Genomic DNA, 57671 nt, shown 5'->3' on the forward strand with positions numbered 1-57671 from the left:
CCCGCTCCTACAGTGGGCTGTGTCCAACCACCGATGTGTGTCCACCACCAATCTGTGTAGGAGCGGGTTTACCCGCGAATACGGTGGCGGCGGCAACGGTGAACGGCGGGTGGAAATTGGCCAGCAGGGCCGGCCTCCTCGCGGGTAAACCCGCTCCTACAGGCGGCTGCGCAGGTCTTTCAAATGTTGAGCAAGACAGTTGACCCAGGGGCCATTAGCTCAGCCGCGGCGATCCGCCACCACGCCAATCAACACCAGCACCACCAGCAACACAGGTGCCAGCGCATAGTTGTTGAACTGGCTCAGGCCTTTCACCACCCATGGCGTGGCATAGATCAGCGCAGCACCGCTGCCGATCATCACCATCAGCGCCATGAACGGCACGCGCAGGGCGCCGGCGAGGCCGCCCAGGCGTTGCTCGGCCCAGGCTTTGACATCGGTGCCGAACAGCACCAGCAGGCAGCCTACCAAGGCCAGTGAAATCTCCGACAGGTTGCTGCGGCTCCAGCGGGAAACCGTCGCGAGCAGATCAAGTACCAGATCCATGGGTCATCCTTAGGTCAAGAAATACTGCAGCAGGTCATTGAGGAACAACTGGCCCCTTGGGGTGGCCACCAGTCGATCCGGTTCGACCTGCAAAAGGCCTTTTTGTTCGGCGGCACGGCGTGCTTCCTGCAGCTGTGACAGTGGTAAGCCGGTGCGCTGGGTGAACAGTTCGGCTTCCACGCCATCGGTCAGGCGCAGGGCGTTCATCAGGAACTCGAACGGCAGTTCATCGACTGGCAGCAGCTTCTCGCCGGCCCTGAACGGCTTGGCCAGGTTCAGGTAGTCCTTGGGCAGGCGGGTCTTCCAGGTACGCAGAATGCGCCCGTCGGCGAAGGTGAGCTTGCCGTGGGCGCCGGCACCAATGCCGATGAAGTCGCCGAAGCGCCAGTAGTTGAGGTTGTGCTGGGCGGCGCGGCCTGCCTGGGCGTAGGCCGATACCTCGTACTGGCGGTAGCCGTGCTCGGCCATCAGCGCTTGGCCGGCTTCCTGAATATCCCAGAGGATGTCGTCTTCGGGCAGCTCTGGCGGCTGGTTCCAGAACACCGTGTTCGGTTCCACGGTCAGCTGATACCACGACAGGTGGGTCGGCCCCAGATCGATGGCCTGGCGCAGGTCACCCAGCGCGTCGTCCAGCGACTGGTCGGGCAGACCGTGCATCAGGTCCATGTTGAAATTGTCGAAACCGGCCGCGCGCGCCATGCCGGCGGCTCGAACCGCTTCGTCGCCATTGTGGATGCGCCCCAGAGCTTCCAGCTTGGCTGGCTGGAAGCTCTGCACACCGATAGAAAGACGATTGATGCCGGTCTGCCGGTAGGCCTTGAACTTGTCCTGCTCGAAGGTGCCCGGGTTGGCTTCCAGGGTAATTTCGATGTCTGGCGCAAACGGAATACGTTGCTCTACGCCACGCAGTAGCCGGCCAAGGGCGCTGGCACTGAACAGGCTTGGCGTACCGCCACCGAAGAAGATCGAGCTGATCGGGCGGCCTTGTACGGCAGCCAGTTCCTGGTCGAGGTCGTCGAGCAGGGCTGTGACGTAGGCATCTTCCGGTAGCTCAGGCCCGGCAGCGTGGGAGTTGAAGTCGCAATAAGGGCATTTGCGTACGCACCACGGAATGTGGATGTACAGCGCCAGCGGCGGCAGGCTGCTAAAGCCTGCCGCGCCGGGGGGCGACAGCATTTCGATCATGCCAGGCCCAGACGTTTGCGCAGCAGGGCCATGGCACGGGCGCGGTGGCTGAGCTGGTTCTTGTCTGCTGGGGCTAGATCGGCGCTGGAGCAGTTGCGCTCCGGTACCCAGAACAGCGGGTCGTAGCCAAAGCCCTGGTCGCCGCTGGCCTCGAACAGGATGCGCCCGTGCCACAGGCCTTCGCACAGGATCGGCAACGGGTCGTCGGCGTGGCGCACCAGCGCCAGAACGCAGACGAACTGTGCACTGCGCTCAGCTTCAGGCACGTCTTTCAAGGCCTCGAGCAGCTTGGCGTTGTTTGCCGCGTCACCTTTGCCATCGGCATAGCGCGCCGAGTAGATGCCCGGCGCGCCGCCGAGGAAGTCCACCGCCAGGCCAGAGTCATCGGCCAAGGCCGGCAGGCCGGAAATGCGGGCGGCATTGCGCGCCTTGAGGATGGCGTTCTCGACGAACGACAGGCCGGTTTCTTCCGGCTCCACCTGGCTGAACTCACCAATCGAGTGCAGCTGCACGGAATGGCCGAGCATGGCCTGGAGTTCCTTGAGTTTGCCGGCGTTGTGGCTGGCCAATACGAGTTGCTGGAAATTCATCATTCGCCTGGGAACACTTCCTGGTTGAAGCGGAGAGAGTTGCTGATGCCGCCGGTTTCGATGTTGAGGTCGAAGGTGACGGTTTCTGGCTGGTCGATCTTGAACTGGGCGATGTAGTACACCGCGCCCTGTTCGGTAATCTGCTTGAACGACAGCGGGCTGCTGCGCCCGGTCAGGTCCTTGATCGTGCCGCTGATCACCGCCGTGGCAGGTTTGCTGGCCTTGAGGACGGTAATGTTGAGCACGCCCTGGTTCTTGCTGCGAACCAGGCCGGTGGCCGCGGCCACCTCGGGTGTGAGCATGCTCGAGGTGAATGCGCTGTAGTGCACCGTCACGTCGCCAAATACCTCCTTGCGCTCGGGGCGTGCGGCATCGGCAGCCAGTACTGGCAGGGCCAGGCACAGGCTGATCAGGAACAGGGCTAGGCGACGCATGGGGCGATTCCTCCGGTGGGCGTCAGACCGCGAGCTGGTGCTCTTGCAGGCCCGGACTGCTGACGCGGTAGATGCCGATCTCACCTAGAAGATTAGGCCATAGCCGGCCACCCCACCCGTTGCGGTGCAAGTGGTCGACCGCCAGGCGGTCGAGTACCTTGGCTCGGCGTTCATGCACAAGTTCTTCGAAGTCGGCGAAGGTGCAGAAGTGGATGTTCGGCGTGTTGTACCAGGTATACGGCATGAAGTCCGATACCGGCATGCGGCCTTTGGTCGCCAGGTACCAGCGGCAGCGCCAGTGGCCGAAGTTGGGGAAGGTGATGATGCACTGACGGCCCACTCGCAGCATTTCGTCGAGGATGCGGTCGGGGTATTCCACGGCCTGCAGGGCTTGGGTCATGATCACCACGTCGAAGCTGTTGCTGGCGAAGTTGCCCAGGCCTTTGTCCAGGTCTTGTTCGATGACGTTGACGCCCTTGGCCACGCAGGCGGCGATATTGTCGGCGTCGATTTCCAGGCCATAGCCGGTGACCTGTTTGCGGTCACGCAGCGAGGCCAGCAGTTCGCCGCTACCGCAGCCCAGGTCGAGTACCCGGCTGCCGGCGGGGATCCAGTCGTGGATGATTTCCAGATCGGCTCTCATGCTGTCCTCAGATGGCAATGCGGTTCATGTAGTTCGAGAAACCCTGCATGTAGCGAGGTGTGGGGATCAGGAAGGCATCGTGCCCGTAGGGCGAATCGATCTCCAGGTAGCAGACGTTCTTGCGCGCGGCCATCAGCGCATCGACGATCTCGCGCGAACGGGCCGGAGAGAAGCGCCAGTCGGTGGTGAACGACATGATGCAGTAGTCTGCCTTGACGTGGGCCAGGGTGGCGGCCAGATCACCACCGTGCGTGGCGGCCGGGTCGAAATAGTCCAGTGCCTTGGTCATCAGCAGGTAGGTGTTGGCGTCGAAACGGCCGGAAAACTCCTCGCCCTGATAGCGCAGGTAGCTTTCGACCTGGAACTCGACGCTGTGGAAGTCGTAGTTGAGCTTGTCGCTTTTCAGCTCTCGGCCGAATTTTTCACCCATCGAATCATCGGACAGATAGGTAATGTGGCCGACCATGCGTGCCAGCATCAGGCCGCGCTTGGGGATCACGCCCTGGTCCTGGAACGAGCCGCCATGGAACTCAGGGTCGGTGAGAATGGCCTGGCGCGCCACCTCGTTGAAGGCGATGTTCTGCGCCGACAGCTTGGGCGCCGAGGCAATGTCGACGCAATGACGCACACGCTCGGGGTAGCTGATGGTCCATTGCAGTGCCTGCATGCCGCCAAGGCTGCCGCCGACGACAGCGGCCCATTGCTGGATGCCCAGGCGCTCGCCCAGGCGCACCTGGCTGTGTACCCAGTCCTCTACGGTCAGTACAGGGAAGTCGGCGCCATACGGTTTGCCGGTGGCCGGGTTGACGCTGCTGGGGCCGGTGCTGCCGTTGCAGCCGCCGAGGTTGTTCAGGCTGACCACGAAGAAGCGGTTGGTATCGATCGGTTTTCCGGGGCCGATGCAACTGTCCCACCAGCCCGGTTTGCGGTCGGTGGCGGCATGGTAGCCAGCGGCATGGTGGTGGCCGGACAGGGCATGGCAGATCAGCACGGCGTTGCTCGCGCTGGCGTTCAGGGTGCCATAGGTCTCGTAGACCAGTTCGTAACTGGCCAGTGAACGGCCACAGGCCAGTGCCAGCGGTTCATCGAACCGGGCGGTTTGCGGTACTACCAGACCGACGGAATCTTCGGGAAAGACAGTTGACATCGACCCTGCTCACGCTTGACGGAGGCGTAAGTCTAAAGAGCGCTACCCCCAGCGGCAAGCAAAGGCTTGCGACTGGGGGTACGCTGGCTCTGGCGAGCCTCAGATCATTCGCCACAGCTCTTGAGGCATGCCAGCGTAGGCGGCCAGCGGGGGCATGACAAACGACTGGACCACCTGGATCGCCAGGAAGGCGAAGATCGGCGAGATGTCCATGCCACCCAGATTTGGCACCAGGCGGCGGAACGGCGCCAGCACTGGCTCGCTGATCTGGTAGGCCAGTTCGGCCGCCGGGTTGTGGCTGTTGGGTGCAACCCAGGAAACGATCACCATGACGATCATCGCCACCCAGAAAATCTTCAGGAACAGCGAGGTGATGCCGATGATCGCCCACATCAGCAGGTGCAGGACGTCGCCGAAGGTACCGTAGGTGACCATCAGCACGAAGCCCATCAGCAAGGCCTGGATGACCACCGCCAGCAGTAGCGACGAGGTATCCAGCCCGCCAACGCTAGGGATGATCCGGCGGATCGGCTTGAGCAGCGGTTGGGTGGCACGAACGGCGAACTGGCACAGCGGGTTGTAGAAGTTGGCCTTGACCAGTTGCAGCACGAAGCGCAGCAGGACGATTACCAGGTAAAGGCTGACCAGGGTTTGCACCACGAAAATCGCGGCGCCTGACAGTGCATTCATCTAAGGCTCCTTATTTGCCCAGTTGTTCGGCCAGCTCGGCAGAGCGCGTGGCTGCAGCCTGCAGCGCCTGCTCGACGATGGCTTCGAAGCCGCTGGCCTGGAACGACTTGATCGCCGCTTCCGTGGTGCCGGCGGGCGAAGTGACGCGGCGGCGCAGTTCGGCGGCATCGACATCGCTTGCAACTGCCATGTGTGCGGCGCCCAGGGCCGTCTGCAAGGTCAGTTGGGAGGCCGTTTCACGTGGCAGGCCGAGTTTTTCGCCTGCTGCGGTCATGGCCTCGATCAGCAGGAAGAAGTACGCCGGGCCACTGCCGGACACAGCTGTCACGGCGTCCAATTGCGGTTCCTGCTCCAGCCACAGGGCGGTGCCCACGGCCGACAGCAGTTGTTCGGCCTGCTGACGCTGTTCGCCGGACACTTCAGCGGTGGCGTACAGGCCGCTTACGCCTTGGCGCAGCAATGCCGGGGTGTTGGGCATGCAGCGCACCACCGGGCGAGCGCCCACCCAGCTTTGCAGGCTGGCGCACGTGATGCCGGCGGCGATTGAAACGATCAGTTGGCCATCCTGCAGGTTGGGTTGCAGTGCCTGACATACGGTTTTCATGACTTGTGGCTTGACCGCCAGCACGATGACGTCAGCGCCATCGATGGCCTGGGCGTTGTCCTCGAAGGCTTCAATGCCGTGCTCGGCCTGGATGCGACTGCGGGTCTCGGCGCCCGGGTCGCTGGCGCGGATCTGCGAGGCGTCCAGGCCCTGGGCACGCAGACCACCGATCAGGCTGGCGGCCATGTTGCCGGCGCCGATAAAGGCAATACGTGTCTTGCTCATGTCAGGTCCTTGTGGAAAAGAGTGAGTGAAGCATGGAATCAGGTGTTGCCGTAGTCGCGGGCTCCGAACAGGGCCGTGCCAATTCGTACCCACGTCGCGCCCTGGGCGATGGCCGCTTCCAGGTCGTGGCTCATGCCCATGGACAGGGTGTCCAGGCCAAACCCCAGGCCTTCCTGCAACTTGCGCAGGCTGGCGAAGGCGGCCTCCTGGGTGGCGCGGTCTTCGGTGGGTTCCGGGATTGCCATCAGCCCGCGCAGGCGCAGGTTGGGCAGTGCGGCTACGGCTTTGGCCAACGCGGGTAGGTCGGCCGGGGTGCAGCCGGATTTACTGTCTTCGCCGCTGACGTTCACCTGCAGGCAGATGTTCAGCGGCGCCAGCCCGGCAGGGCGTTGTTCCGACAGACGTTGGGCAATTTTCAGGCGGTCCACGGAATGCACCCAGTCGAAATGCTCGGCGATGGCTTTGGTCTTGTTCGACTGAATGGGGCCGATGAAGTGCCAGATCAAGGGCAAGTCGCTGAGGGCCTGCTGCTTTGTCAGTGCTTCCTGTAGGTAATTCTCCCCGAAGTCGTGCACACCGGCGGCATGGATCTCGCGGATAGCGCTGGCGGGCTTGGTCTTGCTCACGGCCAGCAACTGGACGCTGGCCGGATCACGCCCGACTGCCTGGGCAGCACTGGCGATACGGGCGGAAATCGCGGAAAGGTTGTCTGCTAGGGTGGACATGGATCGATGCCGGCAGCTGTAGGGTCTGCGGCATTCTACCTGCTTGAAGGCCTTTGGGGAGTCTCATGGATGTGACCGACCTGTTGGCCCGAGCTGTGGATGCGGGGGCTTCAGACCTGCACCTGGCGACGGGCCAGATTCCGATGCTGCGCCTGGATGGCGAGTTGCAGCGTATGGGCTTGCCGCCCTTGAGCCAGGGGGCCTTGATCGAGGGCATGGCGAGCGTGCTGGATGACGACCAGCGCCGGCAGTGGGCCCAAGACGATGAAATGGACCTTGCGCTGGAATTGCCGGCGCTTGGGCGCTTTCGGCTGAACCTGTTTCGCCAGTTGAATGGCCCGTCGGTTACCTTTCGGTTGATTCCGGGGCGCATTGCGACGGTGAGTGAGCTGGACCTTGTGGATGTGTTTCAATCTGTTGCGCAATGCCGAGATGGTTTGATCCTCGTGGGCGGGCCGACCGGCAGTGGCAAGTCCAGTACCCTGGCAACGCTGCTCGACCAGCTGAACCGCGAGCGGGCACTGCACATCATTACCCTGGAGGACCCTGTCGAAGTCATCCATGCCAGCCAGCGCAGCCTGGTCAACCAGCGTGAGATGGGGCGCCATAGTCGCGGCTTTGCTCAGGGGCTGCGCAGTGCGCTGCGCCAGGACCCGGACGTGATCATGATCGGCGAGTTGCGCGACCTGGAAACCATTCGCCTGGCCCTGCGCGCGGCCGAAACCGGGCACCTGGTGCTGGCAACCGTGCACGCGCGTTCGGCGACCAGCTGCATCGACAGGTTGGTGGAGGTTTTTGCTGCCGAGGAAAAGCCGTTGGTGCGGGCGATGCTGGCCGAGTCGCTGCGCCTGGTGGTCACGCAGGTGCTGGTCAGGCGCGTGGGGGGTGGGCGGGTGGCTGCGCGGGAAGTGCTGGTGGCGACGCCGGCGGTGCGTAACCTGGTTCGGGAGGGGCGGTTGGCGCAGTTGTCTTCGGTGATGCAGGGCGGGGCAGCGGAGGGGATGCGGACGATGGAGGGGGCGTTGCGGAGGCTGAGGGAGCGAGGGCTGATCAAAGGCTTGTAGTACCTGCAAAGGCCCTTTCGCGGGCGCGCCCGCTGCCACGCTGCCCGCGAGAGCGACGCGGTACCTGTGGGAGCGGGCGTGCGCGAAGGGGCCGGTACCGGATAGCGCCGATCAGATTAACGCTTGGCCAGACTCAGCTGCTGCTCTTTCGGCAGCACCCGCTTGGCCACCACGTAGTGCTTCTGCCAGTAAGGCTTGCTCAAGGTGTCGATACTCACCCGCTTGCCACGGCGTGGAGCGTGGATGAAGCGGTCGTTACCCAGGTAGATGGCTACGTGATTGACCCGACGGCTCTTGATGTTGAAGAAGATCAGGTCGCCAGGCTTCAGGTCACCCTTGGCCACCTTCACTCCGTGGCCCTGGGCCATGGCATTGGAGGTGCGCGGCAGGTCGACGTCGGCGACGTCGTTGAAGGCGTATTTGACCAGCCCGCTGCAGTCAAAGCCTTTTTTCGGGCTGCTGCCGCCCCAAACATAAGGAGTACCGAGCACATTTACCGCACGGCTGAGCACATCGCTGCTTTGCTTTGGCGACATGGCGGCGACATTCGCACCGCGGCTGATGGCGGTATTGCTTGGGCGGGCGCGTAGCGCAGTCTGTTTGACTGGTGCGCGTTTCACCGAGGCGTTGGTCGTGTAGCCGGTGAAACCATTGGGAAGACGTTGCTCACGATTGGTGGCGTGGGCGGCCAGGGGCAATAATAGGCAGAGGGTCAGCCATGTCTTGATCAAAGGCGGCATAGATGAAGCTCTTATGAATAGTTATGTGTTGGGCGCGCAACTTTATAACAGCTTTTTGATCAGTTATTGATCCGTTGGTCGATTGCCCAGGTGCCGTATGTCGGCTTGCGACGAGAAAGTCACATTTTTTCTTAGAAAATTTTCGGATAACCCACAGGGGCTATGAATGAACAGTTATCAACAGGGGGCGCCCTTTCACGACACCCACAGCAAAACCATTGGCTACCTGCTGTGGATTTTCGGCTTCACCGGTTCCCATCGTTTCTATTACGGCAGGCCGATTACCGGGACCATCTGGTTCTTCACCTTGGGCTTGCTGGGCATTGGTTGGTTGATCGACCTGTTCCTGATCCCGTCCATGGACCGTGAAGCCGACCTGAGGTTTCAATCGGGGCGTATCGACTACAACATCGCCTGGATTCTGCTGACCTTCCTGGGGGTGTTTGGCCTGCACCGGCTGTATCAGGGCAAGTGGATCACCGCGATCATCTACTTCTTTACCGGCGGATTGTTCCTGGTGGGGGTGCTGTATGACTTCTGGACGCTGAACAGCCAGGTGTCCGAAAGGAATGCGGGGCGGGGTTGACGGTAGTGGGGCTGCTTTGCAGCCCCTTAACGGGTAATGCTGTCCATGTAAAGAAGGCCTTGTCGCACCGCTGCGGCAAGGCCTTCTTCGTTACTGACGGGTCTGCCGCTGTTGCAGCAACAGGTTGCTGAACCCGGCCCCAGCCAGCTGCTTCTGTGCCCCGGTCAACTGCTCGCGGTTGCTGAACGGCCCGACCAGCACGCGGTACCAGGTTTCTTCCTTGACCGTGCCTGACTCCACTTTCACAGACTGACCCAGCAGGATGATCTGTGCCCGTACCTTGTCGGCATCGGCCTGCTTGCGGAACGAGCCGGCCTGAAGGAAGTACTGCGTGGTCGCCGCCGGCTTGATCACGGGTGGTGGCGGTGGCGGGGTCTGGCCGAGCAACGCTGCCTGGGCCCTTGCCGTGTCGATTTTCGCCGCTTCTGCTGGTGTCACCGGGGTTACCGGCTGGGCCGGCACCGGTGGGGTTTTCTCCGGTACGGCTTCCGGCGGCACGATCACCTCAGACTCCGGCAGCAGGGTGTAGAAGTCATACTTCGGCTTCACCGGCTGTTGCGCAGTAGCTTGCGCGGGCTTGCCGGCTTCGGCCGCTTTCGCCGGCTTCTCCTGCTCGGGCTTGGTGCGCTTGATGTCATCGCCACCGGGTTCGAGCTTCATCAGGAACACGATGAACGCGCCTACGGTCAGGCCGACCGCCAGCCATACCCAGCCGGGGATCGGCTGTTTGGCCGGTGCCGTCTGGCGGCTGGCGCCGCGTTTCGGGGCAGGTTTTTTCTTGGCAGCCAACTTACATGCGCTCCAGGGTTTCCAGGCCGAGCAGTTCCAGACCTTGTTTGAGGGTGCGGCCAGTCAGGGCGGCCAGGCGCAGCCGGCTCTGCTGCTGCGAAGGGGTTTCGGCGGCGAGGATCGGGCAGTTCTCGTAGAAGCTGGAGAACAGGCCGGCCAAGTCGTACAGGTAGCTGCACAGCACGTGCGGCGTGCCTTTTTCGGCGACGTTGTTGAGGATTTCGCCAAACTGCGCCAGGCGCGCGGCCAAGTCCTGCTCGTGGGCAGCTTGCAGCACGATTTTGCCGTCGACTTCGTCAAAGCCTTTGCCCAGCTTGCGGAACACGCCGGCTACGCGGGTGTAAGCGTACAGCAGGTAAGGCGCGGTGTTGCCTTCGAAGTTGAGCATCAGCTCGAAGTTGAAGCTGTAGTCGCTGGTGCGGTGCTTGGACAGGTCGGCGTATTTCACCGCGCCAATGCCCACCACCTCGCCGATGTGGCGCAGTTCGTCGTCTGCCAGGCTCGGGTTCTTTTCCTTGACCAGCGCGTAGGCGCGCTCCTTGGCCTCGGTGAGCAGGTCGATCAGCTTCACGGTGCCGCCGTCACGGGTCTTGAACGGGCGGCCGTCGGCGCCGTTCATGGTGCCGAAGCCCATGTGCTCCATTTGCATCGGGTGGCCGACGAAGCCAGCGCGGCGGGCCACTTCGAACACCTGATTGAAGTGCAGGGCCTGGCGCTGGTCGACAAAGTAAAGAGCGCGGTCAGCCTTCAACACGTTGCTGCGGTAACGCACGGCAGCCAGGTCGGTGGTGGCGTACAGATAGCCGCCGTCAGCCTTCTGCACGATTACCGGCAGGGGGTCGCCTTCGCTGTTCTTGAACTCGTCGAGGAACACGCATTGGGCGCCCTGGTCTTCGACCAGCAGGCCCTTGGCCTTGAGGTCGGCCACCACGTTGGCCAAGTCGTCGTTGTAGGCACTTTCGCCCATCACGTCGGCCATGGTCAGCTTGACGTTGAGCAGCTCGTAGGTCTTCTGGCAGTGTGACAGCGAGATGTCCTTGAAGCGTGTCCAAAGGGCCAGGCACTCGGGGTCACCGGCTTGCAGCTTGACCACCAGGCCGCGGGCGCGAGTGGCGAACTCCTCCGATTCATCGAAGCGTTTCTTCGCCGCGCGGTAGAAGTTTTCCAGGTCCGACAGCTCGTCGCTGGTGATCGGGTTTTCCTGCAGGTAGGCCATCAGCATGCCGAACTGGGTACCCCAGTCGCCGACGTGGTTCTGGCGGATGACGTTGTCGCCCAGGAACTCCAGCACGCGCGCAACGCTGTCGCCGATGATGGTCGAGCGCAGGTGGCCGACGTGCATTTCCTTGGCCAGGTTGGGTGCCGACATGTCGATCACCACCTTTTGCGCCGGGCCGGCTTTGCGTGCACCCAGGTGGGCGTCGGCCAGGGCGGCATCCAGGCGGTTGGCCAGGGCGTCGGTGTTCTGGAAGAAGTTAAGGAAGCCGGGGCCTGCAATCTCCACCTTGCTGATGTCGGCGCTGGCCGGCAGGGCGTTGATCAGTTTTTCGGCGAGGTCGCGCGGCTTCATGCCGGCCGGCTTGGCCAGCATCATGGCGATGTTGCTGGCGAAGTCGCCGTGGGTCTTGTCCCGGGCGTTTTCCACCTGGATCGCCGGCGACAGCCCTTCAGGCAGCACACCGTCGGTGACGAGTTGGGTGAGGGCTTGCTGGATCAGCTGGCGAATGGTGTCTTTCATGGGGATCTCTTTTCGACCGCAAGCGCGGTGAGCGCCTGGATGCGCAGGTGGAAAAACTGGGCATTATCCGTTGCCGGGAGCAGGTTGCCAACCTTTGGGCGGCAAGCTGGGGGCCACAAGCGGCAAGAAAAAGCGGCATCGCACCCGCCCGGCGCTTGCTTACGGCTGGTCACTCGCAGCTTGTAGATCAATACAGGTCTACCGGGTCGACATCCAGCGACCAGCGCACCTGGCGCCCGCTCGGCAACTGTTCCAACACTAGCAACCAGGCGCTGATCAGTCGATGCAACGGCGCCCGGGTATTGGCCTGTATCAACAATTGTGCGCGGAATCGTCCGGCGCGGCGCTCCATGGGCGCCGGTACCGGGCCCAGCAGTTCGATGCCCGGCAGGTGCTGTTCGGCCACCAGGCGCTCGGCGGCGGCACAGGCTTCGTCGAGGAAACCTTCGGCCTGCCCCGGCTTGTGTGCTTCGGCACGCAGCAAGGCCAGATGCGAGTAGGGCGGCAGCCCGGCGGCTCGGCGTTCGTCCAGGGCCTGTTCGGCGAAGGCGAAGTAGCCTTGCTCGGTTAGCTGGACCAGCAGTGGGTGGTCGGCCAGATGGGTCTGAATGATGACCTTGCCGGGCTCTTCGGCCCGCCCGGCCCGCCCGGCCACCTGTACGATAAGTTGTGCCATGCGTTCGCTGGCGCGGAAGTCGCCGGAAAACAGCCCGCCATCGGCATCAAGGATGGCCACCAGGGTCACCCGCGGGAAGTGGTGGCCCTTGGCGAGCATCTGGGTGCCGACGAGGATGCTCGGCTGGCCGCGCTGGATAGTGCTGAACAGGTTGTGCATGGCGTCCTTGCGCGCCGTGCTGTCGCGGTCCACGCGCAGGATCGGGTAATCCGGGAACAGCAGATTCAGGCGCTCTTCGGCGCGCTCGGTACCGGCACCGACCGGGCGCAGGTCGACGTGGTTGCATTGCGGGCACTGGTGCGGCAGGCGTTCGTCATAGCCACAGTGGTGGCAGCGCAGCACGCCGGAGCGCTGGTGCACGGTCATGCGTGCATCGCAGCGTGGGCATTCGGACAGCCAGCCGCAATCGTGGCACAGCAAGGTTGGGGCAAAGCCGCGGCGGTTGAGGAACACCAGCACTTGTTGGCCAGCCTCCAGGGTCTGTCGGATAGCCTGCTGCAGCGGGCCGCTGATGCCGCTGTCCAGTGGCAGGCTCTTCACATCAAGGCGCAGCATGCGCGGCGGGCGTGCCCCTCCGGCGCGTTGGTTCATACGCAGCAGGCGGTAGCGGCCGGTCAGGGCGTTATGCAGGGTTTCCAGCGACGGTGTGGCGGAGCCGAGCAGGATCGGGATGTTCTCCTGGTGAGCGCGGACCAGCGCCAGGTCGCGGGCGTGGTACCGCAGGCCTTCCTGCTGTTTATAGGAGCCGTCGTGCTCTTCGTCGATGATGATCAGGCCGGGGTTTTTCATCGGCGTGAACAATGCCGAGCGGGTGCCGATGATGATATCGGCCTCGCCGTCCCGTGCCGCCAGCCAGGCATCCAGGCGTTCGCGGTCGTTCACCGCAGAGTGCAGCAGGGCAATGCGCGCGTTGAAGCGTTGCTCGAAGCGGGCCAGGGTTTGCGGGCCGAGGTTGATCTCCGGGATCAGCACCAGCGCCTGCTTGCCGGCTTCCAGGGTTTCGCGGATCAGTTGCAGGTAGACCTCGGTCTTGCCACTGCCGGTGACGCCGGCCAGCAAGAACGCGCCGAAACCGCCAAAACCCTCGCACACGGCGTCGAAGGCTTCGCGTTGCTCTTCGTTGAGCGGCAGTTCCGGCTGTGCCAGCCAGTGCTCATGACGTAGTGCCGGCAAGTGGCGGCGCGTCTCGATCTGTACCAGGTCCTTGGCCAGCAGCAGGTCGAGGCTGTCCTTGTTCAGGTTGAGTTTGGCCAGCAGGCTGTGGGCCACGCCGTGCGGGTGCTGAGCCAGGGTCTTGAGTGCGTCGCGCTGGCGCGGCGCGCGGGCGATGCGCGGGTCTTCCAGGCGGGCGCCAGGGGCTATGTGCCAGAAGCGTTCCTGGCGCATTTCGGCGGCTTCGCCCTGGCGCAGTAGCGTGGGCAGCGCCCAGCTCAGGGTATCGCCCAGGCTGTGCTGGTAGTACTGGGCGGTCCACAGGCACAGCTTGAACAGCGACGCGGGGATGGGGGACACCGGGTCGAGCAGGGCGCTGGCAGGCTTCAGTTTGTCGGCGGGCACTTCGCTCTGCGTGCACACCTCTATCAGCACGCCGATCATTTCGCGGCGGCCAAAGGGCACGCGAATGCGCATGCCAGGGGTCAAGGTCAGGCGCGCCATGCTCGCCGGCGCCTTGTAGTCGAACAGGCGCCGCAGCGGAGAGGGCAGGGCAAGGCGCAGGATGACGTCGGACACGCGGAAAGTCTCGGAGGGCGTTACAAGGACTGGCGAGCCTAGCAGACGACGGTCGGTGCAAGCGACATCTTGCGCTGACGGTGTGCTCTGGTATTATTCGCCGCCTAATTACGTGCGGTATTCAACAATTGGTGTTGGGTGGCGGCACGCAGCTCGAGGAAGTGACCATGAAAGAAGGTATCCACCCGAACTACGAAGTAGTTGCAGTCACCTGCAGCTGCGGTAACAAGTTCGAAACTCGTTCGACCCTGGGCAACGTCCTGTCGATCGACGTTTGCAACCTGTGCCACCCGTTCTACACCGGTAAGCAGAAAGTTCTGGACACCGGTGGTCGCGTACAGAAGTTCGCCGATCGCTTCGGCATGTTCGGTGCCAAGAAGTAATCATGCGCATGGCGAATCCTTCGGGTTTCGCATTGTTGCTGAAGAAGGCGTCCCTTGTGGGCGCCTTTTTTGTGGGCGCAATCTGGCATTTCCCGGTCCTGGCGTTCTGCCCACTGCCGGATAAGCCCCAATGGGTAGCGGTACGACAGGTGGTTGATGGCGACACCTTGCGTCTGGTCGATGGCCGCAGTGTGCGGCTGATCGGTATCAATGCCCCGGAAATGGGTCGCAAGGGACGTACCAGTGAGCCCTATGCCGAAGCTGCCAGGCGGCGATTGCAGGCCTTGGTCAAGGCCAATGATGATCGCGTCGGGCTGGTGCCTGGTATTGAAGGTAAAGACAAGTACGGTCGCACACTGGCGCACATCTACAGCCGCAATGGCGACAATCTGGAAGCGCAATTGCTTAGCGAGGGCTTGGGCTACCGCGTGGCTATTGCCCCTAATGTACGTCTCAGCGGTTGCCAGCAGCGTGCCGAACAAGCTGCGCGCCAGGCTGGCGTTGGCCTGTGGCGGCATTCGCCCGTAGTGGCTGCAGGCAATGTCAGGCAGTCAGGTTTCGCTGTTGTGCGTGGTCGTATCGAAGGTATCGAGCGAAATCGTGGTGGGGTCTGGCTGCCACTGGGCAGTACCCTGGTGCTGCAGGTTCCCGCTCGTCTGCAGCGCAACTTCCCCGCCAGCTTCTTCGATAACCTCAAGGGACGCCAGGTCGAAGCGCGCGGCTGGGTGCTGGATCGTTCCCGCAGGGGTGGCCTCAAGCCCGGGCAGCGACGCTGGGTGTTGCCATTGACCGACCCGAGCATGTTGGAGCGCATTTCAGGCTAAAATATGTAGACATTTCGCTACTAGATTGTACACACTGTTGGTCGTATGCCCCGTGGGTTGTAGCGTAAAGTCGTAGGCTAAAGGCCTTGACACAAGTGACCGGCCAGTCTTGTGGCTCCCCGGCTCTTTGCGTATCCTCGGCGGTCCGTCAGAACAGTAAATAGCGGAATGCCCACCATGTCAGACCTGAAAACCGCCGCTCTCGAATATCACGCTCAACCTCGTCCGGGGAAACTGAGCGTTGAACTCTCCAAGCCCACTGCCACCGCCCGTGACCTCGCCCTGGCCTACAGCCCAGGTGTTGCAGAGCCGGTGCGCGAAATTGGCCGTGATCCAGAGCTGGCTTACAAATACACCGGCAAAGGCAACCTGGTTGCGGTGATTTCCGATGGCACTGCCATCCTCGGTCTGGGTGACCTCGGCCCACTGGCTTCCAAGCCGGTCATGGAAGGCAAGGGTGTTCTGTTCAAGCGTTTCGCCGGTATCGATGTGTTCGACATCGAAGTCGAATCGGAAAGCCCGCAAGCGTTCATCGACACCGTTCGCCGCATTTCGATCACCTTCGGTGGCATCAACCTTGAAGACATCAAGGCTCCTGAGTGCTTTGAGATCGAACGTACCCTGATCGAACAGTGCGACATCCCGGTGTTCCACGATGACCAGCACGGTACTGCCATCGTGACTGCCGCCGGCATGATCAACGCCCTGGAAATCGCTGGCAAGAAACTGGAAGACGCCAAGATCGTCTGCCTGGGCGCCGGCGCTGCTGCCATTTCCTGCATGAAGCTGCTGGTAAGCATGGGTGCGAAGGTCGAGAACATCTTCATGATCGACCGTAGTGGCGTGATCCACGCTGGCCGTGACGACCTGAACCAGTACAAGGCGCAGTTCGCCCACGCGACCGACAAGCGCACCCTGGCCGACGCCCTTGACGGTGCCGACGTATTCGTAGGTCTGTCTGGCCCGAACCTGCTGAGCCCGGAAGGCCTGAAGTCGATGGCTGCCAACCCGATCGTGTTCGCTTGCTCGAACCCGGACCCGGAAATCTCGCCAGAGCTGGCGCATGCCACTCGCAACGACGTGATCATGGCTACTGGTCGTTCCGACTACCCGAACCAGGTCAACAACGTACTGGGCTTCCCGTTCATCTTCCGTGGTGCTCTGGACGTTCGCGCCAAGCGTATCAACGAAGAAATGAAGATCGCTGCCGCTATCGCCCTGAAAGACCTGGCCAAGCTGCCAGTGCCTAAGGAAGTTTGCGAAGCCTATGGTGTTGAAGGCCTGGAGTTCGGCCGTGAGTACATCATTCCGAAGCCGCTGGATGCACGCTTGATCACCGTCGTTTCCGATGCTGTGGCCAAGGCTGCCATCGAATCCGGCGTGGCTACCCTGCCTTATCCGAAGCACTACCCGCTGACCAGCGTGGATGAAGTGTTCAACGGCTGATTGCCACAAGCGACATAAAAAGCCCCGGCTCGCATGAGCCGGGGCTTTTTGTTGGGGCTTGGGAATGTGTCAGGGCTGCAAGGTGTTCGTCAGGGCGCTTGTGGCGCCTATCAGATCGAGCGCCGCCCGCGCGGCGCTCGATTCACGCGTCCACGCAAAACCTGAGTCAGGCGCCCTGCCTTAAAACAGGTCCATCGGTGTCGCTTCATCGGCTGGCAGCGGGCTGCCCGGTACCGCGCCATTGCCCAGTTCGTTCACCGACGGCGGCGAGTCTTCGGCTTTGAACAGCTCGAAGTAGGCATTTGGTGTGCTCGGCGATGCTGCGCGCCCACTGACCGGGTCGACGCGCAAGCTGAGAATGCCTTCCGGCTCTGCCGGGGCATGCGCAGGCTTGTCCTTGAGCGCTGCGCCCATGAAACTTATCCAGATCGGCAGTGCCGCGGTCCCACCATATTCGCGGCGGCCGAGGGTTTCCGGCTGATCGAAGCCGACCCAAACGGTCGTTACGTAATCGGCGTTGTAACCGGAGAACCAGGCGTCCTTGGATTCGTTGGTCGTACCCGTCTTGCCCGCCAGGTCGGTGCGGCCCAAGGCCAGCGCCCGGCGGCCGGTGCCGCGCTTGATCACGTCCTGCAGCATGCTGGTGAGAATGTAGGTGGTACGCCCGTCGATGATTTGTTCAGCCACTGCCGGCGCTTGCGATGCCGCGGCCACCTGGCTGAAGGCAGAAGGTGCCTCGCCTGGCATGGCCGCAGTGCTGATTGGCTGCTCGGGTGCGGCCAGGCCCGCCTGGTCTTCGGCACCTTGCGGTACGCGGGCCGGGTTGGCGGTGAACAGTGTCTCGCCGCTGCGGCTCTCGATGCGCTCGATCAGGTACGGGGTGATCTTGTACCCACCGTTGGCAAAGGTGCTCCAGCCGGTGGCGATTTCCATCGGGGTCAGGGTGGCGGTGCCCAGGGCCAGCGACAGGTTGCGCGGCAGGTCCTGTTTGTTGAAGCCGAACTTGGCGATGTAGTCGATGGTGCGGTCCACGCCCATGGCTTGCAGCAGGCGGATCGACACCAGGTTACGTGACTTGTACAGCGCCTCACGCATGCGGATAGGGCCGAGGAAGGTGTTGGTATCGTTCTTCGGTCGCCACACTTTATCCACTGACTCGTCAACGAACACGATCGGCGCATCGTTGACCAGGCTGGAAGCGGTGTAGCCGCTGTCCAGCGCGGCGCTGTAGATGAATGGTTTGAAACTTGAGCCCGGTTGGCGCTTGGCCTGCACGGCGCGGTTGTAGTTGCTCTGCTCGAACGAGAAACCGCCGACCAGGGCGCGGATGGCGCCGCTGTTCGGGTCGAGGGTGACCAGGGCGCTCTGCGCAACGGGCACCTGGCTGAACTTCAATGTGCCATCGTCAAGGCGTTGCAGGCGCACCAGGTCACCGACCTGGGCCACGTCGGCCGGCGACTGCGGCGAACGGCCCTGGGCGTTGTTGTTGATGAACGGGCGCGCCCATTTCATGGTGTCCCAGGCAACCTGCGCCTCTTGGCCGTCACGGGTCAGCACCTTGAGGCCGGTGTGTTCCACCTGGGTGACAATGGCTGGCTCCAGGCCGCCAAGGGTGCGTTGCTTGCCCAGCTCCTGCAGCCACGCTGCCTGGGTGCGGCCCGGGAAGCGTGCTTCAGGGCCACGGTAGCCGTGGCGCTCATCGTAATCGGAGAGGCCCTTGAGGACGGCCTTGTTGGCCATTTCCTGCATGTCGCTAGGCACGGTGGTCGTGACGCGGAAGCCTTCGGTGTAGGCGTCGCTGCCGTAGCGGCCGACCATTTCCGCGCGGGCCATTTCGGCAATGTACGGGGCATTCACCTCAGGCGTCGGCACGTGATAGCTGGCGTTGAGCGGCTCGGCCAGAGCGGCCTCGTAGCTGGCCTGGTCGATCTTGCCCAGCTTGTACATGCGTCCGAGGATCCAGTCGCGGCGCTCTTTGGCGCGCACCGGGTTGGCCAGCGGGTTGAAGCGCGACGGTGCCTTGGGCAGGCCGGCGATCATCGCCATCTGCGCCAGGCTCACGTCACGGATGGACTTGCCGTAGTACACCTGCGCAGCTGCATCGATACCGTAGGCCCGGTTGCCCAGGTAGATCTTGTTCACGTACAGCTCGAGGATTTCGTCCTTGGTCAGCTCACGCTCGATCTGCAGGGCCAGCAGGATCTCGTTGGTCTTGCGTGAGAAGCTGCGCTCGCTGGTGAGAAAGAAGTTCTTCGCCACCTGCATGGTGATGGTGCTGCCGCCGGTCTGGATATGACCGGTTTTCACCAGCTGGGTTGCTGCGCGCATCAGGCTGCTGGGGTCGACACCGTAGTGGTTGAGGAAATTGTCGTCCTCTGCTGACAGCAGCGCCTGAATGAATTGTGGGGGAATTTCCGCGAAGCGGATCGGCGAGCGGCGCATTTCGCCGAATTCGGCAATCAGCTTGCCATCGCTGCTGTACACCCTGAGGGGGATCTGCAACTGGATGCTTCTGAGGGACTCGACCGAGGGCAGGCTGGGACTAAGATACAGAAACGCACCGCTCACACCGAGTACGAGCGCGCAGATGACTGCGACGGAAGACCACCAGAAGAACTTCAGCAGACGTATCAAGGCTTTTCGGTGTCCAGGTTGGGAGTGGATTGCACGCAGGTCCGGTGGACCAAAAAACGCTGGGCATTATAAGCATTTTTCGCCTTTCCGGGTGACCGGCCAGGCTACTCGTCGACTCGATGGGTAGCCCTGGCCCAGTGTTGCCGCGGGGTTGCGACAGGTGGCTGCGCTTGGCAGCTGCAACAGACAGCAAAGGAGTCGCGATGTTTGGACGCTTCGGCAAGGATGCCGGTTCACTCGTGGGGGTGGAAATTACGCCCGACGCCGTTCGGATAATGCAACTGCAGCAGCGCAATCGACGCTGCCGTGTGATGGGGTCGGCACAAGAGCTGTTTCAGGCGCCGCTGGCCGATGACTGGGCTGAGGCGCCTGGGGTGGTGGTGGCTGCGCTGCAGCGGGCTTACCGGCGCAGCGGCCTCAGGCAACGCCGGGTAGCGCTGGCACTGCCGGCCAGTCAGGTTATCTGCAAGTTGTGCCATATGCCGGTGGAGCAGGGCGGGGCGCAGTTGGAGGCACAGCTGCTTGCCGATGCAGAGCGGCTGTTTCCGTTTCCGCTGGAAGACCTGGCCTTGGATTTTCAGGTCATGGGGGCTTCCCATGACCAGCCGGGTTGCTCCGAGGTAATGGTTGCTGCCTGTCGGCAGAGTGCGCTGGCGTCACTCGAAGCCGTCGTCGAGGAGGCAGGCTTGCAGTTGGAAGCCGTCGAGGTCGACAACATTGCCTTGCGCCGCATGTTGCCACAGGGTGGCCTTGAGGGAGCAGCACTGCTGCGTGTCGAAACCCGCAGCGTAACCCTTCATGACTGGCAGCCGGGCAGGGCGTACCAGCGCTGTGAGCTGCAGTCGACTGGCCCGGACATGAACGGACAATGGCCAGAGCGTCTCCAGGCTCTACTGGTCGGGCAGAGCCTGCCTGCGGGGTTGTGGGTTGCCAGCAGCTTATCGATCAATTCGGGCTGGCTACAAGCCCTTGGCAGCCGGCTGAATGTGCCGTGTACCTACCTGCCTGGGCTGGCAGGGCTGGAAAATGTTGATGGGGCGATGCTCCTGGCCTGCGCCTTGGCCTTGGGAGGGCTGCGCCCATGATGCGGCTGAACCTTCTGCCCTGGCGCGAACGGCAGCGTCAGGCGGCGCTGCGGCGTTTTCGAGGCCAGTTGATTGCTGGCGCACTATTGGCTTTGTGCGCCGTGATGCTGGTCGATCAGCTGGCCCGCCAACGCGGGCAGCAGCAGGTGCTGGCCAATACCCAGCGCCAAGCGACCCTTGATATACAGGATGAGCAGTTGCAGCCACTGGCCGAAGTGCGTGCACAGCATGAAGCCCTACTTGCCCGTGCGGTGGCCCTGGAGGGCCTGCGCGCCCATCAGGGTGTATTGGCCGGTGTCTTCGCCGACCTTGAAGGAGCGCTGCCTGAAGGTGTGCAGCTAATCGGCCTGAGCCTTGATAGTGGCCGCTTGCAGGTGACAGGGTTGGCTGCCTCCGGTGCTGTGGTGGCGCAGTTCATGCGCGACTTGAACCGCTCGAACGTTTTGCTCGATCTGGAGCTCAAGCGCATCAAGAGCCTGCCGGACGGCGATGAGTTTCTGCTCACCGCTCGCGTTGCGGCGTTCTGGTCGTGAGTACAGCGCAGATGCTCGCTTGGCTGGCGGTGGTCGAGGGCTCAGGCCGCTTCCGACGGTTGGCGCCAGCGCTGGTAGCTGTGGTGCTGTTTAGCCTGGGCTGCGCGATGCGCCTGCCTGCCCTGTTACAACAGCAGGCGCGGGAGGATGCCAGGCATGTCGAGTTGAACCAGCTGCAGGCAGCCAATGCAGTGCAGTTGGCCGAACTGGAGCGGCTGAAGGCTTTAGTGTTGATTGCCGAGCAGCGGTTGCAAGAGGCGCACTGGTATCTGGCCGCCGGGGAGAGCATGAGCGACCTGCTTGAACGGCTGGCAGTGTCGGGGCATGCACATGGCTTGCTTGTCGAACGCCTCGATGTAGAGGAGGGTGAGCAACAGGCCGGATTCAGCAAGGTACCGCTGGTGGTGCAAGTGGTGGGGCGTTATCCGGCCTTGCGGCTGTGGCTGGACGACTGGTTAGGGCAGGCGCGGATTCTGCGCAGCGGTGACATGAGCCTGGCAAACGTTGATCGCCAGCCTGGACTGTTGCGCCTGCAGTTGCGGGTTGATGCCTATCACGCGGCTACGCCCATGAAGGCACCTGCAATACTGGCGCACCTGCCGGCAAGGGCCGCAATGGCTGCGCCTGAAGTGGACCCGTTTGCGCCCGCTGCGGCGCGAGCAGCCAGCGCCGGGCTGGTCGGCGTGCCGTTGGCGCAGCTGGAAATGGTCGGCAGCCTGGCGCGCGGGGCGGCACACGAGGCACTGCTGATGGCGGCTGGCAAGCTCTATCGCGTACGCCCGGGCGACCGGGTAGGGCGTGATCAGGGGGTAGTGATGCATGTAGACCAACGTCAGGTCGAAGTGCGTGAACGGCTGTTCATGGCGGGGGTATGGCACGAGCGCACGGCGTTCATCACCCTCACCAAGCGCCTGGGCAAGGAGGCCTCGGACCCGAATGAAAACGTGGATGAACTACCTGTTGGCAACCCTGCTGTCGATACCGCTGGCTTCGGCGACGCCTTACCAGGGTGAACCCCTGTCGCTGAACTTCCAGGATGTTGAGGTGCGTGCGGTGCTGCAGGTGCTGGCTGACTACGCTGGCGTCAACCTGGTCGCCAGTGATGCAGTAAAAGGCAGTGTCACTTTGCGTTTGCAGGACGTGCCGTGGGATCAGGCGCTTGACCTGGTGCTGCGCAGCAAGGGCCTGTCCCGGCGCCAGGAGGGCAATGTGCTGTTGGTGGCACCTGCAGCCGAGTTTGCCGCGCAATCGGCAGACGCCCGGGTGAGTCAGGCGCTGGATGCGCACCTGCAGCCATTGCGTCGAGAGCTGCTGCCCATTCACCACGCCAAGGCCGCCGATCTTGCGCAGTTGCTGCTGGCGGGCCTGGAGGGTGACGGCATCCCTCCGGCTAGCTTGAGTGTCGATGAGCGCACCAATACGTTGGTTGTGTACCTGCCCGCTGACCGCCTGGCCGAGATGCGCCAGCTGGTGGCGCAGTTGGATGTGCCGGTGCGTCAGGTAGCGATCGAGGCGCGTATCGTCGAAGCCAACGTCGATTATGAGAAAAGCCTGGGGGTACGCTGGGGTGGGCCGCTGTACGGCGAGAAACTGCGGCCCGGCAAGGAGCTGTTCGTCGACCTCGGTCTGGAGCGTGCCGGCAGCAGTATCGGCCTGGGTTTGTTGCGCGGTGACGTGTTGCTGGACCTGGAGCTCAGTGCCATGGAAAAAAGCGGCAACGGCGAGATCATTTCGCAGCCCAAGGTGGTCACGGCCGACAAGGAAACGGCGAGGATCCTCAAGGGTACCGAGGTGCCTTACCAGGAAACGAGCCAAAGCGGCGCTACCTCGGTATCGTTTCGCGAAGCCTCGCTGTCGCTGGAAGTAACGCCACAGATCACCCCGGACAACAAGGTGATCATGACTGTCAGGGTGACCAAGGACGAGCCGGATTACGTCAATGCCTTGAACAACGTACCGCCGATCCGCAAGAACGAGGTCAATGCCAAGGTTCGTGTGGCTGACGGCGAAACGATCGTGATCGGTGGCGTCTACTCGACTTCGCAAAACAATGTGGTCGACAAGGTGCCATTTTTCGGCGATCTGCCGTATGTTGGGCGGCTGTTTCGACGCGATGCATTACAAGAGAAAAAATCCGAGCTGCTGGTCTTCCTGACTCCGCGTATCATGAGTGACCAGGCGATTGCTGTGAGTCGTTGATTCTGTGCGAAATTTGATACTTGTGGGGCCCATGGGCGCTGGTAAAAGCACCATCGGACGCCTGTTGGCCAAAGAGCTGCGCCTGCTGTTCAAGGATTCCGACAAGGAAATCGAACTGCGATGCGGCGCAAACATCCCGTGGATTTTCGACAAGGAAGGCGAGCCGGGTTTCCGTGATCGCGAGCAAGCGATGATCGCCGAGCTGTGCGCGCTTGACGGTGTGGTTCTGGCCACCGGCGGTGGCGCTGTGATGCGCGAAGCCAACCGGCAGGCGCTGCATCAGGGTGGCCGGGTGATCTACCTGCATGCTTCGGTCGAGCAGCAAGTCGGTCGCACCGCGCGCGACCGCAATCGCCCGCTGCTGCGCACGGCCAATCCCGAGGCGACCTTGCGCACCTTGCTGGAAACCCGCGACCCGCTCTACCGCGAGATCGCCGACCTGGTTGTTGAAACCGACGAGCGGCCACCACGCATGGTGGTGATCGATATTCTCGAGCGCTTGCAGCAGTTGCCGCCCCGTTAACCCGGGACTATTCTCGGCCTCCAGCGCCGAGGCGAGGCTCAACGTTACCGCGCAGGTCGCCGGATGGCGCCGCGCCCAAGTACATTGTGGGGATACATGCAGACACTAAAGGTCGACCTGGGCGAGCGTAGCTACCCGATCTACATTGGCGAAGGCCTGCTGGACCAGCCTGAGCTGCTGGCGCCGCACATTGCGGGTCGGCAGGTTGCCATCGTTTCCAACGAGACCGTAGCGCCGCTGTATCTCGAACGCCTGAGCAAGACCCTCGGTGCCTACTCGGTACTGCCAGTGGTGTTGCCCGATGGTGAAGCCCACAAGAACTGGGAAACATTGCAGCTGATCTTCGATGGCCTGCTGACAGCCCGCCATGATCGTCGTACTACTGTGGTCGCTCTGGGTGGTGGCGTGATTGGTGACATGGCTGGTTTCGCAGCTGCCTGCTACCAGCGCGGCGTCGACTTCATCCAGGTGCCGACTACCCTGTTGTCCCAGGTCGACTCTTCCGTGGGGGGCAAGACCGGCATCAATCATCCGCTGGGCAAGAACATGGTCGGTGCGTTCTATCAGCCCAATGCGGTGCTGATCGATACCACCAGCCTCAAGACCCTGCCAGCGCGAGAGCTGTCTGCAGGCCTGGCCGAAGTGATCAAGTACGGCCTGATTTGCGACAAGCCGTTCCTCGCCTGGCTCGAAGACAATATGCAGGCACTGCGTGCCCTCGATTCGGCAGCACTGACCGAGGCCATCCGCCGCTCTTGCGCGGCCAAGGCCGCAGTGGTGGGTGCTGACGAGCGCGAGTCGGGCGTACGGGCCACGCTGAACCTGGGGCATACCTTCGGGCATGCTATCGAAACCCATATGGGCTATGGCGTGTGGCTGCACGGCGAGGCTGTCGCGGCGGGCACAGTGATGGCCCTGGAAATGTCCATGCGCCTTGGCTGGATCGACCAGGCTGAGCGTGATCGTGGAATCCGCCTGTTGCAGGACGCAGGTTTGCCGGTGGTGCCACCACAGGAAATGACCCCGGCGCATTTCATGGAGCACATGGCGGTCGACAAGAAGGTGCTCGACGGTCGTTTGCGTCTGGTGCTGCTGCGCCAGATGGGCGAGGCCGTGGTGACCGACGACTATTCGAAAGAGATTCTTCAGGCCACGCTGTCGGCGGATTACCGCGCGATCGTGGCCCAGCTTTGAGGTTGTGACAGCGCAATGACAAGTTTGCATGCCGATGAGGCCTTTCTCGACCATTACCAGTTGAGCCATGATCCGTTCGCGCCCCGCGTACCTGGCTTCAAGTTCTTCCCGGCCCAGCGCAAACCGGTGCTTGGCCAACTGCACCACCTGGCGCGCTATAGCCAGTTGATGCTGGTGGTCAGCGGCCCGTTGGGCAGCGGCAAGTCGCTGCTGCGCCAGGCCCTGGTGGCCAGCACCAACAAGCAGACTGTGCAAAGTGTGGTGGTGTCGGCCCGCAGCGCCAGCGATGCCTCCAGTATGCTCGCGCAGGTTGCGCAGGAGCTGGGTGTGGCCCAGCCCGAGGTGCAGGCGATCCTGTCGAAAGTGGTGCAGCTGGCACTGACCGGGCAGGAAGTGTATTTGCTGGTGGACGATGCGGAACAACTCGACGAGTCGGCACTCCAAGCGTTGCTGGAATTGGCGGCGGGAGTACCTGAAGGGCGTCCGCACGTGTTTCTGTTCGGTGAGCCATCGCTGATTGCCGGGCTGGATGAGCTCAATGTCGAGGAAGAACGTTTCCACATCATCGAGCTTGCCCCCTACAGTGAAGAAGAAACCCGCGAGTACCTGGAACAGCGCCTGGAAGGGGCTGGTCGGGGCATCGAGGTGTTCAGCCGTGAACAGATCGCCGATATCCATGAAAACTCCGACGGCTGGCCTGGCAACATCAATCAGGTCGCCCGTGACACTTTGATCGAAGCCATGATCGCCAGCCGCTCGACGGCCAAGCGACCAACCATGGGGTTCAAGATGCCTAAAAAACATGTGCTCGCGCTGTCCGCTGTGGTCGTGGTTGCCGTTGCGGCCGCGGTATTGATGCCCAAGAAAGGCGACAAGGCCCCTGCCGAAGCGCCGGCCGCCCAGGCCCAGTTGCCGCTGGGTGACGGCAAGCAGGGTGCTGCCATCGAGTTCTCTGGCTCGTCCCAGCCAATGCCGCTGCCATTGGTTGGCCAGTCGCAGCCGGTGATGCGCGAGCCGCTGGCCCAGGCCGCAGGCATGGGCGAGGGTGAAGAGGGAGGCCCGGCTGTCGACACCGCGCTGCAGCCTGGCAACCCGCCACCGACCGTAACTACCATCGCGCCGCCCCAAGGTGTGCCGGCTGGCCCGGCGCCTGCGCCTGCCCAGCCCGTGCAGTCGGTTGCGCCTGCACCGAAGCCTGTTGCAACCCAGTCCGCCAAGCCGGTTGCGCCGGCCAAGCCAGCGCCGGCGCCGACCCAGGTCGCCGTGGCCAAGCCGGCTGCCAAAGCTGCCGAAAAACCAGCCGCCGCTGGCGCTGGCAACAGTGGCTGGTATGCCGGACAGAAGCCGGGCAATTATGTGGTGCAGATCCTTGGTACCAGCTCCGAGGCGTCGGCCCAGGCTTACGTCAAGGCCCAGGGTGGCGACTATCGCTACTTCAAGAAAAACCTGCAGGGCAAGCCCTTGTACGTCGTGACTTACGGCAGTTTCGCCAACCGCGACGCAGCGGTTGCGGCAATCAAGAACTTGCCAGCGAAGGTCCAGGCTGGTAAACCTTGGCCACGTACCGTCGGCAGCGTCCAACAAGAGCTGGCCACGGCCCGCTGATACCTTCCGGGCGGCATCACCCCGCCGCCCAGTAGCTAAGCGAATTCTAGCTTTCGACTAGCCTGCTGCGCCCGAGCGCGGCAGGCTTTTCTGTCCCGGACTGCCGGCCACAAGCCCCTAGTTGCAGTCATGGCTGAAACGCTTCAGACTCGAGCCAAGCCGCTATCACGGCGCATGGCGCAAAAACATTCAAAATTGCGACATAAATTTTCAGGTATGAGACATGAAAATTTGTGAGCGTCGCTGTCGCTGTGCAACAATGGTTTTCCATGACCACCGCAAAAAAGCTGGCGTTTGATCGGCGTGGATGGTAAGTGGTTGTTAAAAAAGAGATTTACCTCCGTTGAGAGGTGAACCTGGTGAGAATGTGTCTATGAAAACAGGTCTGTACCATCCCGAAGAATTCAAGGACAACTGTGGTTTTGGCCTGATCGCCCATATGACGGGTGAGCCGAGCCACCACCTTCTGCAAACTGCCATGCAGGCGCTGACGTGCATGACCCACCGCGGCGGCATCAATGCCGACGGCAAGACCGGTGACGGTTGCGGTCTGCTCATGCAGAAGCCCGATCAATTCCTGCGTGCCATGGCCCAGGAGCACTTCGCTGTCGAGCTGCCCAAGCAGTACGCCGTCGGCATGGTGTTCTTCAACCAGGACCCGGTCAAAGCCGAAGCTGCCCGCGCCAACATGGACCGCGAGATCCTCGCCGCCGGCCTGAAACTGGTCGGCTGGCGCAAGGTGCCGATCGACACCAGCGTCCTCGGCCGCCTGGCCCTGGAGCGCCTGCCGCAGATCGAGCAGGTGTTCATTGGCGGTGAAGGCCTGAGCGACCAGGAATTCGCCATCAAGTTGTTCAGTGCCCGTCGTCGTTCGTCGGTGGCCAACGCCCACGACGCCGACCACTACATCTGCAGCTTCTCGCACAAGACCATCATCTACAAAGGCCTGATGATGCCGCGCGATCTCGCGGCGTTTTATCCAGACCTGGGTGACGAGCGCCTGCAAACCGCGATCTGCGTGTTCCACCAGCGCTTCTCCACCAACACCCTGCCGAAATGGCCGCTGGCGCAGCCGTTCCGCTTCCTCGCCCACAACGGCGAGATCAACACGATCACCGGTAACCGCAACTGGGCCGTGGCTCGTCGCACCAAGTTCGCCAATGACCAGATCCCGGACCTCGAAGAGCTCGGCCCGCTGGTCAACCGCGTCGGTTCCGACTCGTCCAGCATGGACAACATGCTGGAACTGATGGTCACCGGTGGCATCGACCTGTTCCGCGGCGTGCGCATGCTGGTACCGCCAGCGTGGCAGAACGTCGAGACCATGGACGCCGACCTGCGCGCCTTCTACGAATACAACTCCATGCACATGGAGCCGTGGGATGGCCCGGCCGGTATCGTCATGACCGAAGGCCGCCACGCGGTGTGCCTGCTCGACCGTAACGGTCTGCGCCCGGCGCGCTGGGTGACCACCACCAATGGTTACATCACCATCGCCTCGGAAATCGGCGTATGGGGCTATCAGCCTGAGGAAGTGCTGGCCAAGGGCCGTGTCGGCCCGGGCCAGATCCTTGCCGTGGACACCGAAACCGGCCAGATTCTCGACACCGACGCCATCGACAACCGCCTGAAGTCGCGGCACCCGTACAAGCGCTGGTTGCGCCAGCACGCTACGCGTATCCAGGCGACGCTGACCGACGACCAGGGTGTGGCCAGCTACGACGCTGACCAGCTCAAGCAATACATGAAGATGTTCCAGGTCACCTTCGAAGAGCGTGACCAGGTACTGCGCCCGTTGGGTGAGCAGGGCCAGGAAGCCGTTGGCTCGATGGGTGACGACACGCCGATGGCCGTGCTGTCGCAACGCGTGCGTTCGCCGTACGACTTCTTCCGCCAGCAGTTCGCTCAGGTGACCAACCCGCCGATCGACCCGCTGCGCGAAGCGATCGTGATGTCGCTGGAAATCTGCCTGGGTGCCGAGCGCAACATCTTTCAGGAGTCCCCGGAGCACGCTTCGCGGGTAATCCTCAGCTCGCCTGTCATCTCGCCCGCCAAGTGGCGTTCGCTGATGAACCTGGAGCGCGAAGGCTTCGACCGCCAGCTGATCGACCTCAACTATGAGCAGGGCGTTGGCCTGGAAGCGGCCATCCGCAACATTGCCGACCAGGCCGAAGAAGCTGTGCGTGGGGGCAAGACCCAGCTGGTGCTGAGCGACCGTTATATCGCCCCGGGCAAGCTGCCGGTGCACGCTTCGCTGGCCGTTGGTGCAGTGCACCACCGCCTGACCGAACAAGGCCTGCGTTGCGACAGCAACATCCTGGTGGAAACCGCTACCGCCCGTGATCCGCATCACTTCGCCGTGCTGCTGGGCTTCGGTGCCTCGGCCGTTTACCCGTACCTGGCGTATGAAGTACTGGCTGACCTGATCCGTACCGGCGAAGTGCTGGGTGACTTGGACGAAGTGTTCAAGTACTACCGCAAAGGTATCTCCAAGGGCCTGCTGAAGATCCTGTCCAAGATGGGTATCTCCACCATCGCCTCGTACCGCGGTGCACAGCTGTTCGAAGCCATCGGCCTGGCCGAGGAAGTGGTCGGCCTGAGCTTCAAGGGCGTGTCCAGCCGCATCAAGGGTGCGCGCTTCGAAGACCTGGAGAACGACCAGAAGCTGCTGGCGGCCGAAGCCTGGAGCGCTCGCAAGCCGATCCAGCAAGGTGGCCTGCTGAAGTTCGTCCACGGCGGCGAATACCACGCCTACAACCCGGACGTGGTCAACACCCTGCAAGCCGCCGTGCAGCAGGGCGACTACGCCAAGTTCAAGGAATACACCACGCTGGTGGACCAGCGCCCGGTGTCGATGATTCGTGACTTGCTCAAGGTGAAAGTGGCCGACCAGCCGCTGGCGCTGGAGCAGATCGAGCCGCTGGAGGCGATTCTCAAGCGTTTCGACTCGGCGGGTATCTCGCTGGGTGCACTGTCGCCGGAAGCCCACGAAGCGCTGGCCGAGGCCATGAACCGCCTGGGCGCACGCTCCAACTCTGGTGAAGGCGGCGAAGACCCGTCGCGCTATGGCACCATCAAGAGCTCGAAGATCAAGCAGGTGGCCACCGGCCGTTTTGGTGTGACCCCGGAGTATCTGGTCAACGCCGAAGTGCTGCAGATCAAGGTTGCCCAGGGCGCCAAGCCGGGTGAGGGCGGCCAGTTGCCGGGCGGAAAGGTCAACGGCCTGATCGCCAAGCTGCGTTATGCGGTACCGGGCGTGACCCTGATCTCGCCACCGCCCCACCATGACATCTACTCGATCGAAGATCTGGCCCAGCTGATCTACGACCTCAAGCAGGTCAACCCACAGGCGCTGGTATCGGTCAAGTTGGTAGCCGAAGCAGGCGTGGGCACCATCGCCGCGGGTGTGGCCAAGGCCTATGCCGACCTAATCACCATCTCCGGTTACGACGGTGGTACCGGTGCTTCGCCGCTGACCTCGATCAAATACGCCGGCGCCCCTTGGGAGCTGGGCCTTGCGGAAACCCACCAGACCCTGCGCGGCAACGACCTGCGTGGCAAGGTACGGGTGCAGACCGACGGCGGCCTGAAAACCGGCCTGGACGTGATCAAGGCGGCCATCCTCGGCGCCGAAAGCTTCGGCTTTGGTACCGCGCCAATGATTGCCCTGGGCTGCAAGTACCTGCGCATCTGCCACCTGAACAACTGCGCCACCGGCGTGGCCACCCAGAACGACAAGCTGCGCAAGGACCACTACATCGGCACCGTCGACATGGTGATCAACTTCTTCACCTTTGTCGCCGAAGAAACCCGCGAGTGGTTGGCCAAGCTGGGTGTGCGCAGCCTTGGCGAGTTGATCGGCCGTACCGACCTGCTCGAAGTACTGCCAGGTGACACCGAACGCCAGCAATACCTGGACCTGTCGCCGCTGCTGGGCAGCTCGCACATTCCTGCGGACAAACCGCAGTTCTGCGAAGTCGACAAGAACCCGCCGTTTGACCTGGGCGAGTTGGCCGAGAAGATGGTTGATATGGCCATGCCGGCCATCCGCGACCAGGCGGGTGGCGAGTTCAGCCTCGACATCTGCAACTGCGACCGCTCCATTGGTGCGCGTGTGTCGGGCGAAATCGCCCGCCTGCACGGCAACCAGGGCATGGCCGCGGCGCCGATCACCTTCCGCTTCAAGGGGACTGCGGGCCAGAGCTTTGGTGTGTGGAACGCCGGTGGCCTGAACCTGCACCTGGAAGGCGACGCCAACGATTACGTCGGCAAAGGCATGACCGGTGGCAAGATCACCATCGTGCCGCCAGCCGGCAGCCCGTTCGAAACCCAGCACAGCGCCATCGTCGGCAACACCTGCCTGTACGGTGCCACTGGCGGCAAGCTGTTTGCCGCAGGCACTGCGGGCGAGCGCTTCGCTGTACGTAACTCCGGCGCCCATGCTGTTGTTGAGGGCACTGGCGATCACTGCTGTGAATACATGACCGGCGGCTTTGTCTGCGTTCTGGGCAAGACCGGTTACAACTTCGGTTCTGGCATGACTGGCGGCTTTGCCTACGTGCTCGACATGGACAACAGCTTCGTCGACAAGCTCAACCACGAGCTGGTGGAAATCCAGCGTATCAGTGGCGAAGCGATGGAGGCCTACCGTAGCCACCTGGCGCGTGTCCTTGCCGAGTATGTGGATGAGACCGGCAGCGAGTGGGGGCGCGAGCTCTCGGAGAACCTGGACGACTACGTGCGGCGCTTCTGGCTGGTCAAGCCGAAGGCAGCCAACCTGAAGCAGCTGTTGTCCAGCACCCGTGCCAACCCGCAGTAAAAACAGCTGCAAGTGGCAAGCCTCGAGCTGCAGGTAATGGCAGTACGAGGTTTGCCCGGCTTAAGTGATCGTCTTGCGGCTTGCAGCGTGTAGCTTGCAGCTGCTGTAAAGAGGTTTTGAAAAATGGCTGAACGTCTGAATAACGACTTCCAGTTCATCGAAGTGGGCCGAAAGGACCCGAAAAAAAAGCTGCTGCGCCAGCGCAAGAAAGAGTTCGTGGAAATCTACGAACCGTTCAAGCCGCAGCAGTCCGTGGAGCAGGCGCACCGCTGCCTGGGCTGCGGTAACCCCTATTGCGAGTGGAAGTGCCCTGTACACAACTTCATCCCCAACTGGTTGAAGCTGGTCTCCGAAGGCAACATCCTGGCTGCGGCGGAACTGTCGCACCAGACCAACACCCTGCCGGAAGTATGCGGCCGTGTTTGCCCGCAAGACCGCCTGTGCGAGGGTGCCTGCACCCTGAACGACGGTTTTGGCGCGGTGACCATCGGCTCGGTGGAGAAGTACATCACCGACACCGCCTTCGCCATGGGCTGGCGTCCGGACATGTCCAAGGTCAAGCCAACCGGCAAGCGCGTTGCCATCATCGGCGCCGGCCCGGCGGGCCTGGGCTGCGCCGACGTGCTGGTGCGCGCCGGGGTAACCCCGGTGGTGTTCGACAAAAACCCTGAGATCGGTGGCCTGCTGACCTTCGGTATCCCCGAGTTCAAGCTGGAAAAGACCGTGCTCAGCAACCGCCGTGAAGTGTTCACCGGCATGGGCATCGAGTTCCGCCTGAACACCGAGGTGGGCAAGGACGTGACCATGGAACAGCTGCTCGCCGAGTACGACGCGGTGTTCATGGGCATGGGTACCTACACCTACATGAAAGGCGGCTTCCCGGGTGAAGACCTGCCGGGCGTGCATGACGCACTGGACTTCCTGATCGCCAACGTCAACCGCAACCTGGGTTTCGAGAAGTCGCCGGAAGACTTCGTCGACATGCAGGGCAAGAAAGTGGTGGTGCTGGGCGGTGGTGACACCGCGATGGACTGCAACCGTACCTCGATCCGTCAGGGTGCCAAGGCGGTGACCTGTGCTTATCGTCGTGACGAAGCCAACATGCCGGGTTCGCGCAAAGAGGTGAAGAACGCCAAGGAAGAGGGCGTGAAGTTCCTCTACAACCGCCAGCCCATTGCCATTGTGGGTGAGGACAAGGTCGAAGGCGTCAAAGTGGTCGAGACCCGCCTGGGCGAGCCTGATGCCCGTGGCCGCCGCAGCCCTGAGCCAATCCCGGGCTCCGAAGAGATCCTGCCGGCAGACGCCGTGGTAATCGCCTTCGGCTTCCGCCCGAGCCCTGCGCCGTGGTTTGAACAGCATGGCATTCAGCTGGACAGCCAGGGCCGTGTGGTTGCCCCGGAGAAGGGCAAGTTCAAGCACCAGACCAGCAACCCGAAAGTGTTTGCTGGTGGCGACATGGTGCGCGGTTCGGACCTGGTGGTGACTGCGATCTTCGAAGGGCGTACGGCTGCCGAGGGTATCCTGGACTACCTCGAAGTCTGACGTTCGACCTGTTCGCGGGCATGCCCGCTCCCGCAGGGTTAAGCGCAGAACCCGTGGGGGCAGGTATGCCCGCGAAGCTTTTGTATACAAAAATGCTTGATCTGTGGCATCCAATAGACAAAACACATGGCCATGGCCGTGCCTTTTGCGCTGGTGTCTGAGAAAATGCCCGCACTATTTTTCCGGATGCCGACATGACTGCCCTGAAGAACGATCGTTTCCTGCGTGCACTGCTCAAGCAACCCGTAGACGTTACCCCGGTGTGGATGATGCGCCAGGCCGGCCGCTACCTGCCGGAGTACCGCGCCAGCCGCGCCAAGGCCGGTGACTTCATGAGCCTGTGCATGAACCCGCAGTTCGCCTGCGAGGTCACCCTGCAGCCGCTGGACCGCTACCCGCTGGACGCAGCGATCCTGTTCTCGGACATCCTTACCATTCCTGATGCCATGGGCCTGGGCCTGTACTTCGAAACCGGTGAAGGTCCGCGTTTCAAGAAGGTCATCAGCACCCCCGCCGACATCGAAGCGCTGCCAGTCCCGGACCCACAGAAAGACCTCGGTTACGTGATGGACGCGGTCAGCACCATTCGCCGTGAGCTCAATGGCCGTGTGCCGTTGATCGGCTTCTCCGGCAGCCCGTGGACCCTGGCCACCTACATGGTCGAAGGCGGCTCGTCGAAGGACTTCCGCAAGACCAAGGCCATGGCCTACGACAACCCGCAAGCCCTGCACCTGCTGCTGGACAAGCTGGCCCAGTCGGTCACCAGCTACCTAAACGGCCAGATCCTTGCCGGGGCCCAGGCCGTGCAGATCTTCGACACCTGGGGCGGCAACCTGTCGGCGGCGGCCTACCAGGAGTTCTCACTGGCCTACATGCGCAAGATCGTCAGCGGCCTGATCCGCGAGCACGAGGGGCGCAAGGTGCCGGTGATCCTGTTCACCAAGAATGGTGGTTTGTGGCTGGAAAGCATCGCCGACGCAGGTGCCGACGCACTGGGCCTGGACTGGACCTGCGAGATCGGCGACGCCCGCCGCCGCGTGGGTGACAAAGTAGCCTTGCAAGGCAACATGGATCCGACCGTGCTTTACGCCAAGCCCGAGGCCATTCGCAAGGAAGTGGCGCGCATCCTGGCCAGCTATGGCCACGGCACTGGCCATGTGTTCAACCTTGGCCATGGCATTACCCCGGAAGTCGACCCGGAGCATGCCGGCGTGTTCATCAGCGCCGTGCACGAGCTGTCGGCGCAGTATCACCAGTGAGGTGACACGCGGAAACCAAAAGCCCGGCCATGTGCCGGGCTTTTTATTTTGCATTAAGTTTTAATTCAGCGATCGTCGTTAATCTGGCCCCATCGAAACCGAAACAGGACCCGATCCTCATGAAAATCCGTCATCTCGCCCTCATCCTCGCCCCATTGTTCAGCACGGGCGCATTTGCCGCTGGCTACACCGGCCCTGGCGCACAGTCGGTAACCACGGTTGCCGCCGCGAACGACGCCGCCGATGACACCCCGGTTGTGCTGCAGGGCTTCGTGACCAAGAAGATCAACAACGACGACAAGTACGAGTTCAAGGACAACACCGGCACCATCACTGTTGAGATCGACGATGAGGACTTGCCGCCGACGCCGTTCAACGACAAGACCAAGGTGAAGCTGACCGGTGAGGTGGAAAAGCACCTGATGAGCCGGGAAGTGGATGTGGATATTGTCGAGATCATCAACTGATCTGATGGCCTCTTCGTGGGCACGCCCGCCCCCACAGATTGTGGGTGCGGGCGTGCCCACGAATGCATCACACCGTTTTGGGTGGTAACTTGCTCAGGTGTAACGCCACCAGCAATGCCACCGCCAGCAAGCTGCCAATGAACAGCCCGATCCCGTTCCAGCCCCACTGGTGCCAGAACACCCCGCCCGCCGTACCGGCCACGCTGGAGCCAGCGTAGTAGCAGAACAGGTACAGCGACGACGCCTGCCCCTTGGCCTTCAGCGCCCGGCGGCCGATCCAGCTGCTGGCCACCGAGTGCGCACCAAAGAAGCCGAAGGTGAACACCAGCATGCCCACGATCACCATCACCAGTGGACTGGCCAGCGTCATCAGCAAGCCAACCGCCATTACCACGATACTGGCCCAGAACACCTTGCGCCGTCCCAGCTTGTCCGCCAGGGCGCCGACCTGTGCCGAACTGTAGATGCCCGACAGGTAAACCACCGACAGCAAGCCGACCAGTGCCTGATTCATGTGGTAGGGCTCGGCCAGCAGGCGGTAGCCGATGTAGTTGAACAGCGTGACGAAGGCGCCCATCAGCAGGAAGGCTTCAAGGAACAGCCAGGGCAGGCCTGCATCTTTGAAGTGCATGACAAAACCGTCCAGCAGGCTGCGTGGGTTCATCGTCTGTGCGCGGAAATTGCGTGATTCCGGCAGCACCTTCCAGAACACCAGCGCGGCCACCAGGGCCAGGCCGCCGATGGTCAGCATCGCCGTGTGCCAGCTGACGAAGTCGATCAGTACGCCCGTGATGAGCCGCCCGCTCATGCCGCCAATCGCGTTGCCGCCGATGTACAGGCCCATGGCCAGGCCAATGTGTTGCGGGTGGATCTCTTCGCTCAGGTAGGTCATCGCCACTGCCGCCAGGCCGCTCAGCGACAGGCCGACCAATGCGCGGGTGGCCAGTACCAGCTCCCAGCTGGGCATCACTGCGCTGGCCAAGGTGGACAGGGCGGCGCAGACCAGCGCGAACACCATCACGGGCTTGCGTCCGATGCGGTCAGAAATGGGGCCGGTGATCAGCAGGCCGAACGCCAGCATGGCGGTGGACACCGACAGCACCAGGCTGCTCTGCGCCGCGTTGATGGCAAACTCCCTGGATAGCAGAGGCATCATCGGCTGTACGCAGTACAGCAAGGCGAAGGTGGCGAAACCGCCGCTGAACAAGGCCAGCACGGTTTTCATGAAGGCGGGTGTGCCTTTTTCGATCCACATTTCGGTCAGGATGGCAGGTTTTGGCTCAAGGAGGAGGGGGGCTACTGCAGTTTTCACGGGCGGGTACCTCTGGCGCAATGAAAAAAGCATATAGCTGGCTAACGATTAGATCCAATATATTGTTCGACCTATTTGAGATGTTTGGCGACTTGTTTGGAGCGGATCATGGAACTGCGTCATCTGCGTTACTTCATTGCAGTGGCCGAAGAGCTGCACTTTGGCCGCGCCGCCCAGCAGCTGGGTATTTCCCAGCCGCCCTTGAGTCAGCAGATCCAGGCCCTGGAGCAGGAGTTGGGGGCCCGGTTGTTCGATCGTACCAACCGTCGTGTAGAACTGAGCGAGGCCGGTCGATTGTTCCTCGAGGAAGCGCGCCAGGTATTGGCGCAGGTGGAGAAGGCTGCGGATGTTGCCCGGCGTGCGCAGTTGGGCGAGCTGGGGGAGATGAAAATCGGTTTCACTTCCTCGGCCCCGTTCACCTCGAAAATCCCCAAGGCCATTCATGCCTTCCGTCAGCGCTTTCCGGCGGTGCACCTGAACCTCAAGGAAATGAGCAGCCGTGACGTTGCCGAAGGGGTATTCGACGAGTCCATCGAGGTGGGGTTGATGCGGCCGATGCCGCTGCCGGAGGGGTTGGTGGCCACCGAGTTGTTCCGAGAACCGTTGGTGGCGGTGATCAATGCCTCGCATCCGCTGGCCGAGGGCACTGAGCAAGGCGTCTACATGGCGGCGTTGGCCCCTGAGCCCTTCGTGTTCTTCCCGCGCAGTTATGGCAGCGGCTTGCATGCACAATTGCTGAGCCTGGCGCGGCATGCGGGTTTCAGCCCCCATTTTGCGCAAGAGGCAGGGGAAGCGATGACCATCATCGGCCTGGTCTCGGCGGGGCTGGGGGTGTCGGTGTTGCCGGCATCGTTCCAGCGCATGCGCATAGAAGGGGTGGTGTACCGCACCTTGCTCGATGAAGAGGCGATGACGGCGGTGTGGCTGGTGCAGCGCGAGCGTGGTCATTCGGTGATGGCCAAGGCATTTGCCGAGTTGTTGACAGGGCAGGTGGTCGGTCAGGCGTGATGCCGGTCAAATGGCACTGGTCATTGCCCCACTGCCGCCACATACTCGGGCATTCGTTGATACACGGAGGTCAATCATGCGGCGCGTGGTGTTCAATCAGAAAGGTGGCGTGGGCAAGTCGAGCATTGCCTGCAACCTGGCGGCGGTCAGTGCCAATGAAGGCTACCGGACCTTGTTGATAGACCTGGATGCCCAGGCGAACTCGACCCAATACCTCACCGGCCTGACCGGCGAGGACATCCCCATGGGCATCGCCGACTTCTTCAAGCAAAGCCTTTCCAGCGGGCCGTTCAGCAAGAAGAACAAGGTCGATATCTACGAAACCCCGTTCGACAACCTGCATGTGGTCACCGCCACTGCCGAGCTGGCCGACCTGCAGCCAAAGCTGGAGGCAAAACACAAGATCAACAAGCTGCGCAAGTTGCTCGACGAGCTGGATGAGGATTACGAGCGTATCTACATCGATACCCCGCCGGCGCTTAATTTCTATGCGGTTTCTGCGCTGATCGCTGCCGATCGCGTGCTTATCCCCTTCGACTGCGACAGCTTTTCGCGCCAGGCCCTGTATGGCCTGCTGGCCGAGATCGAAGACCTCAAGGAAGACCACAACGAAGACCTGGTGGTCGAAGGCATCGTTGTGAACCAGTTCCAGTCACGTGCCAGCCTGCCGCAGCAGATGCTCGACGAGCTGCTGGCCGAAGGTTTACCGGTGCTGCCGGTGTACTTGGGCAGCTCGGTGAAAATGCGCGAATCGCACCACGCCAGCCTGCCGCTTATTCACCTGGAGCCGCGGCACAAGCTGACTCTGCAGTTTGTCGAGTTGCATTCGCTGCTTGAGGAGAATGCTTAAACCCCGTGGTTACGCAGCCACTCCAGCAGGGACTGGAGTGGAAACGCCCCGGCCTGGCGGCTGACTTCACGGCCGTTCTTGAACAGCAGCAGGCTGGGGATCGAGCGTATGCCCAGTTGCCCTGCGAGGTTACAGTTGGCTTCGCTGTCGAGCTTGGCCAGGCGGCAGCGGCCAGCAAGCTTCCGGGCGGCCTCTTCAAAGGTGGGCGCGAATGACTTGCACGGGCCGCACCAGTCGGCCCAGATGTCGACCAGCAGCGGCAGGTCGCCTTTGATCTGGCTGGCATAGCTGGCCTCGGTGAGCTCGAAAGGGGTGCTCAACAGCACGTCCCGTTTGCAGCGACCGCATTTCGGCGCATCGCCCAGGCGCTCGGCGGGCAGGCGGTTGAGGCCGTTGCAGTGGGGGCAGGGGATTACCAGTGGGTCGGTCATTTCATCTCCGGTGTTGGGTTCACGGTTTCCTTGTGGGAGCGGGCGTGCCCGCGAACACCGGCGAAGCCGGTGCAATCCATCACGTTGCCTGCTTCGCGGGCAAGCCCGCTCCCACAGGATTCGGCGCTAATCAGGAAGAGCAGCTGATTTCCAGGTGCTTGCCCCACTCCGGCGGTCGCTCGGCGTAGGCCTGCATCCCGGGCTGTTCCTCGAAAGGCCTGGTCAGGACTTGGTGCAGCCGTCGAACTTCACTGTAGTCCCCCGCCTCGGCCGCTTCGATGGCTTTCTGCGCCAGGTAGTTGCGCAACACGTACAGCGGGTTTACCGCATGCATCCGCTCACGGCGGCCTTCAGCATTGTCGGGTTCACGCCCACAGCGGGCCAGGTAGTCTGCGCCCCAGGCATCGAAACCGGCCAAGTCGATAAAGTCATCGCGCGCCACCTTCAGCGCCTCGGCCACCGGCTGCTCACCCAGTGTGCGGAAGAACAGGCTGTAGTCCACGCCACCGCGTTGCATGCACTGCAGCAGGCGCTCGACCAGCGCCATGTCATCATCTTCGGCAGTGGTCAGCCCCAGGCGTCGGCGCATCAGGTCCAGGTAATGGACCTGGTACAGCGGCAGGAACAGGCCCAACGCTTCCTTCAGTGGCTCAACTTCGATCACGGTGGTCAGTGCCTGGGCCAGCGCGCTGAGGTTCCAGTGGGCGATGGGCACCTGGTTGGCGTAGCTGTAGCGGCCACGATCGTCGGAGTGGTTGCAGATGAAGTTGGCGTCGAAGTCATCCAGGAACGCATAGGGGCCAAAATCGAAGGTGATGCCGAGGATCGACATGTTGTCGGTGTTCATCACGCCGTGGCAGAAGCCATACGCCTGCCAGCGGGCGATCAGTTCGGCATTGCGCTCGACGATGGTGCGGAACATGGCCAGGTAAGGCTGCTCGGCGTCACGGCATTCGGGATAGTGCTGTTCCAGCACATGGTCGATCAACACGCGCTGCTGCTCGGGCTGCTTGGTGTAGTAGAAGTACTCGAAATGACCGAAACGCACATGGCTCTGCGCCAGACGCGTCAGCATGGCCGCACTTTCACGGGTTTCGCGCCACACCGGGGTGCTGGAACCGATTACGCACAGTGCCCGGCTGGTAGCGATACCCAGGGCGTGCAGGGCTTCGGAGGCGAGAAACTCGCGGATCGACGAGCGCAGCACGGCGCGGCCGTCACCCATGCGGGAGTAGGGTGTCTGGCCAGCGCCCTTGAGGTGCAGGTCCCAGTGTTCGCCTGCGTCGTTGAGCACTTCGGCCAGCAGCAGGCCACGGCCGTCGCCCAGACGCGGGTTGTACGAGCCGAACTGGTGGCCGGAATAAACCATCGCCCGAGGGTCGGCCTCTTCCCACAGTTTGTGGCCGCTGAACAGTTCGGCGAACACCGGCAGCTCGGCCTGGGCGGGGTCGAGGTCGAGCAAGGCCATGGCCGACTCGCTCGCTACCACCAGGCGCGGGTCTGCAATGGGCTCGGGCAGCACCTGGGTGGAGAACGCATCGCCCAGGCGGGCGAAGCGGTTGTCGAAGGTGAGTTGGTCGAGGGCTTTCACGGGACTGCTCCTTGGAATCGGTGCCAATGGGGCCGCTGGCGGCCCTTCGCGGGTAACCCGCCCCTACAAAGAACATGCAGCGCCTGAAAGCCGTGCGGTCCCTGTGTAGGAGCGGGTTCACCCGCGAACGAGGGCGAAGCCCTCGCAGCCATCTTGCACACAATAAAGCATTCGAGCCTATTCAGGCCGAAGCAGTGCCATCCGATTTCGGCTGCTCCATCGGAATCAATTGCTGTTTGCTGCCCTTCGCATCCATCAGGAACACCTCTACCTGGCGTACCGAGATCTTGATGTTGTGGGCCTTGAACTCGCGGTTGATGTAGCGGTTGATCTCGTCCAGCGTCGGGTTGCGGTCGCCCAGGTCACGCACGTGCATGCGCAGTTCGTGGTCCAGCGAGCTTTCGCCGAAGTTGAGGAAGTACACGATCGGTTCCGGATCCTTGAGCACGCGTGGGTTCTCATGCGCGCCCTTGAGCAGCAGGTCGCGCACCAGGTCGAGGTCTGAGCCATAGTCGATGCCCAGCTTCAGCGTCACCCGGGTGACCGTGTCGGTCAGCGACCAGTTGATCAGTTGGCCAGTGATGAAGGTCTTGTTGGGGACGATGATGTCCTTGCGGTCGAAGTCGGTGATGGTGGTGGCACGGATGCGGATCTTGCTTACCGTGCCCGACAGGTTGCCGATGGTGATGGTGTCGCCAATCCGTACCGGGCGCTCGAACAGGATCATGATGCCGGAGATGAAGTTGGCGAAGATTTCCTGCATGCCGAAGCCCAGCCCTACTGACAGCGCAGCCACCAGCCATTGCAGCTTGTCCCAGCTCACCCCCAGGGTCGACAGGGTGCTGACGATGCCGATGCCGACGATGGTGTACGACAACAGCGTGGTGGTGGCGTAGGCACTGCCCTGGGCCAGGTTCAGGCGAGACAGCACCAGTACTTCCAGCAAGCCTGGCAAGTTGCCGGCCAGGGCGAAGGTAATGCCGACGATCACCAGCGCGCCGAGCAGGTCGCCGAGGCTGATCGGTACCATGCTGGCGGCGGCGCCGGTGCCGCTGGTGTATTCGTAGAGGACGAAATTGTTGAGGTAGGCGAACACCGAGATCAGGTCTGCCCATACCCAGTACAGGCCGGCGATGAAGCCGCCGAGCAGGGCCAGGCGGATCAGGCGCAGCGACTGCTGGTTCACCTGTTCGATATCCAGCGTTGGCTCTTCGGTGATGACTTCGCCATCCAGCCCTTCCTTGGCTGCCGCACGCTTGGTCAACGCACGCTGGTAGGCCAGGCGTCGTGCAGCTACCGACAGGCCGCGCACGAAGGCAGCCTCGATCACCAGCCAGAACAGCAGCAGGTACAGGGTGTAGATGAGTCGGTCGGTAAGCTTCAGTGCGGTGTAGTAGTAGCCGAAGCACACGGCGACGAACAGGGCGATGGGCAGGGCGGTGAATGCCACCCCCACTGCCCTGCGGAATAGCGAGGTGTCACGGTGTGCCGGGCTGCTGAGCAGCAGGCGGCTGAGCAGCCAGGCCATCAGCGCATAGCAGGTCAGCACCACGCCGATGCCCAACACGTCGTCTGCCAGTGCCGAAGGTTGGTGCTCGGCCACCGCCACCACACCGACCAGTGCCAGCACCACGGTGCCCAGGCGGCGAACCCAGCCGCGCAGGAACTCGACCTGCGGTTTGTGCCAGCGGAAGTGGACTTCCGCCACGCCACCCGGAGCGAGGATACGGTAGGCGGTGTAGAACACCAGCCAGGCCTGGGCCAGCTGCCAGAGTGCGGCGCCCAGGTTGGCATTCTGCCCGCGGGCGTCGATCTGCAGGGCGTAGCTGCACAGCGCCAGACCAAGGCTGACCGGCATCGCCAGCAGAATGTTGATAAGGATTGCCTGGGGCGTGTGCCATTGGCTGTCACGGCGGAAGTGGCCGATATCCTGGTGAACTTTGCCTAATCGTTGGTAAAGGTATTTGCGCCGCCACAACAGCGCGCCGATCACCAACAGCAGCGGCAGGAACAGCAACGGGCGCTGGCTCAGGCCATCGGCCAGCTCTTTCAGGCTGGAGCCCCACGGCAGGTTGGCGACCTGGTCGGCCAGGCGCTCCGGCACGTATTGCAGCCAGTCCCAGTCCAGTGGCTTGTTGCTGGGGATCCAGAACATTTGCTCGTCGAGGGTGGTGCGCAGGCTCTGCGCGGTGCCCAGCAGCTGCTTCTGGTTGAGCTGCAGGGTGATCGATTCGTTGAGCAGCGCCGACAGTTCGCGGTTCAGCCGCTCCAACAGGTCGCTGCGGGTGATGGCCACTTCCAGCAGGGCCTTGCGCAGCTGCGGTGTCACATCTTCCTGCGGTTGCGCCGCCAGCAGCTTGTCGACGTAGGTGACCGGGCTGCTCATCTGCTCGCGTTGCTGGTTGACTTCGAACTGGTACAGGCGGGTGTCGGCGATCTGGTCGGCCAGGTCGCGGTCGACCTTCAGGTGCGGCAGGGTCTGTTTCTGTTTATAGAGAATCTTCGACAGCAGCAGGCTTCCCTTGAGCACGTTGATCTGCTCGTCAAGCGCCTGGTCGGCCTGGGTCAGGCTGTCGAGCTGCTGCTTGGTGCGCAGGTTCTGCTGGGTCAGTTCGTTAAGGCGGTCGGTGCTCTTGAGCAGGTAGTCGGAAAGCTTGAGGTTGATCGCGCTTTCAGTGGCCAGCAGGCTGCTGCCGCCGGCCTTCTGAGCCTCGATCGACTGCTGGGTGACGGCTTCCTGGGACTGGGCCAGGCGTTTGGCGTTGATCAGCGTCTGCAGGTCCTGGATTTCCTGCTCCAGGCGCGCAGCGCGCTCGACCAGCAGGTCGTGACGCGCATTGCCAAGGTCTTGCAGCAGGCTGTTGCCGGCCAGTTCCTGGCGGCGCAGCAGGGTCAGCGCGTTGAGCGAGGCCAGCTCGGCGTTGAGCTGGTTGCGCTGGTCGGCATTGATGGCTTTGCCACCGTCCTTGCCGGTTTTGAGGATGTTGTTGATCTGCTGGGTGCGGGTCTGGCTGCTGCTGATTTCGGCCTGGGCGCGCTCGGGGCGGGTTTGCGAGTTGATGATCAGGCTGTTGGCTTCAGACAGCGCCTTTTGCAGCTCGCCCTGCAGCGTGTTGCGTTCGCTGAGCATCTGTTCAAGCTGCGGCACGGTGAGGTTGGCGTAGCGCTGTGCCACCGGTTGTGCCTTGGTTTCCTTGAGCTTGGCCAACTCCTTCTGGCTGTCGCTGGTCTCCTTGGGGGCACTGCTCAGCTGCTGCTTGAGTGCAGCCAGTTTCTTTTCGTTGTCTTCCTTGGCAGCAAGCAGGCTCAACGTTTGTTCGAGCACCTGCTGCAGCGCCTTTTGGTCTGCCTCGGGCAGCTTGCGCTCGGCGATCTTGTCGAGGCTGTTCTGGATACTGGCGGTGGTCGGGGCTTCTGCCGCGCTAGCCGCAAAAGCAAGGGATAGGCACAACCCGAGCAGGGCTGTGCGAAGGTACACGCGCAGGGACATAGGCAGACTACTTGTGGATCCGGCTGAAACGAAGTTTAGAGGAACAATCCTGGTCCGGGTCGCGTTCCTTCGGGGAATCTGACGCCTACTTTCTGGATCTTGTTCCCGTCCATGGTTGCCACGGTCCAGATCGTGCCATGCCATTCGACCTGGTCCCCTACTACTGGAGCGCCTCCGACCTTCTGTCGGATGAACTGCGCCAGCGGCATTTTCGCGTCGAGGCCATCGAGCTTCAGGCCATACAACGCTGCCACCGCACCCAGTTCGGCATCGCCTTCGAGCACGAAGTCGCCGAAGAAACGCAGGTCCAGGCCACGCTGTGGCGCCTGGCTGAACAACTTGCCGAGGGCCGGCAGGTTGTGTTCGTGGCCGATCACGCAGAGCATGTCGCCAACTTCCAGCACGGTGCTGCCCGACGGGTGCAGCAGTTGCTCACCACGGAACAGCGCGGCAATCCGCGTGCCTTCGGGCATTTTCAGTTCGCGCAGGGCGGCACCGATGCACCATTTTTCTGCGCCCAGGCGGTAGACGAACATCTCCCACTCGCTGGTGATGTGCACCTCAAGGGCGGAGCGGGAGATCGGCGCCGGGTCTGGCGGAACCGTCACTTTCAGCAGCTTGGCCACCCACGGCAGGCTGGTGCCTTGCACCAGCAGCGATACCAGCACGATGAAGAAGGCCAGGTTGAAGAAAAGCTGGGCGTCTGGCAGGCCCGCCATCAGCGGGAACACCGCCAGAATGATCGGTACCGCGCCGCGCAGGCCGACCCACGAAATGAAGCCCTTTTCGCGGCCATGGAAAGCCTTGAACGGCAACAGGGCCGCGACCACCGACAGTGGCCGCGCCACCAGGATCATCCACAGCGCCAGGCCCAGTGCCGGCAGGGCGATGGGCAGCAGGTCGTGCGGCGTGACCAGCAACCCCAGCACCAGGAACATGCCGATCTGGGCCAGCCAGGCCATGCCGTCGAGCATGTGCAGGATGCCGTGGCGGCTACGGATCGGCTTGTTGCCCAGCACCAGGCCGCACAGGTAAACAGCGAGGAAGCCGCTACCATGCAGGGCGTTGGTCAGCGAGAACATCACCAGGCCGCCGGCCACTACCAGAATGGGGTACAGGCCGCCGGCCAGATTGATACGGTTTACCAGTTGCAGCATCAGCCAGCCGCCGCCCAGGCCCAGCAGCGTGCCGATACCGAACTCACGCAGCAAGTGACCCAGCAGGCTCCAGTGCAGGCCGGTCTCGCCGCTGGCGATCATGTCGATCAAGGTGACAGTGAGGAACACCGCCATCGGGTCGTTGCTGCCCGACTCGATCTCGAGGGTAGCGGAAACCCGCTCGTTCAGGCCTTTGCCGCCGAGCAGCGAGAACACTGCAGCGGCGTCGGTGGAGCCGACGATGGCGCCGATCAGCAGGCCCTGGATCAAGCTCAGGTTGAACAGCCAGGCGGCGATCAGGCCGGTGAGGGCGGTGGTGATCATCACCCCGACCGTGGCCAGCGACAGCGCCGGCCACAGCGCCACGCGGAAGCTTGCCACCCGCGTACGCAGGCCACCGTCAAGCAGGATGACGGCCAGAGCCAGGTTGCCCACCAGGTAGGCGGTTGGGTAATTGTTGAAGATGATGCCGCCACCATCGACACCGGCGACCATGCCGACGGCGAGGATGATGACCAGAATAGGGATGCCCAGGCGCGACGACAGCGAACTGACCAGGATGCTTGCGCCCACCAGCAATGCGCCGATCAAAAACAGGCTGTTGATGGTGCTTGCATCCAAAGGCAGGTACTCCGAGACAGCGGGGAAGGGACGTGGTAGCGCATTTTCCAGCAAAAGCTAGCAGGTCGCGTGCCAATCGATTCTAACCTGAGGCTGACGCAGGCTGTAAAGCGATACCGCATCGTCGCTGCGGCGTGCGGCTGTAATGGTTCGCCCACTGTCAGGCAGCCAAGTGACATGAATGTCAAAGAAACCATTTCTCTCGCCCAGGTGGCCCAGCGCCTGCTCGGGCAATTTCCTGATTTGCACAATCTGGCGCGCCAGGCGGCGGGCCATGTGCTTCGCCGCCAACTGGGGTATTGGCTGGATCCGGACGGGCTCTATTGGCACGAGTTCCAGTCGGCGGTCAGCAGTTCGTTGAGCTTCACCGGCTGGCGCCACAGTGGACCGCCACGACGCTCTTTGAGCCTTACCGAACTGGTCATCCAGCGATTCAGCCCGCAGCAGCAGGCCAGTGCTGACGAGTTGAGTATTTATGGTGGCTTCTACCGGGTGGATGCCAGCCACACAGTCTATGACGAGCGCAACGAAGTGCGGCTCGACCCACAGCAAGTACTGGAGGCGTTCTGGCGGTTGGATTTTGCGGGGCGCTATACCGAGGCACTGAGCAAGTTTCGGTCACGGTATGGCGAAGACTACTGTGTCCTGGCTCGCGCCCGCTTCATTGCTGCTGTGGGCCAATCTGCGTTGAGCAAACCCGAGCGCCAGGCGCTGATGGCGGTGACGGTCGCTGTACCCGCACTGCCAAGTACCGTGCAAGGCCTGCGACAGGCCAGGCAAGCGAATGCCCAATCTGAATGGAATGCACTTGTCATCGGCGGTATCAGCGCCAAGCTCATGTTCTTGCACAAGCTGAAGACTGGCAGGTTGTGCCTCTATCTTGCCGATGCGCAGGCTGTGGTGCAGGTATTCGACGATCGCCATGCGCTTCAGGAGTGGATGGTTGATCAGGCCGCCACGACGGTGGGGCGAGAGCGGCTGGTCAGGCTGTTCGTCGGGGATGGGGTACTGGCGCAGTCGCTACGCCCGCGTTTACGCAATTACTTCAGGTTGCTCGCGCAGTCGCGGGGCGACACCATGATTTCCGGGCCAGCCATTGAAGGGGACCTGTTCGTCCATGTGCGCGATGCGGTCATGGATGATCTGGCCAGCGATGCTCATGAGCGGCTGACTACCAACGCACAACTGCGCAAGGCCGATTGGCTGGCGGGCTTGCAAGCAGCGAGTTTTATAATTGCGCCGATGACGCCGCTTGGCTGGCCAGTGATATTGGCATCGCTCGGTCTGGGCACCGCAAGCCTGGCTCTGCACCTGGACCGGGCAATCAATGGCAAGCAGGCCTGGCGCACAGCAGCATGGTGGTCAGTACTGACGGATATTCTGTTCATTCTGCTTGATATAGCCATGATGCGTGCCAGCGAGCTGTTCACTGATGGCCACGTCCCCCCGCGCGTGGCTGGTCAGGCGCAAGCCTCTGCCGCCAAGGTCGACTGGGGGCTTTACATGGCCCCGGCGGCAGACGAATTGCTGGCTATGTCGGATAAGGCGCTGGCGCGGCAGGAAGCCCTGTTGGGCGCGGTGCCGTGGGCTGATCTCGATGCCGTGGGGCCCAATGGCGAGTATCTGGATGCATTCAGTGAGCCGTACCCCGTCTATCGCGATGAGCACGGCTTTGGCTCGCCCGCCATTGCCGAGTACACCAGCTCGCCGGAGCGCTACAACAACCTGTGGCGGGGAATGCCGCTAGAGGGCACTCGCGCCGGGAATATCCAGCGCAGCCACGACCTTGCCCGCGCACTGGGGCAAATTGGCGTCAGTAATCAGGTGAGGCTGTACCGGGCGGCTTCCAGCCTGCGGGGCACGGGTTTTCAGGTATCTGGTGAGGGTGCCATTGAAGTGGGTGATGTGCTGGTGACCACCGACTTCACGTCATTCACGGAGAACCCCTATGCCCTCTGGGAGGTTTTCAACGACCCGCAGACCCAGGTCAGTGGCCGGAGTGCTTTTGATGAAAATGCGTTGGTGTATGTATTGGAACCGGGCGAAGACATGCAGGCGACGCCCATCGGGCCCTTTTCAAGGCGACCTGATGAAGCGGAGTCTTTGATGATGCCCGGGCGCTACCTGCAAGTGGAAAAGGTGACGGCCGTTCAAGGGCACAATTATCGCTTTACCGAGGTGTGCCTGAAGGCACTGGCGCAGGCGCCAGGCGGGAAGGCCGTGCGTGAAATGCGCACAGGACAGTTGTTCGATCGCCAGGCACTGGCGGGGCGACTGGGCGTCGAGGATGACTCGTTGATGCGCACATTCTTTGCGCTGCCCGCCTGAGCAAACGTGAAAGGGGCCGCTGCGCGGCCCCTGATCAAGGCCTCAGCCTTGCTTCACTTCACGCATCGGCTTGCCTTTCACTGGCGCATCCCCTGCCACGTAGTACTTGGCGGTGCTGCGTGGCAGTGGCTTGCGACCACGGATCTTGTCCGAAATCTTTTCGGCAATCATGATCGTGGTGGCATTGAGGTTACCGGTGATGATCAGCGGCATGATCGACGCGTCGACCACGCGCAGGCCCTGCATGCCATGCACGCGGCCTTCGCCATCGACCACTGCCATGTCGTCGGTGCCCATCTTGCACGAGCAAGACGGGTGGAAGGCGGTTTCGGCGTGCTCGCGGATGAACTTGTCCAGTTCTTCGTCGGTTTGCACGTGGGCGCCCGGGCTGATTTCGCGGCCACGGTACGGGTCCAGCGCCGGCTGGGCCATGATTTCACGGGTCAGGCGAATGCCGTCACGGAATTCCTGCCAGTCCTGCTCGGTGGACATGTAGTTGAACAGGATGCTCGGGTGCTGGCGCGGGTCTTTCGACTTGGCCTGGATGCGGCCACGGGCAGGCGAGCGCATGGAGCCCATGTGCGCCTGGAAGCCATGTTCCTTCACGCCATTTGAGCCGTTGTAGTTAATCGCAACCGGCAGGAAGTGGTACTGGATGTTCGGCCACTTGAACTCAGGGCGGGTACGAATGAAACCACCGGCCTCGAACTGGTTGCTGGCGCCGATGCCGGTGCCATTGAACAACCACTCGGCACCGATGGCCGGCTGGTTCCACCACAGCAGCGATGGGTACAGCGATACCGGCTGGGTGCAGGCGTACTGCAGGTAAAGTTCCAGGTGGTCCTGAAGGTTTTCACCAACGCCTGGAAGGTCGTGCACAACCGGGATGTCGAGGCTTTCCAGCAAGGCGCGCGGGCCGACGCCGGAGCGCTGCAGCAGCTGCGGCGAAGCGATGGCGCCAGAGCTGACGATCACTTCCTTGCGGGCGCGGGCTTCCACGCGTTCTTCGCTGTCGCCGACCAGGTAGGTTACGCCTACGGCGCGCTTGCCGTCGAACAGCACGCGGTCGGTCAGGGCGTGGGTGACGATGGTCAGGTTCGGGCGTTTCTTGGCCTGGTCCAGGTAGCCACGGGCGGTGCTGGAGCGGCGGCCGTTCTTGGTCACCGAACGGTCCATTGGGCCGAAGCCTTCCTGTTGGTAGCCGTTGAGGTCTTCGGTACGCGGGTAACCGGCCTGCACACCCGCTTCAACCATGGCGTGGAACAGCGGGTTGTTGCCAGCCTTTGGCGTGGCGACACTGACCGGGCCGTCACCACCGTGGTAGTCGTTAGGGCCGATATCACGGGTTTCGGCTTTGCGGAAGTACGGCAGGCAGTCGAGGTAGGTCCAGTCTTCCAGGCCTGGCAGTTCTGCCCAGCCGTCGAAGTCCATGGCGTTGCCGCGGATGTAGCACATGCCGTTGATCAGCGACGAGCCACCCAGGCCCTTGCCACGGCCACATTCCATGCGGCGGCCGTCCATGTAAGGTTCCGGGTCGGTCTCGTAGGCCCAGTTGTAGCGGCGGCCTTGCAGCGGGAAGGCCAGGGCGGCTGGCATCTGGGTGCGGAAGTCGAAGCGGTAGTCGGGGCCACCGGCTTCCAGCAGCAATACGGTGACGCCGGCGTCTTCGGTCAGGCGGGTAGCCAGGGTGTTACCGGCCGAGCCGGCACCGACGATGATGTAATCGAATTCTTGGGACATGAAAGTACCCTCGTGTTGGCGGTGATCGGGGAGCGGGAACGCCCGTGCGCGGTGGCACGGGCGGGGCTAGACAGGGTTCAGAAAACCGAGTTGTAGCCGCCCAGCTCGACCTGGACCGACTTGATGCGAGTGTATTGAGCCAGCGAGCTGACGCCGTTTTCACGGCCGACGCCCGACTGTTTGTAGCCACCTACCGGCATTTCGGCCGGCGATTCACCCCAGGCGTTGATCCAGCAGATACCGGCTTCGAGCTTGTGGATGATGCGGTGGGCGCGGGTGATGTCGTTGGTGCAGACGCCGGCGGCCAGGCCGTAGTCGGTGTCGTTGGCACGGCGGATCACTTCTTCTTCGGTTTCGTAGGTGAGGATGCTCATCACCGGGCCGAAGATCTCTTCCTTGACGATGGTCATGTCGTCGGTGCAGTCGGTGAACACGGTCGGGGCAACGAAGGCACCTTTGGCGAAGTCACCGGCAGTCAGACGCTCGCCGCCGCACAGCACGCGGGCACCTTCTTCCTTGCCTTTGGCGATGTAGCCCAGCACGCTTTCCATGTGCTGGAAGCTGACCAGCGGGCCGAAGTTGGTGTTTTCGTCTTCCGGGTTGCCAACGCGGATGCGGGCAACGCGCTCGGCGATCTTGGCTTCGAAGGCCGCCTTCATTTCAGCCGGGATGAACACGCGGGTGCCGTTGGTGCACACCTGGCCCGAGCTGTAGAAGTTGGCCATCATGGCGATATCGGCGGCCTTGTCCAGGTCGGCGTCGGCACAGATGATCAGAGGCGACTTGCCGCCCAGTTCCATGGTCACTTCCTTCAGCGAAGAGCTGGAGGCGCTGGCCATGACTTTCTTGCCGGTGGTGGTGCCGCCGGTGAAGGACACTTTTTCGATGCGCGGGTGCTCGGTCAGCCAGGTGCCGACTTCGCGGCCGCTGCCGGTCAGAACGTTGAACACGCCGTTTGGCAGGCCGGCTTCGGTGTAGATCTCGGCCAGTTTCAGGGTGGTCAGCGAAGTGACTTCCGACGGTTTGAAGATCATCGCGTTGCCAGCGGCCAGGGCCGGGGCAGATTTCCACAGGGCGATCTGGATCGGGTAGTTCCAGGCACCGATACCCACGGTCACGCCCAGCGGCTCGCGGCGGGTGTAGACGAAGGACGATTCGCGCAGCGGGATCTGCTCGCCTTCGATGGCCGGTACCAGGCCTGCATAGTATTCCAGCACGTCGGCACCGGTGACGATGTCGACGTAGCGGGTTTCGGAGTACGACTTGCCGGTGTCAAGGGTTTCCAGCATGGCCAGCTCATCGTTGCGCTCGCGCAGGATGTCGACGGCGCGGCGCAGGATGCGCGAACGCTGCATGGCAGTCATCGCAGCCCAGACTTTCTGGCCACGCTCGGCGCTTTCCACGGCCTTCTCGACGTCAGCCTCGGTAGCACGCTGTACGTGGGCGAGGACTTCGCCGGTGGCCGGGTTGATGGCTTCGAAAGTGGCATCGCTGCCAGCGTCGACGTAAGCGCCATCAATGTAGAGTTTTTGCGTTCCGAAACGGGCCATAGTGTCCTCGCAAGTGCAGTGTGTGGTTTGGCTTGCGCGTCATGCTCCTGCCGGGTTGGCAAGGGCCCTGCGCGCATTGTCAGCAGCCTGGTCGTTTGTGCCCAGGGTGTGCTGCTTGGCCAGTTGTAGTTCCATGTATTCGTAAGCAATCCGTATCGCCTGGTCGGTGTCGAATGCATCACCCGACAGGGCGCCACGCAGCCACAAACCGTCGATCAGGGCTGCCAGGCCGCGGGCTGCCTTGCGCGCATGGTAGAGCGGCAGGGCGCGGCGGAACTGGCAGCACAGGTTGGAATACAAGCGGTGGTCGTTGATCCGCTGCAACCTGTGCAAATCGGGCTGGTGCATGCTGGAAGCCCAGAAGGCCAACCAGGTTTTCATTGCCGGGCCGTTTACCTGGCTGGCATCGAAGTTGCCCTCGATGATCACTTTCAGGTGAGCGCGCGGGCTGTCGTCTTTCAGGGCCTGGCGACGTGCTCTGACGCCTTCGTTGAGCATGCTCATGATGTAACCCATCGTCGCTGCGATCAGGCCGTTCTTGTCCCGAAAGTAGTGACTGATGATGCCGTTCGACACACCGGCCAAACGGGCAATCAGCGCAATGCTGGCGTCCCCCAGTCCGACCTGATCGACCGCCTGCAATGTGGCTTCGATCAACTGCTGGCGCCGGATGGGTTGCATACCGACCTTGGGCATCTTGCTATCTCCTCAGGCCTGCGAGCAGACGACAGGCGGCTGACTCGGCGAAGGCCAGTCTATTTTGTTTTGATTGAACGTTCAATCAATAAAGAATAAGCTCTGCGACAATTTGTGCCATTGACAGTTTTTCAGGCGGTCGAGAAGGCACGGATTGACACCCCAGGAAATCGCGTAACCCCCGGAATACAAGGTGTTGACGGGCATGAGCGATGCGAAATGCAGATTCTGCCGTACGGCCATTGGCCCTGCGACAGTCCCTTGGAGCGGGCGGGGTGACCTGTGACGAATGCGCGCACCTCCGTTGAGGCGTGGCATTTTCAGCAGGCCACCTGTCTGTTTTTGGCAACGTATCGATTCGGGATCACGGTTTCCAGGGTTCTTTTATAACACCTGATGCAGTGGGGATATTCCACCAATTGCTCGGGAAAGACTGATTAGCCTCCACAGCCGCACTGCCCGGAGCATTCGTGCAATGAGTTCTGCCTCACTTACCAAGCCCCCCGCCGAGAGGGTACGGGTCAACCGCGTGGTGTTCTTCACCTCCGCGCTGATGATCCTTGTTCTGACTGCCTTGCTGATCGCTGTACCCGAAACCGCCGGCCAGGTGCTGGGCGTGGCCCAAAAGTGGCTGACGCGCACCTTTGGCTGGTACTACATGCTGGTCATCTGCGGATACCTGCTGTTCGTCGTCTACCTGGCTTTCTCCGACTACGGCAGCCTCAAGCTGGGTGGCAAGGACGACCAGCCTGACTTCAGCTACGGCGCCTGGGCCGGCATGCTGTTCTCGTCCGGCATCGGTATTTCGCTGCTGTACTTCGGCGCCTCCGAGCCCCTGGACCACTACTTCAACCCACCGGAGGGCACTCCTGCCAGCCTCGAGGCCGCGCGCCAGGGCCTGCAGCTGACCTTCCTGCACTGGGGGCTGCACGGCTGGGCGATCTATGCCCTGGTCGGCCTGGCCGTGGGTTACTTCGCTTACCGCCACAACCAGCCGCTGGCACTGCGTTCGGCGCTGTACCCGCTGGTGGGCGAGCGTTGGGTCAAGGGCGCTGCCGGCAACGCCGTCGACATCTTCGGCATGTTCGTCACCCTGCTGGGCCTGGTGACCAACCTGGGAATCGGCGCGATGCAGGTGTCGTCCGGCCTGGAATACCTGTTCGGCATGGACCACAGCAAGACCAACCTGCTGGTGGTGATCCTGGTGATGGCTGGCGTGGCTACCGTGGCAGCGGTATCGGGTGTGGAAAACGGCATCCGCCGCCTGTCCAACCTGAACATCATGCTGTTCAGCGGCCTGTTGATCTTCGTACTGCTGGGCGGCGAAACCCTGCACCTGCTCAACGGCTTCGTGCAGAACGTCGGCGACTACCTGAACGGCATCGTGCTGAAAACCTTCGACCTTTATGTGTATGAAGGCGAAGCCGGCAAGTCGGAGCGCTGGCTGGGCCTGTGGACCGTGTTCTACTGGGCCTGGTGGATCTCCTGGGGCCCGTTCGTCGGCATGTTCATTGCCCGTATTTCCAAGGGCCGCACCGTGCGCCAACTGGTGATGGGCGTGCTGCTGATCCCGCTGGGCTTCACCCTGGCCTGGCTGTCGATCTTCGGCAACACCGCACTGGACCTGGTGATCAACCAGGGCGCCGTGGAGCTGGGCAAGACTGCGCTGGAACAGCCATCGATGTCGATCTACCAGCTGCTGGAATACTTCCCGGCAGCCAAGATCGTCATTGGTGTGGCAGTGTTCGTCGGTTTTGTGCTGTTCCTCACGCCGGCCGACTCCGGCGCAGTGATGATGGCCAACCTGTCGTGCACAGGCGGCAAGGTCGACGAAGATGCCCCGCACTGGATGGTGGTGTTCTGGTCTGTGGTGATCACCCTGGTGACCATCGGCCTGCTGTTTGCCGGTAACTTCGAAGCCATGCAGACCATGGTCGTGCTGGCGGGCCTGCCGTTCTCGGTGGTGCTGGTGCTGTTCATGTTCGGCCTGTACAAGGCCATGAAGCAGGACGTGGTGATCGAGCAGGAACGCGCCGAACTGGCCGCCCGTGGCCGTCGCGGCTTTAGCGAGCGCCTGACTCAGCTGGAACTGCAGCCGACCCAGGCCGTGGTGCAGCGCTTCATGGACAAGCAGGTCAGCCCGGCGTTGAAAGAAGCCGCTGCACAGCTGCAGACGCAGGGCTTCGAGGTGGAAACCCGCGTTGGCCAGTCGCGCAACCTGATGGGCTTGCGGGTGATGATGGAAGAAGGCAACCCGTTCGTCTACGAAGTGAGCCTTGACGGCTATATGGCCGCGCCGAGCGAGGCGCCGGTCGAGGGTGAGCCTGAACTGCGCCAGCGCTTCTACCGCGCCGAGGTCTACCTGCATGACGGCAGTCAGGAGTACGACCTGATGGGCTTTGCCCCAGACCAGATCGTGCGTGATGTGCTCGATCAGTTCGAGAGCCATCGCCAGGTCCTTGGCCGCGTCTATAGCTGACAGCGCGGCAGGTCGCCGCACCGCCAGGTGCCGCGGCCTGCCAGCAGCAATATGTAGCACCTGTTTCGATACCATTTCCAGGACGCTTTGTGGTTCATTCCACAACGAGTCCTGGTCATGCCCGCCACTCACGCGCACAACCTCAAACACGCAGTCGCCGCCCAGTTCGCCAGCCGTCCCACGCTCCGCCAGGTCGTAGGTGAACAGGTCATGAAGGTGATCCTGGAGCACTATCCTCTGGTTGGCGTGCATCGCCCTGAAATGACCTCGGCTGCACCGCTGTACCTGATGTCCCTGCAGCCGGATGCTGTCTGGCGCCCTCAGCCGCTGGTGGATGTGGTGCTGCAGGCCCTGCTTGCGGCTAAACCACTGGACCTCGCCCCGGCGGGCGACTACCGCCTTAGCCTGAACCCGCCCCGGCGCTTTTTCGCCATCGAGTCGAGCTTCGAAACGGCTGAGGGCGATTTGATCGACCCCGCGCGCCTGACCGATGGCCTCAACGCGTTGCTGCCAATGCTGCTTTGGCACTTCCAGCAAGCGCAGATCGACTATTGGAACGGCGACGGCATTATCGACCGGGACCTGTGGTTGCAACAGTTGTTGCGCGCCAACCTGCTCGATGGCCTGAAAGACGAAGCGCTGGACGACGAACAACGCAAGCTGCTGCGTGACCTGATGATGGGCAACCGTACCGGGCTCGATGTGCAGCTGGTGCGGGTGGCGTTACGTGAGGGTGAAGACACTTTCCATGAGCTGTTGCCCGGCTTGCTGATTACCGCCTCCAGTGAAGTTCGCGAACTGACACTCTGGTGTTCTCCCGAAGGCCTGGTCCGCAGTTTCGACGCCCAGGCTGCATTCGGCGCGGCGTTGCAGATACAGATGGCTGGACGTTACCGGTTTGATGAGTTGAGCTGGCAGGGCCTGACAGTGGAGGGCGACGCTTTCGCCCTGTACAGCGCCTCGTTGCTGGAAATCTTGCTCGAGCGCGTGGCCCGCCTGCGCTGGAGTGCGATCGACAGCGTCGACCAACTGGAGCACTACTGCCATTTGGCCTGCGACCCCGCATCATTCTTCGCCGAGTTCAGTGACCATGGCACCGGCGGGCTGGGCCTGGCGCTTCCCAAGGGCCTGTCGCGAGCCGATACGGATAGCCAGACCGCCTACCTCCAAGCCATGCTCGACTTGTCGCTACTGCAACAGCGCAGCCCAGCCCAGGGCATTCAGGACGGTCTGCCGGACTTGCACACCTATGCGGCGACGCGCCTGCGCGAAGCGATGCTGCATGACCACCCGGTAGACGCCAATTATTTTCCTGATGACCTTATCCTCACGGTCGAGACCTTTGTCAGTGACGGTCACGGGCTGGGCTTCGGCCAGAAGACCGGTGAAAAGACGTTGACCCTGACGCAGTTGGCGATCGGCCGCCTGGATGCCACCGCAGGAGGGGTGGTGACACACATCGCGCACCGGGAAAACCAGCTGATCATGAAGTGGATGACCATTGATTACGTCCGTGAGCTGGTGCAGCGAGTCGATATCGGCGGCAGTTATCCACGGCATGTTCAGTCGATGCTCGATCGCTCGGCGAGCCGCGCCGAACACATTTCGGCATTCGCCATACGCTGGCGTATCACCCTGATGTTCGATGCCGCGCGGGCGCGTGCGGTCAAGCGGCTCGACAAGTTCGCCTATGGCGCCCTGGCGGAATTCTGTCGTAGCGGCGCGGAAGGGGCAGCCGCTGTGCGGATTGCACCGCTTGCGTTCAAACGCTCGCCGACATCGGAGAGGGTCGACGTGGCGCATGGTTTCTACGTGATCGAAATCATCGAGTTGGGTGTTCATCTGTTGTACTGCCCGCTGTACACCGAAAAGGCGCTGATTCAGTACGACAGCGCTCAGGCACTGCTGGATGCGATCAGCAGCCCGGGGGCTTTGCAGGACAACGTGCTGCTCTGGATCGAGCAAGCTCAGCGCGCGGTCTACGACAATGGTGGCTTCCGGGAGCCGCACCTGCCCCAATGGCTGCTCGACCCTTACACACTCCCGGAGAAACCGCAGCCTGTCCAGTTGGCGCTGCAATTCTGGGCGCAGGACGTAGATCGGCAGATGTTCGAAGCCAAGGGCCGGATGCTGCTGGAGCTGGCGGATCGCAGCGCCATGAGCAACAGCGAGGTGCGCTGGCGGCTGGTCACGGCATTTTCCTGGGAACTGCTGAATGTTGTGTTTCCGGTGTTACCTGGGCCGCTCACCTCCGTTGCCTGGCTCTACATCGGCATGCGCAGCTTGATCAACGATGTGCAGGGACTGGCCAGCTCGCATCTCGACGAGCGCATCCAGGCGATGGTCGATGTGCTGAACAACACCTTGCTGGCGCTGATACACCTGCAGACGCCGAAACTGGCAGCGCCGCCCGTTTCTGGCGACCTGCCGCCAGCGCTGCTCCAGGGGCCACCTGCAGGCACTGGGGTCGAGCTGGCGAACCTTTCCGCAGCAACCCGGGAGCCCAGCGCCTCGGTCGACAGGCTGCAGGCGATGGCCAATACCCACCTGGACTTTTCCTGGCGTGGGGCTGGGGGACTCAACGGCCTGTCGAGTGCCCAGCGCGGCCAAATGCGGGCGTTGGCGGCCAGTATTTCGCTGGAAGGGCGCGAACCGCAGACGCAGGGCGTGACCGCGGGCCTGGTACGGATCGGGGATGATTTCTATGTGTCTCTGAACGGTAGTGTCTACCGAGTCAGCCTTGAGAACGCAGCGTTTCGCATCATTGGTCCGGACGGCACGGTTGGGCCATACCTGATGCGCGACGGCGATATCTGGCACCTCAATAATTCGCGCTTGCGTGGTGGCAGTGGTCGCTCAGGCGAGCTGGCCCGCGAGCGATTGCGCAAGAAGCTGGACGGACCGATCGCCAAGGCTCAGGCCGAGATAGAGCGGCATATCTCGGCCGCGGAGGCAGCTACGAAGGATTTCAACGCGTTGAGTGAGCAGATTGTCGGTTTGCATGATCCGGTAAAAAAAGTCGAGGAACGGTTGCAAAAGGCGCCACCCACCGAGCCGGGCGAACGTGCGCAATTCGAGCAGGCTACCGAGTTGTTCAAGCTTAAGTTCCAGCAGTTGCAAGAGCAGACGAGTAAGCTGCGCAACCAGCGCCTGCCCTTGAACGAGAGATTGTTCCTTAACTATCTCGAGGCCGAACGCAACATTACCTATGTGCTTGACAAGTTGAGCGCCTCGACGCACGTCGGCAGCGTGAGAGATCAACGGATACGCTTGGGCCAAGTTCGCAAGAACCTGATCAGCTTTGGCATGTTCTTCATTGATGAGCTCCTGGCCTTGGGTGGGTTCACGAAATATGACCAACTCACCAACGCGCTCAATGTCGCACCGCCAGAGAAACAGGCCGAGTTGTATGCCAGGTTCCGGACGATGTTGGAGAAGTTGCTTGAAGAGCAGCCCAGGATCATCGATGTCTCCAGCCAGCTGGATCGTCTGTTGGCTGTAACCGATATCGACATGCAAGTGCCTTATGTCAATGCCACCTTGAGCGTCTCGGGCATTATCAGTAATCGCACGACGACTACGGTCAACATCCGGTTTTTTCAGGCCATGGGGCTGGTCGAGCTGGCCCTGCAGTGGCGCAAAGGTGCGTCCACCCAACACTACATGATCTTTCGCGATGCGCTCGCCGGTCATCGTTTGCGGGTGGCCGCGCAGACGCATAATCTGCTGATGTTCTGTGACTTGCCTGTTGCTGAACGTATCGAGGTGCTGCAAAGCGCGTGGGACGAGTAC

The 57671-nt window shown here is 62.3% G+C and carries 43 protein-coding genes and 1 pseudogene (1 of these 44 running past the window's edge); 22 read left to right on the forward strand and 22 right to left on the reverse strand.

The window, feature by feature from the left end; translation table 11 throughout:
* Nucleotides 1–219: 219 nt before the first annotated feature.
* From ACF8FG_RS09840 to ACF8FG_RS09880, 9 genes are all read right to left on the reverse strand, one after another.
* Nucleotides 220–546 (reverse strand): DUF3392 domain-containing protein, encoded by a 327-nt coding sequence (locus ACF8FG_RS09840; protein WP_003249095.1) that lies wholly within the window; start codon nt 544–546, stop codon nt 220–222.
* Nucleotides 547–555: 9 nt separating this feature from the next.
* Nucleotides 556–1731, reverse strand: a complete 1176-nt coding sequence (hemW, locus tag ACF8FG_RS09845; protein WP_019439140.1) for a radical SAM family heme chaperone HemW — start codon at nt 1729–1731, stop codon at nt 556–558.
* On the reverse strand, nt 1728–2324 hold the full coding sequence (gene rdgB / locus ACF8FG_RS09850; protein WP_010955642.1) for an RdgB/HAM1 family non-canonical purine NTP pyrophosphatase: 597 nt from the start codon (nt 2322–2324) through the stop codon (nt 1728–1730). Before rdgB ends, hemW begins: the two co-directional genes overlap by 4 nt.
* Nucleotides 2321–2755, reverse strand: a complete 435-nt coding sequence (locus ACF8FG_RS09855; RefSeq protein ID WP_019439139.1) for a DUF4426 domain-containing protein — start codon at nt 2753–2755, stop codon at nt 2321–2323. Before ACF8FG_RS09855 ends, rdgB begins: the two co-directional genes overlap by 4 nt.
* Before the next feature lie 22 nt (nt 2756–2777).
* Complete coding sequence (metW, locus tag ACF8FG_RS09860) at nt 2778–3398, reverse strand: methionine biosynthesis protein MetW (RefSeq protein WP_003249106.1); 621 nt, start codon at nt 3396–3398, stop codon at nt 2778–2780.
* 7 nt (nt 3399–3405) lie between these two features.
* A complete protein-coding gene (locus ACF8FG_RS09865) occupies nt 3406–4545 on the reverse strand; it encodes a homoserine O-acetyltransferase (protein WP_014592723.1) in 1140 nt (379 codons plus the stop codon).
* A 99-nt stretch (nt 4546–4644) separates the two neighbouring features.
* A complete protein-coding gene (locus tag ACF8FG_RS09870) occupies nt 4645–5235 on the reverse strand; it encodes a YggT family protein (RefSeq protein WP_003249110.1) in 591 nt (196 codons plus the stop codon).
* A gap of 10 nt (nt 5236–5245) precedes the next feature.
* On the reverse strand, nt 5246–6064 hold the full coding sequence (proC, locus tag ACF8FG_RS09875) for a pyrroline-5-carboxylate reductase (protein WP_014592722.1): 819 nt from the start codon (nt 6062–6064) through the stop codon (nt 5246–5248).
* A gap of 38 nt (nt 6065–6102) precedes the next feature.
* The gene (locus ACF8FG_RS09880; RefSeq protein WP_019439137.1) at nt 6103–6789 is read right to left on the reverse strand and encodes a YggS family pyridoxal phosphate-dependent enzyme; all 687 of its coding nucleotides are present in this window, start codon (nt 6787–6789) and stop codon (nt 6103–6105) included.
* 65 nt (nt 6790–6854) lie between these two features.
* Between ACF8FG_RS09880 and ACF8FG_RS09885 the strand changes: the two genes are divergently transcribed.
* The gene (locus ACF8FG_RS09885; protein WP_014592720.1) at nt 6855–7853 is read left to right on the forward strand and encodes a type IV pilus twitching motility protein PilT; all 999 of its coding nucleotides are present in this window, start codon (nt 6855–6857) and stop codon (nt 7851–7853) included.
* Nucleotides 7854–7969: 116 nt separating this feature from the next.
* On the opposite strand, the gene ACF8FG_RS09890 is transcribed toward ACF8FG_RS09885, so the two are convergent.
* Nucleotides 7970–8593, reverse strand: a complete 624-nt coding sequence (locus ACF8FG_RS09890) for a C40 family peptidase (protein ID WP_053867807.1) — start codon at nt 8591–8593, stop codon at nt 7970–7972.
* Nucleotides 8594–8759: 166 nt separating this feature from the next.
* On the opposite strand from ACF8FG_RS09890, the gene ACF8FG_RS09895 reads away from it, so the two are divergent.
* On the forward strand, nt 8760–9179 hold the full coding sequence (locus ACF8FG_RS09895) for a TM2 domain-containing protein (protein WP_014592718.1): 420 nt from the start codon (nt 8760–8762) through the stop codon (nt 9177–9179).
* A gap of 90 nt (nt 9180–9269) precedes the next feature.
* On the opposite strand, the gene ACF8FG_RS09900 is transcribed toward ACF8FG_RS09895, so the two are convergent.
* From ACF8FG_RS09900 to ACF8FG_RS09910, 3 genes are all read right to left on the reverse strand, one after another.
* The gene (locus ACF8FG_RS09900; protein WP_014592717.1) at nt 9270–9968 is read right to left on the reverse strand and encodes an SPOR domain-containing protein; all 699 of its coding nucleotides are present in this window, start codon (nt 9966–9968) and stop codon (nt 9270–9272) included.
* 1 nt (nt 9969) lies between these two features.
* Nucleotides 9970–11706: an arginine--tRNA ligase gene (argS, locus tag ACF8FG_RS09905; RefSeq protein ID WP_019439134.1), complete on the reverse strand. Its 1737-nt coding sequence runs from the start codon at nt 11704–11706 to the stop codon at nt 9970–9972.
* A gap of 187 nt (nt 11707–11893) precedes the next feature.
* Complete coding sequence (locus ACF8FG_RS09910) at nt 11894–14113, reverse strand: primosomal protein N' (RefSeq protein ID WP_318077540.1); 2220 nt, start codon at nt 14111–14113, stop codon at nt 11894–11896.
* 167 nt (nt 14114–14280) lie between these two features.
* Between ACF8FG_RS09910 and rpmE the strand changes: the two genes are divergently transcribed.
* From rpmE to ACF8FG_RS09925, 3 genes are all read left to right on the forward strand, one after another.
* Nucleotides 14281–14496, forward strand: coding sequence for a 50S ribosomal protein L31 (gene rpmE, locus ACF8FG_RS09915; protein WP_003249127.1), 216 nt, complete (start codon nt 14281–14283; stop codon nt 14494–14496).
* Between the two features lie 2 nt (nt 14497–14498).
* Nucleotides 14499–15320 (forward strand): thermonuclease family protein, encoded by an 822-nt coding sequence (locus tag ACF8FG_RS09920; RefSeq protein WP_267273555.1) that lies wholly within the window; start codon nt 14499–14501, stop codon nt 15318–15320.
* Nucleotides 15321–15497: 177 nt separating this feature from the next.
* Entirely contained in the window at nt 15498–16766 is a 1269-nt protein-coding gene (locus ACF8FG_RS09925; RefSeq protein ID WP_003249133.1) for a malic enzyme-like NAD(P)-binding protein, read from the forward strand.
* Nucleotides 16767–16946: 180 nt separating this feature from the next.
* Here ACF8FG_RS09925 and ACF8FG_RS09930 read toward each other — a convergent pair whose 3' ends face one another.
* Entirely contained in the window at nt 16947–19397 is a 2451-nt protein-coding gene (locus ACF8FG_RS09930) for a penicillin-binding protein 1A (protein ID WP_392518756.1), read from the reverse strand.
* A gap of 206 nt (nt 19398–19603) precedes the next feature.
* Between ACF8FG_RS09930 and pilM the strand changes: the two genes are divergently transcribed.
* The 11 genes from pilM (at nt 19604) to ACF8FG_RS09985 (ending at nt 34626) form a co-directional block, all read left to right on the forward strand.
* Nucleotides 19604–20485 carry a type IV pilus biogenesis protein PilM gene (gene pilM, locus ACF8FG_RS09935; protein ID WP_119713209.1) on the forward strand — a complete coding sequence of 294 codons (882 nt, stop codon included), beginning with the start codon at nt 19604–19606 and terminating at the stop codon, nt 20483–20485.
* A complete protein-coding gene (locus tag ACF8FG_RS09940; RefSeq protein WP_010955628.1) occupies nt 20482–21018 on the forward strand; it encodes a PilN domain-containing protein in 537 nt (178 codons plus the stop codon). The genes pilM and ACF8FG_RS09940 overlap by 4 nt, the downstream gene beginning before the upstream one ends.
* A gap of 11 nt (nt 21019–21029) precedes the next feature.
* On the forward strand, nt 21030–22031 hold the full coding sequence (locus tag ACF8FG_RS09945) for a pilus assembly protein PilP (protein ID WP_014592711.1): 1002 nt from the start codon (nt 21030–21032) through the stop codon (nt 22029–22031).
* Nucleotides 21955–23217 carry a type IV pilus secretin PilQ gene (locus ACF8FG_RS09950; protein ID WP_019439130.1) on the forward strand — a complete coding sequence of 421 codons (1263 nt, stop codon included), beginning with the start codon at nt 21955–21957 and terminating at the stop codon, nt 23215–23217. The genes ACF8FG_RS09945 and ACF8FG_RS09950 overlap by 77 nt, the downstream gene beginning before the upstream one ends.
* A 4-nt stretch (nt 23218–23221) precedes the next feature.
* The gene (gene aroK, locus ACF8FG_RS09955; protein ID WP_010955625.1) at nt 23222–23740 is read left to right on the forward strand and encodes a shikimate kinase AroK; all 519 of its coding nucleotides are present in this window, start codon (nt 23222–23224) and stop codon (nt 23738–23740) included.
* A 96-nt stretch (nt 23741–23836) separates the two neighbouring features.
* Nucleotides 23837–24934 (forward strand): 3-dehydroquinate synthase, encoded by a 1098-nt coding sequence (aroB, locus tag ACF8FG_RS09960; RefSeq protein WP_041166613.1) that lies wholly within the window; start codon nt 23837–23839, stop codon nt 24932–24934.
* Nucleotides 24935–24949: 15 nt separating this feature from the next.
* Nucleotides 24950–26539: an AAA family ATPase gene (locus tag ACF8FG_RS09965; protein WP_318077543.1), complete on the forward strand. Its 1590-nt coding sequence runs from the start codon at nt 24950–24952 to the stop codon at nt 26537–26539.
* A 373-nt stretch (nt 26540–26912) separates the two neighbouring features.
* A complete protein-coding gene (gltB, locus tag ACF8FG_RS09970) occupies nt 26913–31358 on the forward strand; it encodes a glutamate synthase large subunit (protein WP_014592707.1) in 4446 nt (1481 codons plus the stop codon).
* A 123-nt stretch (nt 31359–31481) separates the two neighbouring features.
* Complete coding sequence (locus ACF8FG_RS09975) at nt 31482–32900, forward strand: FAD-dependent oxidoreductase (protein WP_003249156.1); 1419 nt, start codon at nt 31482–31484, stop codon at nt 32898–32900.
* Nucleotides 32901–33094: 194 nt separating this feature from the next.
* Nucleotides 33095–34159 carry a uroporphyrinogen decarboxylase gene (hemE, locus tag ACF8FG_RS09980; protein ID WP_014592706.1) on the forward strand — a complete coding sequence of 355 codons (1065 nt, stop codon included), beginning with the start codon at nt 33095–33097 and terminating at the stop codon, nt 34157–34159.
* A 119-nt stretch (nt 34160–34278) separates the two neighbouring features.
* Nucleotides 34279–34626, forward strand: coding sequence for a YgiW/YdeI family stress tolerance OB fold protein (locus tag ACF8FG_RS09985; RefSeq protein ID WP_014592705.1), 348 nt, complete (start codon nt 34279–34281; stop codon nt 34624–34626).
* 67 nt (nt 34627–34693) lie between these two features.
* Here ACF8FG_RS09985 and ACF8FG_RS09990 read toward each other — a convergent pair whose 3' ends face one another.
* Nucleotides 34694–35881, reverse strand: coding sequence for an MFS transporter (locus ACF8FG_RS09990; RefSeq protein ID WP_223843617.1), 1188 nt, complete (start codon nt 35879–35881; stop codon nt 34694–34696).
* Nucleotides 35882–36046: 165 nt separating this feature from the next.
* Between ACF8FG_RS09990 and ACF8FG_RS09995 the strand changes: the two genes are divergently transcribed.
* Together ACF8FG_RS09995 and ACF8FG_RS10000 are read left to right on the forward strand one after the other, a co-directional pair.
* On the forward strand, nt 36047–36946 hold the full coding sequence (locus ACF8FG_RS09995) for a LysR family transcriptional regulator (RefSeq protein WP_010955618.1): 900 nt from the start codon (nt 36047–36049) through the stop codon (nt 36944–36946).
* Between the two features lie 76 nt (nt 36947–37022).
* Nucleotides 37023–37796, forward strand: coding sequence for a ParA family protein (locus tag ACF8FG_RS10000; RefSeq protein WP_003249168.1), 774 nt, complete (start codon nt 37023–37025; stop codon nt 37794–37796).
* Here ACF8FG_RS10000 and trxC read toward each other — a convergent pair.
* The 4 genes from trxC to ACF8FG_RS10020 all read right to left on the reverse strand — a co-directional run bounded on the left by trxC (nt 37793) and on the right by ACF8FG_RS10020 (nt 45086).
* Nucleotides 37793–38227: a thioredoxin TrxC gene (gene trxC, locus ACF8FG_RS10005; protein WP_318077544.1), complete on the reverse strand. Its 435-nt coding sequence runs from the start codon at nt 38225–38227 to the stop codon at nt 37793–37795. The genes ACF8FG_RS10000 and trxC overlap by 4 nt on opposite strands.
* 130 nt (nt 38228–38357) lie before the next feature.
* Nucleotides 38358–39818 carry a protein adenylyltransferase SelO gene (selO, locus tag ACF8FG_RS10010; protein ID WP_014592702.1) on the reverse strand — a complete coding sequence of 487 codons (1461 nt, stop codon included), beginning with the start codon at nt 39816–39818 and terminating at the stop codon, nt 38358–38360.
* A 181-nt stretch (nt 39819–39999) separates the two neighbouring features.
* Nucleotides 40000–43308, reverse strand: a complete 3309-nt coding sequence (mscK, locus tag ACF8FG_RS10015; RefSeq protein WP_318077545.1) for a mechanosensitive channel MscK — start codon at nt 43306–43308, stop codon at nt 40000–40002.
* 35 nt (nt 43309–43343) lie between these two features.
* On the reverse strand, nt 43344–45086 hold the full coding sequence (locus tag ACF8FG_RS10020; RefSeq protein ID WP_070384440.1) for a potassium/proton antiporter: 1743 nt from the start codon (nt 45084–45086) through the stop codon (nt 43344–43346).
* A 177-nt stretch (nt 45087–45263) separates the two neighbouring features.
* Between ACF8FG_RS10020 and ACF8FG_RS10025 the strand changes: the two genes are divergently transcribed.
* A complete protein-coding gene (locus ACF8FG_RS10025; protein WP_070384439.1) occupies nt 45264–47414 on the forward strand; it encodes a dermonecrotic toxin domain-containing protein in 2151 nt (716 codons plus the stop codon).
* Between the two features lie 42 nt (nt 47415–47456).
* On the opposite strand, the gene betA is transcribed toward ACF8FG_RS10025, so the two are convergent.
* The 3 genes from betA to betI all read right to left on the reverse strand — a co-directional run bounded on the left by betA (nt 47457) and on the right by betI (nt 51400).
* Entirely contained in the window at nt 47457–49154 is a 1698-nt protein-coding gene (gene betA, locus ACF8FG_RS10030) for a choline dehydrogenase (protein ID WP_014592699.1), read from the reverse strand.
* Nucleotides 49155–49231: 77 nt separating this feature from the next.
* The gene (betB, locus tag ACF8FG_RS10035) at nt 49232–50704 is read right to left on the reverse strand and encodes a betaine-aldehyde dehydrogenase (protein WP_003249182.1); all 1473 of its coding nucleotides are present in this window, start codon (nt 50702–50704) and stop codon (nt 49232–49234) included.
* A gap of 39 nt (nt 50705–50743) precedes the next feature.
* Nucleotides 50744–51400, reverse strand: a complete 657-nt coding sequence (betI, locus tag ACF8FG_RS10040; protein WP_014859113.1) for a transcriptional regulator BetI — start codon at nt 51398–51400, stop codon at nt 50744–50746.
* A 532-nt stretch (nt 51401–51932) separates the two neighbouring features.
* Here betI and ACF8FG_RS10045 point away from each other — a divergent pair.
* From ACF8FG_RS10045 to ACF8FG_RS10055, 3 genes and pseudogenes are all read left to right on the forward strand, one after another.
* Nucleotides 51933–53467 (forward strand): annotated as a pseudogene (locus ACF8FG_RS10045) (BCCT family transporter).
* The gene (locus tag ACF8FG_RS10050) at nt 53415–53879 is read left to right on the forward strand and encodes a hypothetical protein (protein ID WP_172830944.1); all 465 of its coding nucleotides are present in this window, start codon (nt 53415–53417) and stop codon (nt 53877–53879) included. Before ACF8FG_RS10045 ends, ACF8FG_RS10050 begins: the two are co-directional and overlap by 53 nt.
* A 117-nt stretch (nt 53880–53996) precedes the next feature.
* Nucleotides 53997–57671 carry the 5' portion of a dermonecrotic toxin domain-containing protein gene (locus ACF8FG_RS10055; protein ID WP_318077547.1) on the forward strand. It continues 1011 nt past the right edge of the window, so the window shows 3675 of its 4686 coding nt (coding positions 1–3675); the start codon lies at nt 53997–53999; its stop codon lies beyond the right edge, outside the window.

Origin of the sequence: Pseudomonas sp. YQ_6, from assembly GCF_043103245.1 — a bacterium.
GTDB classification, from domain to species: domain Bacteria; phylum Pseudomonadota; class Gammaproteobacteria; order Pseudomonadales; family Pseudomonadaceae; genus Aquipseudomonas; species Aquipseudomonas alloputida.

Excerpts from the sequence above, each read along its gene's own strand:
- ACF8FG_RS09865 (WP_014592723.1), bottom strand. The coding sequence starts at position 4,545 with ATGTCAACTGTCTTTCCCGAAGATTCCGTCGGTCTGGTAGTACCGCAA.
- ACF8FG_RS10025 (WP_070384439.1), top strand. The coding sequence starts at position 45,264 with ATGAATGTCAAAGAAACCATTTCTCTCGCCCAGGTGGCCCAGCGCCTG.
- ACF8FG_RS09855 (WP_019439139.1), bottom strand. The coding sequence starts at position 2,755 with ATGCGTCGCCTAGCCCTGTTCCTGATCAGCCTGTGCCTGGCCCTGCCA.
- trxC (WP_318077544.1), bottom strand. The coding sequence starts at position 38,227 with ATGACCGACCCACTGGTAATCCCCTGCCCCCACTGCAACGGCCTCAAC.
- betI (WP_014859113.1), bottom strand. The coding sequence starts at position 51,400 with ATGCCCAAGGTCGGTATGCAACCCATCCGGCGCCAGCAGTTGATCGAA.
- pilM (WP_119713209.1), top strand. The coding sequence starts at position 19,604 with ATGTTTGGACGCTTCGGCAAGGATGCCGGTTCACTCGTGGGGGTGGAA.
- rpmE (WP_003249127.1), top strand. The coding sequence starts at position 14,281 with ATGAAAGAAGGTATCCACCCGAACTACGAAGTAGTTGCAGTCACCTGC.
- ACF8FG_RS09885 (WP_014592720.1), top strand. The coding sequence starts at position 6,855 with ATGGATGTGACCGACCTGTTGGCCCGAGCTGTGGATGCGGGGGCTTCA.
- ACF8FG_RS09890 (WP_053867807.1), bottom strand. The coding sequence starts at position 8,593 with ATGCCGCCTTTGATCAAGACATGGCTGACCCTCTGCCTATTATTGCCC.
- hemW (WP_019439140.1), bottom strand. The coding sequence starts at position 1,731 with ATGATCGAAATGCTGTCGCCCCCCGGCGCGGCAGGCTTTAGCAGCCTG.
- ACF8FG_RS09950 (WP_019439130.1), top strand. The coding sequence starts at position 21,955 with ATGAAAACGTGGATGAACTACCTGTTGGCAACCCTGCTGTCGATACCG.
- aroB (WP_041166613.1), top strand. The coding sequence starts at position 23,837 with ATGCAGACACTAAAGGTCGACCTGGGCGAGCGTAGCTACCCGATCTAC.
- ACF8FG_RS09965 (WP_318077543.1), top strand. The coding sequence starts at position 24,950 with ATGACAAGTTTGCATGCCGATGAGGCCTTTCTCGACCATTACCAGTTG.
- metW (WP_003249106.1), bottom strand. The coding sequence starts at position 3,398 with ATGAGAGCCGATCTGGAAATCATCCACGACTGGATCCCCGCCGGCAGC.
- ACF8FG_RS09895 (WP_014592718.1), top strand. The coding sequence starts at position 8,760 with ATGAACAGTTATCAACAGGGGGCGCCCTTTCACGACACCCACAGCAAA.
- ACF8FG_RS09985 (WP_014592705.1), top strand. The coding sequence starts at position 34,279 with ATGAAAATCCGTCATCTCGCCCTCATCCTCGCCCCATTGTTCAGCACG.
- ACF8FG_RS09975 (WP_003249156.1), top strand. The coding sequence starts at position 31,482 with ATGGCTGAACGTCTGAATAACGACTTCCAGTTCATCGAAGTGGGCCGA.
- gltB (WP_014592707.1), top strand. The coding sequence starts at position 26,913 with ATGAAAACAGGTCTGTACCATCCCGAAGAATTCAAGGACAACTGTGGT.
- ACF8FG_RS09880 (WP_019439137.1), bottom strand. The coding sequence starts at position 6,789 with ATGTCCACCCTAGCAGACAACCTTTCCGCGATTTCCGCCCGTATCGCC.
- ACF8FG_RS09920 (WP_267273555.1), top strand. The coding sequence starts at position 14,499 with ATGCGCATGGCGAATCCTTCGGGTTTCGCATTGTTGCTGAAGAAGGCG.
- ACF8FG_RS09940 (WP_010955628.1), top strand. The coding sequence starts at position 20,482 with ATGATGCGGCTGAACCTTCTGCCCTGGCGCGAACGGCAGCGTCAGGCG.
- argS (WP_019439134.1), bottom strand. The coding sequence starts at position 11,706 with ATGAAAGACACCATTCGCCAGCTGATCCAGCAAGCCCTCACCCAACTC.
- mscK (WP_318077545.1), bottom strand. The coding sequence starts at position 43,308 with ATGTCCCTGCGCGTGTACCTTCGCACAGCCCTGCTCGGGTTGTGCCTA.
- ACF8FG_RS09990 (WP_223843617.1), bottom strand. The coding sequence starts at position 35,881 with ATGTGGATCGAAAAAGGCACACCCGCCTTCATGAAAACCGTGCTGGCC.
- ACF8FG_RS10000 (WP_003249168.1), top strand. The coding sequence starts at position 37,023 with ATGCGGCGCGTGGTGTTCAATCAGAAAGGTGGCGTGGGCAAGTCGAGC.
- ACF8FG_RS09870 (WP_003249110.1), bottom strand. The coding sequence starts at position 5,235 with ATGAATGCACTGTCAGGCGCCGCGATTTTCGTGGTGCAAACCCTGGTC.
- ACF8FG_RS09945 (WP_014592711.1), top strand. The coding sequence starts at position 21,030 with ATGCTCGCTTGGCTGGCGGTGGTCGAGGGCTCAGGCCGCTTCCGACGG.
- ACF8FG_RS09925 (WP_003249133.1), top strand. The coding sequence starts at position 15,498 with ATGTCAGACCTGAAAACCGCCGCTCTCGAATATCACGCTCAACCTCGT.
- ACF8FG_RS09995 (WP_010955618.1), top strand. The coding sequence starts at position 36,047 with ATGGAACTGCGTCATCTGCGTTACTTCATTGCAGTGGCCGAAGAGCTG.
- proC (WP_014592722.1), bottom strand. The coding sequence starts at position 6,064 with ATGAGCAAGACACGTATTGCCTTTATCGGCGCCGGCAACATGGCCGCC.
- betA (WP_014592699.1), bottom strand. The coding sequence starts at position 49,154 with ATGTCCCAAGAATTCGATTACATCATCGTCGGTGCCGGCTCGGCCGGT.
- ACF8FG_RS09840 (WP_003249095.1), bottom strand. The coding sequence starts at position 546 with ATGGATCTGGTACTTGATCTGCTCGCGACGGTTTCCCGCTGGAGCCGC.
- betB (WP_003249182.1), bottom strand. The coding sequence starts at position 50,704 with ATGGCCCGTTTCGGAACGCAAAAACTCTACATTGATGGCGCTTACGTC.
- rdgB (WP_010955642.1), bottom strand. The coding sequence starts at position 2,324 with ATGATGAATTTCCAGCAACTCGTATTGGCCAGCCACAACGCCGGCAAA.
- hemE (WP_014592706.1), top strand. The coding sequence starts at position 33,095 with ATGACTGCCCTGAAGAACGATCGTTTCCTGCGTGCACTGCTCAAGCAA.